This is a genomic window from Limnohabitans sp. Rim8, assembly GCF_945901735.1.
GTDB lineage: Bacteria > Pseudomonadota > Gammaproteobacteria > Burkholderiales > Burkholderiaceae_C > Limnohabitans_A.
The window spans coordinates 1-56,247 of record NZ_CAMDLM010000025.1 but is presented as its reverse complement, the minus strand read 5'-3'; the positions used below and the strand labels follow the sequence as shown (position 1 = coordinate 56,247).

The window sequence follows — 56,247 nt, the reverse complement described above, 5'->3', positions numbered from 1 at the left end:
AAGTCCCAAAGGGAATTGCTGCAACTGCCCCCCAACACGCCCTTGCTCAGTGTGGAGCGCATTGCCTACACCTACAAAGACACCCCGATGGAGCTGCGGCGCGGCCTCTACCGTACCGACAAACACCATTACCACAACGATTTGAACTGACACAAAGCCGACTTCAACGTCTTGTAGAAGACTGTCACTGAAATGATCACGTCAGTTTGCTGCGTTGCAATAGAATCCAACGGCTTGTAATCCACAACACGAACGCGTTACACCCAGAAAGTACCCACATGACCGAACTCGTCCGCAAGCGGCCTGAATTCCGCAACATCAACGCCCTGAAAGACCTGCCCTCGTACCGCTTGCCAGCCGCTGGCATCGTCTCCATCCTGCACCGCATCAGCGGTTTCCTGATGTTCTTGCTGATGCCCCTGTTCATCTGGTTGTTTGACAACTCCATCACTTCCGAAATCTCCTATGCCAAGCTCTCAGCCGCTTTTGGCATCGGCATCGGCTTTGTGCCAGGCTGGTTCTTCAAGCTGTTGGCTCTGGCGCTCATCTGGGCTTATTTGCACCACTTCATCGCTGGCGTGCGCCACATCTACATGGACGCTTTCCACGCCGTGACCAAAGAATTCGGCAAGTCTTCTGCCGTGGCTACTTTGGTGCTCAGCCTGGGCTTGACCGCCGTGCTGGGGGCCAAGCTGTTTGGCCTGTACTGATTTCTCCGCCCCTCACTCAAAACAACAAGGAAACTGACCTATGTCGTCCGTGAATTACGGCTCCAAACGCATCGTGACCGGTGCTGGCTATGGCTTTCGTGACTGGCTGGCCCAACGTGTGACCGCCGTCCTGATGGCGCTCTTCACCGTGGTCTTGCTGGCCCAAGTGATCTTCACCTCAGGCCCCATCGGCTACGAAGAGTGGGCTGGCATTTTTGCCTCTCAGTGGATGAAGGTCCTGACCTTCTCCGTCATCATCGCCTTGCTCTACCACGTCTGGGTGGGCATGCGTGACATCTGGATGGACTACGTCAAGCCACTGGCTCTGCGCCTGGCCTTGCACGTCTTCACCCTCGTCTGGCTGGTCGGCTGCGCCGGCTGGGCTGTTCAGGCCCTGTGGCGCCTGTAATCCGGCAGCCCTCGCCTGTCATTGCGCTGAAACCACACCAACCAAGTTACACCATGAGCTATACCCAAGACAAAATCACCACCCGCAAGTTTGACGTTGTGATCGTCGGCGCCGGTGGTTCGGGCATGCGTGCCTCGCTGCAGCTGGCCCGTGCTGGCCTGAACGTGGCCGTCCTGTCCAAAGTGTTCCCCACCCGTTCACACACCGTGGCGGCCCAAGGCGGCATCGGTGCGTCGCTGGGCAACATGTCCGACGACAACTGGCACTACCACTTCTACGACACCATCAAGGGCTCCGACTGGCTTGGCGACCAGGATGCGATCGAATTCATGTGCCGCGAAGCGCCCAAGGTCGTGTACGACTTGGAGCACATGGGCATGCCGTTTGACCGCAACCCGGACGGCACGATTTACCAGCGCCCCTTCGGCGGGCACACCGCCAACTACGGCGAAAAGCCGGTGCAACGCGCTTGCGCTGCGGCTGACCGCACCGGTCACGCCATGCTGCACACGTTGTATCAGCAAAACGTCGCCGCCAAAACCAGCTTCTTTGTGGAGTGGATGGCGCTGGACCTGATCCGAGACGCCCAAGGCGATGTGGTGGGCGTGACCGCCCTCGAGATGGAAACGGGCGACCTGCACGTCTTGCACGCCAAGACCGTGCTGATGGCCACCGGTGGTGCAGGCCGCATTTACGCGGCATCGACCAATGCCTTCATCAATACCGGTGACGGTCTGGGCATGGCCGCGCGAGCTGGCATTCCACTCGAAGACATGGAGTTCTGGCAATTCCATCCCACCGGCGTGGCCGGTGCTGGCGTGCTCTTGACCGAAGGCTGCCGCGGCGAAGGCGCCATCTTGCTCAACAGCAATGGCGAGCGCTTCATGGAGCGCTATGCGCCCACCTTAAAAGACTTGGCCCCGCGTGACTTCGTGTCCCGCTGCATGGACCAGGAGATCAAGGAAGGCCGTGGCTGCGGTCCCAACAAGGACTACGTGCTGCTCAAGTTGGACCACCTGGGGTCGGAGACCATCCACAAGCGCCTGCCCTCGGTGTACGAAATCGGCGTCAACTTCGCCAACGTCGACATCACCAAAGAGCCAATCCCGGTGGTGCCCACCATCCATTACCAGATGGGTGGCATCCCCACCAACATCAACGGCCAAGTGGTGACGCAAAACGCCACCGACCACAACGCCGTGGTCAACGGTTTGTATGCGGTGGGCGAATGCTCTTGCGTGTCGGTGCACGGCGCCAACCGCCTGGGCACCAACTCGCTGCTTGATTTGCTGGTTTTTGGCCGCGCTGCAGGCAACCACATTGTCGACTTTGCCTCCAAAACCAAGTCGCACAAAGACCTCCCAGCCGATGCCACTGACCGCACACTCGAGCGCTTGAACAAGCTCGAAGGCCGTGGCGGCGAATACGCCCAAGACGTGGCCAACGACATGCGGGCTGCGATGCAGCAACACGCTGGCGTGTTCCGCACCCAAGCCTCCATGGACGAAGGCGTGCAAAAGATCGCGGCCATCCGCGAGCGCGTCAATGCCATCGGCCTGAAGGACACGTCCAAAGTGTTCAACACCGCCCGTATTGAAGCCCTGGAAGTGGAAAACCTGATCGAAGCCGCTCAGTCCACCATGGTGTCTGCCGCTGCCCGCCGCGAATGCCGCGGTGCCCACACCGTGAGCGACTACGAGCGTCCAGTGGACGACGCTGTGGCGCCATTGGGCCGCGACGACGCCAACTGGATGAAACACAGCCTGTGGCACAGCGCCGACAACAGCCTGACCTACAAACCGGTCAAGCTCAAGCCCCTGACTGTGGACTCTGTGCCACCCAAGGTTCGCACGTTCTGAAGATTGTCTGGACCGTGCACCCCAAGTGGCGGTCCTCCCCTCGAATACACCAGGAGTTATTCCATGACCCTACGCACTTTCCAGATTTACCGCTACGACCCTGACAAGGACGCCAAGCCTTACATGCAAACCATCCAGGTGGAACTGGACGGCAACGAGCGCATGCTGCTCGACGCCCTAATGAAACTCAAGGCCGTGGACCCCAGCATTTCGTTCCGCCGCTCTTGCCGCGAAGGCGTGTGCGGCTCAGACGCGATGAACATCAACGGCAAAAACGGTTTGGCGTGTCTCACCAACATGAACACCCTGCCCGGCACCATCGTTTTGAAACCCCTGCCCGGCTTGCCCGTGATCCGCGATGTGATCGTGGACATGACGCAGTTTTTCAAGCAGTACCACTCGATCAAGCCCTACCTGATTAACAGCACCATTCCGCCTGAGACCGAGCGCCTGCAAAGCCCGGAAGAGCGTGACGAGCTGAACGGCTTGTACGAGTGCATCTTGTGCGCCAGCTGCTCAACCGCCTGCCCCAGCTTCTGGTGGAACCCCGACAAGTTCGTGGGCCCCGCCGGTTTGCTCCAAGCCTACCGCTTCATTGCCGACAGCCGCGACGAAGCCACCGCCGAGCGCCTGGACAACTTGGAAGACCCTTACCGCTTGTTCCGCTGCCACACCATCATGAACTGCGTCGATGTCTGCCCCAAGGGTCTGAACCCCACCAAGGCCATCGGCAAAATCAAAGAAATGATGTTGCGCCGCGCTGCCTGATGACCGTCACACCCATGCTAGAAGACGCGACACTGGTTGGCGCTGACCGCCTAGCGCCTTTGAGCGAGCGGTCACTCAGCAAGCTGCGCTGGCGCAGCCGACGCGGTCTGCTCGAAAATGATTTGTTCATCGAGCGCTTTTTCAATCAACATGCTACGAGTTTGTCGGTTGGCCAAGCCCGTGGCATGTATGTGCTGATGGACCTGTCAGACAACGATCTCATGGACCTTCTGCTGCGCCGCAAGGAACTTCAGCCCGAGATCAGCACCGAAGAGGTGTGTGAGGTCCTGGACATGTTGAGAGCGTGAACCCCACAGGTTCACCCCCCTGTTTTTTTGAGGAAATCCACCATGAAACTCGCCGATAACAAAGCCACCCTGTCGTTCTCCAACGGCAGCCCGAGCATCGAGATGCCTGTTTACTCTGGCAACATCGGTCCTGACGTCATTGACATCCGCAAGCTGTATGGCCAAAGCGGCATGTTCACTTACGACCCGGGTTTCCTGTCGACGGCCTCATGCCAATCCGCCATCACCTACATCGACGGCGACAAAGGCGAACTCTTGTACCGTGGTTATCCCATCGAACAGTTGGCCAACAGTGTTGACTACCTGGACACCTGCTACTTGCTCTTGAATGGTGAATTGCCCGTCGGCCAGCAAAGCAAGGACTTCCACAAGTTGGTGAACAACCACACCATGGTCAACGAGCAGATGCAGTTTTTCCTGCGCGGCTTCCGACGTGACGCCCACCCGATGGCCGTCTTGACGGGTCTGATTGGTGCTTTGTCGGCCTTCTACCATGACAGCACCGACATCAACAACCCCGAGCACCGCCACATTTCAGCGATCCGTCTGATCGCCAAGTTGCCCACCCTGGTGTCCATGGCCTACAAATACGGCGTGGGCCAGCCCTTCATGTACCCGCAGAACAACCTGAGCTATGCAGGCAATTTCTTGCGCATGATGTTTGGCGTGCCCTGCGAAGAGTACGTGGTGAACCCCGTGCTCGAGCGCGCCTTGGACCGCATTTTCATACTGCACGCTGACCACGAGCAAAACGCGTCCACATCGACTGTGCGACTGTGCGGCTCGTCCGGCACCAACCCGTTTGCGGCGATTGCTGCGGGCGTGGCTTGCCTGTGGGGTCCTGCCCACGGTGGCGCCAACGAAGCTTGCCTGAACATGCTGGAAGACATCCAGAAAATGGGTGGGGTATCCAAAGTTGGCGAGTTCATGGAAAAGGTCAAAGACAAGAACTCCGGCGTCAAGCTCATGGGTTTTGGTCACCGCGTTTACAAAAACTACGACCCTCGCGCCAAGTTGATGCAAGAAACTTGCGACGAAGTGCTGAAAGAGCTGGGCCTGGAAAACGACCCGCTGTTCAGGCTGGCCAAAGCCTTGGAAAAAATCGCTCTGGAAGACGACTACTTCGTCAGCCGCAAGCTTTACCCCAACGTGGACTTCTACTCCGGCATCGTGCAACGCGCCATTGGCATTCCCGTGAACCTGTTCACCGGCGTCTTCGCCCTGGCCCGCACTGTCGGCTGGATCGCCCAGTTGAACGAAATGATCGGTGACCCCGAGTACAAAATCGGCCGCCCACGTCAGCTGTTCACCGGCTCTGTGCGCCGCGACGTGCAGCGTTGATAGGTTGTCAGCCTGATCTGAAAGCCCGCCCAGTGCGGGCTTTTTTTCGACTCAAATCTGCTGACTCAAACGATCCGACCATGCCGCCACCAGGCCCAGGCGCAGCCCGAGCTCAGCAGCAACATGCCCAGCAAGGCACACAAGGCAGAGACCTCGGTGCGTCGGTGCTTTTTGAGCACGATCTTGCTGCTCAGGGACTGGTAAATCTGCAGCAGGTCCTCGCGCTTGTCAGCGCTGAAGTATTCAGCCTTGGTGATCTCGGCGATTTTTTTCAGGCTGGCCTCGTCCAGCTTGACCCGCATTTGCATGCCCTGGGCTTTGAGCACCGTGCCTTGCGCCGTGCCCACCCCAACGGTGTAGACACGCACCCCCAGGTCGGCGGCCACTTGGGCCATCTTGAGGGCGCCAGGCCCCACATTGCTTTGACCATCGCTGAGCAGCACGATGGCAGCAGCTGTGTTGGAGCCGGGTGGTACTTTGGGCAGGCTGACCGGATTGCGGGGTGCTGCGCCCGATGTGCCTGCTGCGCCTGAAGGGTCGGAGCTTGCACCCCCGAGGGGCACACCGCTTGCGGCCTGGGGGCTGGTCTCGCCCTCGATCAGTCCGCGCACGTCCAGGCCCGAGCCGGGCAGCATGGCGTGCAGCGCAATCACGATGCCACTGCCCAGGGCCGAGCCCGGCTGCAGGCTCAGCTGGTCGATGGCCTGAATCACCAGATCGCGCTGGTCGGTGGGGGCCTGCACCAGCGCAGCCGCCCCCGCCACGCTGACCACGCCCAACTTGACCTGGCCAGGTTGCCCCAGCACAAAACTTTTGGCGGCAGCCTGCGCCGCTTCAATGCGGCTGGGTTGTACATCGGTGGCGCGCATGCTGCCCGAGCTGTCGATGGCCAGCATCACGGTGTCGATGCGGCTGGGCAACAGCAAGATGGCCTGGGGCCTGGCGATGGCCACCAGCAGGCTGGCCAAGCCCAGCAGCACCAGCAGCGCCGGGGCGTGTCGCGTGAACCTTATGGTGGCCGCAACGGTGTTCACGCGGGCCGAGGGCCATGCCCGCTGCACGCCACGGCGCTGCCAGGCGATGTACAGGCCCAGCCACAGCGGCAAGCTGGCCAGCAGCCACAGCAGGCGTGGCCAGACGAACTGGACCGAGTGCCATTCAGGCATGAACACCTCCCGCGTGAACGGGTCGCTGGCTGCCCAAAGGGGCTGCACACCCACCGGTGCTCAACTGGCTGACGCGTTTGCGCAGCTGTGCAAAACGCAGCAAGGCCTGGTCCATCGCTTCGTCGGTGTTCAGCTCCAGGCAGTCCACACCGGCTTGGGAAAGGCTCTCCAGCAAAGCCGCTTCACGGTCCTGGGCCTGCTGCGCAAAACGCTGGCGAAACGCCGCATCGTTGCCGTCCACCAGCAGTTGTTCGCCCGACTCGGCGTCTTGCACCAGCAGCATGCCGGTGTTGGGCCAAGCCATCTCCAGGGGGTCGCGCAAGCGCACCGCCACCACTTCATGGCGCCGGGCCAGCTGGGCCAGGTTTTTTTCCCAGCCGGGCGGACTGATGAAGTCGGACACCACAAACACCGCCGAGCGCCGCTTGAGCACCGACTGGGCCTGCGCCAGCCATGGCCCCAGCGCGCTGGTCTGCACGGCCTTGCCATGGCTTGGGGTTTGGCCCGCCTGCAGCATCTGGTGCACGATGTGCAGCAAATGCCGCCTGCCGGAGCGGGCGGGTACCACGCTGTGGGCGCGGTCTTGTCCGGTGAACAGCATCAGGCCCACGCGGTTGCCATGCTGCGACAGCAGCTTGGACAGCACGGTCACGATGCTGCAGGCCAGTTGGCGTTTGCTGGTGGGGCCAGAGCCAAAAGCCACCGAGGCGGACAGATCGATCACAAACCAGGCAGCAATTTCGCGGTCTTCCTGGTGTTCGCGCACATAGGGGGTTTGCATGCGGGCGGTCACGTTCCAGTCGATGTGGCGCACGTCGTCGTGCGACTGGTATTCGCGCAGATCGGCCAGCACCAAGCCACTGCCACGGAACAGGCTGCGGTAGTCGCCTTGCAGTTGGCCATCGAGCCTTTTGAGCACGGTCCATTCCAGCCTTTGCAGCCATTGCGCTGCGTTGGGCCATGGCGAGTCTGCGCCGGGCGCGCCCAGCCCTGGGCCTTGGGGCTGGCCGCTGCCAGCGGCAGCCGTGGCCTCAGTGGGCTTCTTGCGCAGCCAGTTGAACATGGCGGTCCAGGGGTTTACTCGGTGCGGGCACGGCCTGCAGAATTTTCAGGATCAACGCATCGGCCGTCATGCCGTCAGTCAAGGCTTCGTAGGACAGCACCAGGCGGTGGCGCAGCACATCGGGCACCAAGTCGATCAGGTCTTGCGGCAGTGCGTAGGGGCGCCCGCGCAGGAAGGCCAGCGCCCGTGCGCCTTCGATCAGGGCGATGGTGGCGCGGGGGCTGGCACCAAAGGTCAGATAGGGCGCCAGCTCCGACAATCCGCAGCGCACCGGATCGCGCGTAGCGGCCACCAGCTTTACGGCGTACTGCACCAGGGCCGGGTCGACATAACCCTGGCGGCATTGCGCCTGTAGCGCCAAGAGCTGTGCGGTGTCGGCCACAGCCGCTGCAGTGGCGGGCATGCCGGTCACGCGCTGCACGATCACAAACTCTTCTTCCTCGGTGGGGTAGCCCACCAGCACCTTCATCATGAAGCGGTCCACCTGCGCTTCGGGCAAGGGGTAGGTGCCCTCGGTCTCGATCGGGTTTTGCGTGGCCATCACCAAAAAGGGCCGGGGCACCGCATGGGTTTCACCTGCGATGGTGACTTGCCGCTCCTGCATGACTTCGAGAAGTGCGCTTTGCACTTTAGCGGGTGCCCGGTTGATTTCGTCGGCCAGCAGCAAGTTGGCAAACACCGGCCCCAGCACAGTGCTGAACTCGCTGATTTTTTGGTTGTAAATGCGGGTGCCCACCAGGTCGGCAGGCAGCAAATCGGGCGTGAACTGGATCCGCTTGAAGCTGCCACTCACGGTTTTTGCCAGCGTGTTGACCGTGAGGGTTTTGGCCAGCCCCGGCACGCCCTCAATCAGCAGATGGCCTTGCGCCAGGATGGCCACCAGGATGCGTTCGAGGAAAGCGTCTTGCCCCACCACCACGCGTTTGACTTCGTACAGCACGCGCTCCATCAGCGCGGCGTTGACAGCAGCGCTGGGAGGGGTCTGGCCCTGGTTCCATGCCAATTCAGAGGGGTTCATGCACAAAGCCTTTCAGGATCAGGTAGGTCAGCAAAAATCAAAACGGCGGCAAGCCCATACCGCCACCCGCGCTTTCAATGGTGGCGGCAAACACGATGCCAATGAAGGTGCGGGCCGAGGTGGGGTTCAAGATGGCGGTCACGATGCCCACCACTTCGCCGGCCATGTTGATGAGCGGCCCACCCGAGTTGCCGGGGTTGGCGGCGGCATCGGCCTGGATCAGGCCGCGCATCATGGTTTTGCCTTCGGAGCCGAACGACCGGTTCAGGCCCGAGACCACGCCGGCCGAGACTGAGGGACCAATGCCAAAGGGAAAGCCCACGGCCACCACTTCGTCACCGGGTTGCAGGTTCTGGCTGCTGCCCAGCGTGGCGGGCTGCAGGTCGTCCGGCAGGCGTTTGGCCTTGATCACGGCCAAATCGTTTTCGGGTTGCACGCCGATCACCAGCGCTTCCGATTCGGTGCCATCGGCAAAGGTGACCTGGATGCGCTTGGCGCCTTGCACCACATGCAAGTTGGTCAGGATGACCCCTTCTTCCGAGATCACCACACCGGAGCCCACGCCGGTGTTTTGCATGTCGCCTTGGGGATTTTTCTTGTCTTCGTCCTGGGTGTGCACACGCACCACCGAGGGCGCGATCAGCAGCGCGGCACGGGCGGCCCGCGAAGGCAGGTCTTGGGTGTTCAGGGTGTGCAGCACGGCCGCGTTGATGTCGTCTTGCGTCAGCCGCTGGGGTGTGCCCGCCTGCCGGGTCAAGGCCCAAGTGAGCGTGGCGCTGAGCAAGGCGCACAGCAGCAACGCGGCCCAAAGCGGCAGGCGCTGCAATCGCTGGGTGATGTGGCTGGGGCTGCGGGAAGCTGTGTACGCTGGATGGGTATTGTCCGTTTTTGCCGCTGCAGGAAGCATTTTGTCAGCCCCTTGTGCAGAGGGCTTTCGGCTGTAGAGTGCGGCGCGTTTCATCGTTGTTGGGAGCTTCGGTGATACAGTGGGCAGACTTTATTGCACGCCTCATGACATGCACTTTATCTGGCCCGAGCTGCTTTGGCTATTGTTGTTGATCCCCCTGTTGGTGGTGGGGTACATCCGGGCTTTGCGCCGCAAACGCACCATGGCGGTGCACTACCCCAGCCTGGACCTGATCCGGCCCGCTCTGGGACCAGGGCACCGGATACGCAGGCACATTCCCCCCGCTTTGCTGCTCTGCGCCCTGACCATGGTGTTGCTCGGCACCGCCAGGCCCAGTGCCCGGATCTCTTTGCCTGCCGACTACCTGACCCTGGTGTTGGCCATGGACGTGTCGCGCAGCATGCTGGCCGAAGACGTACCGCCCAGCCGCATCGTCGCAGCCCAGCAGGCGGCCAAATCCTTTTTGCAAGAGCTGCCAGGCCATGTGCGCGTGGCCGTGGTGTCTTTTGCGGGCAACGCCCAGTTGGTCCAAGGCGTGACGGACCAGAAAGATGCGTTGTTGGCTGCCATTGATGGCTTTCAATTGCAGCGCGGCACCGCCACCGGCAGTGGCTTGCTGGTGGCGCTCAACACCTTGTTGCCCGAATCGGCCATTGACCTGGAGTCGGTGTTGTACGGAGCCGAATTCAAGTCGGGCAGCTTGGCTGCGCAAGGGGGCGGTTTGGCGGGGCGTTCGCTGGACCAGCGCCCTGCCCCCGGGGCCGCAGAGCCATCCAAGCCCGTGCCTGTGGGATCGTACACGGCCGGTGCGGTGATCTTGCTGTCCGATGGGCGCCGCACCACCGGGCCCGATCCGGTCGAAGTGGCCAAGTGGGCGGCTTCCAAGGGGGTGCGCGTCTACACCGTGGCCTTTGGGACGCCCAATGGTTTTATTCCGGGTTTTGAAGGTTTCTCTTTTTACGCCAAGGTCGATGAAGCGGCTTTGCAAAAAGTGGCCGAGACCACGGGCGCAGAGTTTTTCAGGGCCACCAACGCCAGCGACCTGGCCAACATTTACCAGCACCTGTCATCCAAGTTCACGCTCGAGCGGCGGGACACCGAAGTCACCGCTTTGCTCGCGGCACTGGCGGGCGTTTTGGCGCTCTTGGCCATGGGCTTGTCGATGCGCTGGTTCCGTCATTGACCTGCCCAGCTGAAACCCGATGCACACAGAGCCCTACCACATACAAACGCGAGCCTGAAAATCAAGTCACCGCTTTCCTGAAAAAACAGCGCAACTAGCCTGCACACAGCCCCAACTTCACCCCAGTGACTATGCCCCCCATGGATCCTGAACTTCGACGCACTTGGCTGTTTGGCCCAAGTGCAGACCCTGCAGCCCACGAGGCCATGCTGGCCAGCCCTGCAGACGCGTTGATCGCAGACCTTGAAGACTTCACCCCGCCGCAGCTTCGACCTCAAGCCCGCGAGGGCATCTCCCACCTGCTGGCCAGTTGGCGCACAGCGGGCAAGGTGGCGGTGGTTCGCATCAACGACTTGACCACGGATGGGCTTGTCGATCTGAATGCCGCCATGCCAGGCCGGCCCCACGTCGTCGCCTACCCCATGGCCACAAGCTCAGAACAAATGAGGGCATTGGACGAGGCCATCACCGGCATCGAGATAAACCTTGGCATCGCCTTGGGCACCACAGAGATACTGCCGGTTTGCGAAACGGCTCTTGGCGTGGTGGACGTGCGCAGCATCGTCGCCGGGAGAGCCAGAATTCGCTGCGCATTGCTGGGCGCGGAAGACCTCGCCTCTGACCTGTGTGCCGAGCGTCAACCCGATGCCAATGAGCTGGACTACGCCAGGCGGCGCTTCATCCTCGAATGCCGTGCGGCCAGGGTAGAGCCCATCGATGCCCCCTATACCTTTACCGATGAACAAGGCGCCTTCAAAGAGGCGCACTGCAGCCGGCGCCTTGGTTACCGCAGCAAGTCCTTGGTGCGGCCAGACCACGCCAAGTCCATCAATGCAGCGTTGACACCCAGCGACGAGGAGGTCCGCCGCGCCAGCGCCATGGTCATTGCTTTTGAGGCTGCACGCGCACGGGGTGAAGATCGGGCACTCGTCGAAGGGCTCTGGGTGGAAGTCCCCACCTACCGCAATGCGTTGCGAACACTGGAGCGGGCAAGGCGGCTCGCATCTGGATACCAAACCCGCCATTGAGATCGACTTGTTCTTAACTCCTCATATCCAAAAAACTTCCATCAACCATGAAAACATCTCCAAATTCCAATCCCGTTGTGGTCGTGACCGGAGGTGCTCGCGGTATTGGCTTGGAGATTTGCAACACCTTCCTCAAGCGGGGTTACCGCGTAGCGGCTCTGGACATGGACAAGGAAACGCTGGCCCAAACAGAAGCCCACTTCAACACCCCAGATTTTCTGGCGATTCACTGCGATGTGTCCAAGCCCGTTCAGGTGTCACGCGCTGTCAATCGAATCGAGAAAAAGTTCGGCCGCATCGATTCACTCGTCAACAACGCGGGCGTCGCCATTTTCAAACCGCTACTGGAGGTGACTTGGCAAGATTGGCGATACATCATGGACACCAATTTGGACGGTGCCTTTTGGTGCACGCAGGCGTGCGCCAAAGTCATGCTCAAAAACGGGGGTGGCAGTGTCGTCAACATCGCCTCGATCTCGGGCCTGCGAGCCAGCACCCTGCGGGTGGCCTACGGCACCAGCAAAGCGGCCATCATCCACCTGACCAAACAGCAAGCGGCAGAATTGGGAGATGTTGGCATTCGCGTGAACTGTGTCGCGCCTGGGCCTGTGGCCACAGAAATGGCCAAGCTGGTTCACAGCAAGGCCATCATCAAAGACTATCACGACACCATCCCCATGAACCGCTATGGCAGCACAGAAGAAATAGCCAACGCAGTGGCCTTTCTGTGCTGCCGTGAGGCCAGTTACATCAACGGCCAAACCATCGCGGTCGACGGTGGGTTTGATGCCTCGGGTATCGGCCTGCCCACTTTGCGAAAAAATCGCCAAAGCGCATCACCCCGGAAAATCAGGAAAGTTTAAGCATCCTGTTACCCCCGGCGTCAATGTGATCAGCCACCTTGCTCAAACGAGGTGTTTTTTGGGTCCAAGGTCTCCAGCAGCAACTGCTCATAGAAGCTTTGCGCTGCTGCAGAAAGACTGTGGTTTTTCCTTTTGACCAGGTAGATCGGTCGAACGGCTTTTTTGTCCTTGATTCGGACAGCGGCCACCCCCGTTCGCATGCACAAAGTCAAGGCGAATTGAGGAACGATGCTCAGGCCAAAGTCGCGCGCCACCAACGCCCCCAGCGTGCCCAGTTGGCTGACCTCCAAGCCCGTATCCACGACCCCTGCGCTGCCAAGAAAAGCTTGCACATGCTGCCAAACACTCCCACTGCGAATGGTGTGAATGAACGGCTGTTTCTTGAGATCTCTTAATGAAATTTCTGCTTCACTGGCGAATGGGTGACTGCTGTGGCAGATCAAAAACATGGGTTCATTGAATAAAAATTGCGAGTCCAGCTCCAATGGGTTGCCTGGTTGCGCATTGATGGCAATGTCAGCTTGACCTTGCCTGATCAAATCCAGGCACCGATCCGAAACGACGTCCGACAGCCTGAGCTCAATGCTCGGAAACCTTGATTTAAAAACAGCCATTCGCTCGGGCAACCAATTTGAAGCAATGGAAGGAGGCGCCGCCAAGCTGACGCGTCCTGCTTTTTTTTGTAGCCGATCACTGATGTCCTCTATGGTTGTTCGTATTTCGGCGGCAATCCGATTGGCGCCCAAAGAAAAGATTTCACCCTCTGGCGTTAAAAATACGTTCCTCGTATCGCGGTCAAAAAGTTTGATGCCCAATTGCGCCTCCAAGCGACTGATGGACTGGCTGAGGGCCGAGGGAGAGACATGACAGCGCTGGGCCGCCAAACCGAAATGCCGGGTTTCTTCAAGCGCTAAAAAGGCATCAATCAATCGACCCGATATTTTCATAAGATGCGCTTAACAATCGTGCAGTTAATTTAATTTTACAAACCAATCAAACAGCCGCAAAATAAACGAGTGTTTTCAACACATCAGGACTTCAGATGCAAACATTGGCCGTGGGCTGCGGTGCAGGTTTTTCAGGTGATCGTGTAGACGCCGCCCTTCCGGTGGTCAAGTCGCTGATCGCCCGAGGAGGCCCTGCCGCCTTGATGTTTGAAAATTTGGCAGAAAGAACTCTGGCCCATCAGCAGCTCATTCGTCGGGCCAATCCAAGCCTCGGCTATGAGCCCTTGCTGGAATTGGAACTTAGCCCCATCTTGGCCGATTGTTTAGCACACAACATTCCCATCATTGGCAACTTCGGCGCAGCCAACCCACAGGGCGCGGCCTTGTGCATATTGAAATTGGCCGAAAAATTGGGCCTGCCCAAACCTCGCATCGCTGTGGTCTTGGGCGATGACTTGTCGACCCAGCAGGGCCGTGCCCTTGTCAAACAGCATTTGCACGGCGCGTTTGACGAGGCTCGTTTTGTTTGCGCCAACGCTTATTTGGGTGCATTTGAGATCGCCCAAGCCCTTCAGCAAGGCGCCCAAGTCGTGGTGACCGGTCGAGTGGCCGATCCCTCCTTGTTGCTGGGGCCTGCCATCGCCCACCATCAGTGGAGTGCAACAGATTGGGACCAATTGGCTGGGGCCACCATGGCTGGGCATCTGCTGGAGTGCGGGGCACAAGTCACTGGCGGGTACTTTGCCGATCCAGGCAAAAAAGAAGTCCCCGGTCTTGAGAATGTGGGGTTTCCCATTGCGGAAATTTTTCAGGATGGCTCTTGTGTGATCAGCAAGGCGGACCACACGGGCGGCTTGGTCGACTGCCGGACCGTGAAAGAACAACTGCTTTATGAAATGCATGACCCTGCCGCCTACATCACCCCCGATGTGGTGGCTGACATCACCCAAGCCAAAGTGGAACAAACAGGGCCGGACCGTGTTCGGCTCTCGGGCGTGAAGGGCCATGCCCGAACCAGCACCCTCAAAGTACTGGCCTATTTTGATGGCGGTTGGCTTGGAGAAGGTGAAATTTCATACGCAGGTCCCAATGCCGAAGCAAGGGCTCGACTGGCCATGCAAGTCATGCAAAAACGCATGGGCCATCACATGCCACTTCGCTTTGACCTCATTGGTCTGACGAGCATTCTGGGCGATGATGGTGGCAGCATGTTGACCAACACACCCGTGACACGCGCAAGCGATGTTCGTTTGCGGGTTGCCGCCAAGCACGAATCATTGGCCATCATTGAATTGCTGTTGCAAGAGCTGACCGCCCTTTGGACTGGCGGCCCAGCTGGCGGTGGTGGTGTTCGTGTGGCAAAACGCCAAAGACTGTCTAACTTGGCATGTCTGATTCCACGCGAGAAGATTCCTGCAACCGTCCATTTTGTTTGAGTATTTCTCAGCACTGACCCATGAACAACATTCTGCTTTACGAGCTTGCACACGCCCGAACAGGTGACAAAGGCAACCATGCCAACATCAGTCTGATTGCCTACAAACAAGACGACTTTGCTTTGCTGGTCGATCAGGTCACGCCTGAAAGGGTCGCCGTTCATTTTGGCGCTCGCCGCCCCAGTGAAGTACGCCGTTACCTTTTACCCCACCTAGGGGCCATGAATTTCGTCATGGACAACGTACTGGATGGGGGCGTCAACGACTCACTCAACCTCGACATGCATGGCAAATCTTTGTCGTTCCATTTGCTGACCCTCCCTGTTCAAAGACCTTGAATTCAATTTTTTACAACCATCAGGAGACAACGTGAAAACACGCATTTTTTTAAAAAGCTTGACCCTTGGCCTGGCACTGCTCGGATGGTCCAGTGCCAGTTGGTCGCAGGCTTACCCTTCGAAACCCGTCAAATTTGTTGTACCCTTTCCAGCAGGTAGCGCCACTGACCAAGCGGCCAGGCTGATGGCTCAGCAAATGCAAACCTTGCTGGGCCAAACTTTCCTGGTGGAAAACAAACCGGGTGCAGGTGGCTCGATTGCCGCCATGGACGTCATCCGATCTGCGCCCGATGGCCACACCCTTTTGTTTTCCTCCAATTCTGCTGCCGCCTCCAACGTCGCCTTGCTCAAAAGCATTCCCTACGATCCACTCAAGGACTTCACACCGGTCGCTGCCGTGGGTGAAAACATGCTGGTTTTGATGGTGAAGGCAGATCATCCTGCCAAGAATATTCAGGAATTCATCAGCTACGCCAAGCAGCGCCCCGGCAAAGTCAACGCAGGCTATGGCTCTTCCAGTTCACAAGTGAGCATTGCGGTACTGAATAAGTTGGGCAATATTGACACCATGGGCGTTGCCTACAAAGGCATTCCCCTGGCCATGAACGACGTGATGGCAGGGGTGGTGGACTTCACGTTTGTAGACTTGGGAAACTCCATGGCTCAAGCCAAAGGGGGCAAGTTGCGCCCCTTGGGCATTACCGCCAACAAACGCTCATCGCTGGTGCCCGACTGGCCATCCTTGGCCGAGTCCATGCCCGGCTTTGACATCACCGCTTGGTTCGCCTTGGTGGGCCCTGCCGGCATGCCCAAAGACGTGGTGGACAAACTCAATGCAAGCATGGGGCAAGCCTTGAAATCGAAGGATGCGCAGGAAAAACTGGCTGGCATTGGCATTCAGCCCGTGGTCATGACGCCCGACCAACTGAAAACTTTCATGGCCAGCGAAGTCAGCAAATGGGTTCGCTTGGTCAAAGAAGCCAATATCCAACCTGAATGACCGCATGAACACCTCCAAAAACATCCTCATCACGGGTGCCAGTCGAGGCATTGGACAGGCGATTGCACGCCAAGCGGCGCAGCAGGGCTGGTCGATTGGACTCAACTACAACCAAAGTCAAAGCGAAGCCTTGAGCTTGGCCGAAGAGTTGCGGCAAATGGGCGTGAAAGTCGTTTGTTTGCAAGCCGATGTCAGCCAACAATCGGATGTGCAGCGCATGTTTCGTGAGTTCGAAGAGGCTGTGGGTCCTTTGCACGCACTCATCAACAATGCAGGGATCCTGGCGAGCTTTTTGATCACGGAAGTGGACGAAACCAAGCTCAATCGTCTGTATGGTGCCAATGTATTCAGCGCTTATTACTGTGCGCGTGAAGCGGTGCTTCGCATGTCTACCGCACAGGGTGGCTCGGGTGGTGCGATTGTCAACATGTCGTCGGTCGCATCGCGCCTTGGCGGCTTGTCCGGCGGCAGCGCCTACGCAGGCTCAAAAGGAGCGCTGGACAGTTTCAATTTGGCTTTGGCCAAAGAGGTGGGCGCGCAAGGGGTTCGGGTCAATGCGATCCGACCTGGCCTGATTGCCACTGACATCCACAACGTTCATGGTGGCATTGATCAAATGAAGATCATGGCGAAAACAGCCGTCCCCATGGGGCGTTCCGGTACGGCAGAGGAAGTTGCCAAGGTGGCCATGTGGCTTGCGGGACCTGATGCCAGTTACGTGCACGGCAGCATCGTGGATGTTGCAGGTGGTCGATAAGCCGTCTTTGAATCACCGGACAATCGGCGCAATGCTGCTGAACTGGTCTGTCCACAATCTCAAACCCGGTTGGTCATAAGGCTCGTTTCCGAGCAAACGACCCTGCTCGTCCCGCAATTCACGGTTGACCGACGGGTAAGCCTTCAGGTAGGCCTGGTCCTGCGTCATGATGAAGTGCAAATTCCTTCTCACATTGCGCACCTCATCCACAGCTTGGTATTTGTGCCGGTAAGCCATGCCCGAAACTTCGGCTTGGGCTTTCACAATCGGGTAAAGGTTCAAATAGGCATTGGTGATGTTGATCGCGATGTGACCATCGGGCTTGAGGTGGTTGCGATAGATCTGAAACGCCTCACGGGTCAACAAATGGATGGGTACCGACCCGCCTGTGAAAGCGTCCAGCACAATCACGTCGTACAACTTGTCTTTGGGCAATTGCGCCATGCGCAACCGGGCATCACCCAGCAAAATATTCTGCACACCTGCTTTGCAGGTCGACAAGTTGTCAAACCACTCTTGCGCAAACCGAACAGCCGCGGGATTGATTTCATAAAAGTCATAGGCATCGGCTTGGCGTGCGTAGTTGGCCAAGGTGCCAGCGCCTAAGCCAATCAAGGCTACCGAAAGCGAAGGCTTTTGTTCCATGGCCCATTGCAATGTCTCCCCGATACCGCTGTCTCGCGCATAGTAGGTGGTCGGCACATGCCGGAGCGCGTCAGACAGAAACTGCTGGCCATGGGTCACATTGCCACTGAAAAACACCCGGTCATCGCGCTCGGGCTCCGAGACATAGCGCCGCTCCTTCACGGACACCGTGCCATAAAAATTTCGGACTTGGTCGAGCACAACTTCGGTACGGTCGTCCTTGCGGACCTCGCGCCAAGACCACGGGTTTTGCATGGCATACAACAAGGCCACCATGACCACTGCCGTCAAGGCCCCCGCGGCATGACGTACAAAACCACGAGATTGCCCCTCAATGCGAAACAAGACATGGCAAGCCAACACGGCCACTAGGACCAAGGCCATCAACCACTCGAGGTAATCGTCAAAGAATTGGGTGGCGACCAGTGTCACAAACAAGCCTCCGAATGCCCCCCCAATCGACATGCACAGGTAAAACTCGGTCAACCGACGCGTATCCACCGGCCTGCGGCGGTAGAGCTCGCCATGGCACAGCATGCAGACCACAAACAACAAAGCGTAATGCGACCAACGCACCTCATTCACGCCATAGTCCCAATCGATACCGAGCCAACGCGGTATGTCACTCAATCCTGAAGCGGCCAACAACACAACCAGCGTGAGGAATGCAAACAGCTTGGGGCGGTACCAACGGGGGTGGTCAAAAGTCAATATGAACGTGACCAAATACAAACCCAGTGTCGATACCCAAAGCCTGGGCTCTGGCGCCACGTCGTGGCTGATCTGATCGGTGGTCGCAATGAAAACCAATGAGGCCAAAGCCGGCAAAGCCACCCAGGACAGGCGCTGGACCCACGAAGGCTTCAGTACGCTGGCCGCTTGCTTTGGCACAACCTGGGCAGCACCGAAATGGGCTGCGCCGGCGGGCGTCTTGTTTTGCCACGCGCCCAAAGCCACGGGCAAACACAGCAAGGCAAACACCCAAAAGCCCGCTGTCCAAAGTCGCCCCATTTCCTGTTGTTCCAGCCAAGGCTCCAGCACATACGGAAAAGACAAAAGTGCCAAGAACGAACCCACATTGGACAAAGCGTACAAACGGAAAACCGATGAGGCGTGGGCCGTGCTGGTGAACCAGTGCTGAAGCAAAGGCCCGGTGGTCGCCAGACAAAAATACGGCAAACCCACACTGGCCCCCAAAATCAGCAACACCTGAAAGACAGGTGAATCAGGTGACTCAGGCCGAAGCTCCGCCCCAGGCAGCACTCTGGACGCCAACAAGGCCGCCAGCACCAACAAGGCCACATGGACACGCGCCTGGTTTTTCCGGGAGGGCAAGGCCGCCAAAGCATGAGCATACAGGTAGCCCATGCACAAGAGGGTTTGGAAAAACAGCATGGCCGTGGTCCAAACTGCGGGACTGCCACCAAACCACGGCAGTATTTGTTTGCTGAGCAGGGGCTGAACCTGAAACAACAAAAAAGCGCTGGTGAATATCGTCAGCGCAAATGGCAAGAAACTCCACGGATTGGGAGATGGATTGGGCAGGGGATGGGTCATGATCAGGCTTTGACTGGCCATAAAACCAGCACTTTCATTTTGATGAGTAAGACACCGCCTTGCTGCTCATACAAACAGCGCGTTTTCTTGTCCACTCTTGAATGGCGCCGATTCTACAAGCGTCAATTTGAACCAGGCCCCACGGTGCTGTGGGTTGAATTTGTTTCTCAGGACAAGCACAGGGAATATGTCGATGGATGGAGCTCGCTTTTAATGTTATTGAGTTAGCATTTATTCAAAATTCACCAAGCCCTACTGCACCCACCACTCGACCATGGCGATCGAATTAAGGGTAAACACCCACGATGCAATAAAAATCACGATTCATCAAAAATTAATGCGAAAAATGATTATTCTTCTGTCTTGACCCAGGAGCCAAATTGCTCAGATTTGCATGGCCCAGTCCCACGCACCTCACCAGGAGTTGATCATGAAGTTATTACGTGTTTTGATGCCGATTCTGCTGACCAGCTGGCTGAATGTGGCCTGCTCATCCACCACCGCCACACCTACCCCCAACACGGCCACCCCCCAAGCAGCCACAACGGCCTATGAACCTGTGCGCGGTCAAGCCGGTAAAGATGTGATCTGGATACCTACCCCGCCGGGCCTGATTGACAAAATGCTCACCGCGGCCAAGGTGACCGATCAAGACAGGTTGTTTGATTTGGGTGCGGGGGACGGCATCATCGCCATCACTGCGGCGCGCAAATACGGTGCGCGATCGGTGGGCATTGAATACAACCCCGACATGGCCCAATTTGCCCGGCGCAAAGTGGCCGAAGCGGGCATGACCGACAAAGTGCAGATCATCACAGGGGATATTTTCCAAGAAGATTTCAGTTCTGCCACCGTGGTCACCCTCTACCTGATGCCTCATCTGAACTTGAAGCTCCGCCCCCTTTTGCTCAAAATGAAGCCCGGCACGCGGGTGGTCTCGCATGCCTTCAACATGGGAGACTGGCAGCCCGATGAAACCATGTCGGAACAATACGCACAGGGCTATTTCTGGGTGGTCCCCGCGCAAATTGAGGGCGATTGGGTGATGACCGGGCTGGATGGCGGTCCCTCGCGCTTGAACATGAGTCAATCTTTTCAAAACATTGGCGGAATGCTCACCCGCGGTGGCCAAACCCAAGCCCTGCTGGGCGCCAAATTGCGTGGCGATGAGGTCAAGTTTCAATTCACCACTCCCGACCGAAAAGTGCATGCCTTCACTGGCCGCGTGGAAGGTCGCCGCATCACGGGCACGGCTGTCTCTGACTACATGCAGACACCCGTCGAAATCATCCGTCCTTGAACAGCATTTAAAACACACCAACGAGTTGGACGATCCAGATGAAACCTGACAGCGCCGCCCCCGCCAAAATACTCCGTCTACTGCAGCCCCTTTCAGCCGTGGCGCTGATCGTGGGCATCGTGATTGGGGCCGGCATTTTCAAAACTCCCTCGCTCGTTGCTGGCATCAGCGGAGATGCCGGCTGGGCGCTGGTTTTGTGGCTGGTAGGCGCCCTGATCTCCATCGCGGGCGCGCTTTGCTATGCAGAACTTTGCACGGCCTACCCCAATGCCGGGGGTGACTACCACTTTCTGCACAGGGCTTTTGGGCGCAACATTTCTTTCATTTATGGCTGGTCGCGCGCCACGATCATCAACACCGGCTCCATCGCCTTGCTGGCCTTTGTTTTTGGCGATTACATGAGCACGCTGGTGAACCTGGGCGCCTACTCCAATGCCGTCTGGGCACTGCTCATTGTCCTTGTCTTGACGGTGGTCAACCTGGCCGGCATTCACGCCTCTTCGCGCATACAAACCTGGTTGACCTTGACCGAAATTGTCGGTTTGCTGGCTGTTGTAGCGGCAGGATTTTGGGTGGATGCCCCCGCCTCCGGCGCCATCCAATGGTTTGCACAAGCGCCTGCACCCGCGCAATGGGGGCTGTGCCTGGTCTTTGTTTTGCTGACCTTCGGCGGCTGGAACGAAGCCGCCTACATCTCGGCCGAATTAAAAGGCGGACCACGCACCATGGTCCGGGTCATCTTGGCCAGCATGCTCATACTGACGGCCATTTACCTGCTGGTCAACACGGCTTTGCTGTTGGGTCTGGGCTTGAGCGGCTTGAGTCAAAGCAAAACCGCCGCCGGCGATCTGCTGGGCCTGGCCTTTGGCCCATGGGCGCAAAAGGCACTGGGCTTGTTTGTGGCCATTGCCGCATTGACCAGCATCAACGCCACCATGTTTGTCGGTGCTCGCACCAACTTTGCTGTCGGCAGCGACTGGAAAGCCCTGCGCAAATTGGGGCAATGGCAACTGGACATAGGCAGCCCCAAACAAGCATTGACTCTGCAGGCCCTGATCAGCATGGGCTTGATTGCACTGGGCACCCAAGAAGCCGACGGTTTTTCCGCCATGGTGGAATTCACGGCCCCCGTGTTCTGGGGTTTCCTGTTCCTGGTCGGGCTGGCCTTACTGTGGTTAAGGCAGACAGATCCGAGCACCACGCGCCCCTTCAAAGTGCCGCTTTACCCCGTGCTGCCCCTGATTTTTTGTGCCGCCTGCGCATGGCTAACCTACTCCAGCGTCACCTATGCCATCTCTCAAAAAGCCATTCACGTCTCCATGTGGCTGATTGCCAGCGGCATTTTGGCCTTGCTGATTTTGCGTGCGCGAGAAAAAACCCTCGACCAGCTGCCCCACCAAATCTGACGTCACGACTCCTCCATCTCCTGATTTTGACCAGGGGGTGTTGAGGCCGACGTTGAATTGACCCCCTCTTCTAATCAGCGTTGGCTACAAGGCAGCGACCTGCGGATGGAAAGCCAAGACAGCTTCATACAGCCCTCCCCGACCGATAATAGAAAAACTTTCAAGACCAGCCACACCGGAGAATCGCCTTGACCGCCAACAGCCTTCCTGTCATCTGGGTCGATGCGATTTTGCTTTTCACCTTTTGCGAATGGCTCTATTTGAGCTTCAGAAGCACCCAAACACAAAACGGTTTACGGTTTGCCGACATCAGCGCAGGGCTGCTGCCCGGGTGGCTGCTGATGCTTGCCCTTCGATTGGCATCGCCCCCAGAATTGCCCATCGAAGTGTTTGTTTGCCTTGCCCTCGCTGGCGTGGCGCACGCTTTGGATTTTTACCGAAGATACAAATAAATACCCGATTAGATTCATCACATTCTCAACAAATTGCCTTTAGCATGGGGGGGTGAATGCCTCATCTCCACCATCGCCGGTCCTGCCTCTGTCCTTGTCCGCTCTGAGGCGCGACATCGACTCGCCCGCGGGCCACATCAGCCTTTACAGCGCTGGGCCTCAAGACCCAATCCGTGGACTGCCCCCGCTGCTACTGGTACACAGCATCAACGCTGCAGCCTCAGCAGCCGAGCTTGCACCCCTTTTTGAACATTACCGGCAACAGCGTCCGGTCTACGTTCTTGAACTTCCGGGTTTTGGTTTTTCTAACCGCAGTGCCCGTCCGTACACGCCGCGCTTGATGACCGACGCATTGCATGCAGCGCTGGCAGTCATGAAGTCCGAGCAAGGCGCTGCAGCAGCAGATGTATTGGCGGTGTCGCTCTCCAGCGAGTTCGCTGCCCGTGCCAAAGACGAAGCGCCGCAAACCATTCGGCGGCTTGCACTGGTCAGCCCGACCGGTTTTAGCGGCAGAAAACTGCGCTATGGGCCAGCAGGTGGAACGCTGGGTTTGCCGTGGCTGCACCGCTTGCTGACGATGGACTGCTGGCGCCAGGGCATTTTTGATGCCTTGACGAGACCCGGAGTCATTCGGTACTTTTTAAAGCGCACTTGGGGTGCTGAAAAAATCGACGAGACATTTTGGCGCTATTGTTGGCTGACCTCGCGGCAGCCAGGGGCTGCCAACGCGGCCCTTTATTTTGTCTCGGCCTTTTTGTTCAGCAGCGACATCAACCAACTTTACGAGCGTCTGGACGGTCCGGTCTGGGTGTCCATGGCCACTCGCGGAGATTTCACCGATTACCGTGGCCGGCATACAGTTGAAGGCAAAAAAAATTGGCATTTTCATGCCATTGAAGGGGGTGCGCTGCCGTTTTTTGAAGACCTGCCCGCTTTCACCAAGATACTCGACCTGTTCTGGGACGCAGATCTCCCTTCTCAAAAAATTCAACATTGAGCGTCGTGCAGGCACCGACGCTGATGCCGACTTATCAGGTAGATGACGACAAAATTTCTTATGAGCAGGATGCTGCAAGGGAAATTATTCCTTCAAAACACTGAATGGACAGCGTTGGAAAAATTTAACTACTTTGAAGTTGTTCAATGAAAAATGTACCAACTTTAGAGCTGTCGTGACGAAGTGGACAGGCCAATGGATCGTTTCCACCTCAGGCGCCTGACATGCCCGGGTAAACCTGCACTTGTCACTTGTAACCAAATGGTTATGATGGTTTTGACAGGCACCTCACTCCATGAAGTGCCCAAGACCGGAGACAGCACCATGGCCATTGAAACCCCGGGTTACGCGTCCAAACACGCCGCGCTGGCAGCGCTGTCGTCGCGCTATGTCCAGGTCGACGAACTGCCGTGGCAAGCCACGCGTTTTCCGGGCATCCACATCAAAGTGCTCATGGAAGACGCCGCCACAGGCTTGCAAACCGTGCTCACCCGCATGGCCCCGGGCGCCACCCTCACCGATCACGAACACGTCGAGCTCGAACAAAGCTGGGTGCTCGAAGGCAGCCTGGTCGACCACGAAGGCGAGGTCACGGCAGGCAACTACGTCTGGCGCCCTGCGGGCAGTCGGCATTCGGCCAGCGCCCCGCATGGTGCACTGGTGCTGGGGTTTTTCCTCAAGCCCAACCGTTTTTACTGAGCGCTTTAAAGACCACCACGCCTGGAAAATAACTTATGAAATTTGGAGACTTCGTCAAGGTCAAATCCTTGTCAAGCCCGCAAGGCTTCAAGGAAAACCTGGAACGACTGGGTTTGCCCATGCCCTGCGATGACGAGCTGGAATCGGGAGACACCGCCGCCATGGCGCAACCCCTGACGGTTTCCGGACTCAAGGTCGGCAACCGCTACGCCATTCACCCCATGGAAGGCTGGGACGGTCTGGCCGATGGCAACCCGTCTGACAACACCCGCCGTCGCTGGACCCTGTTTGGCCGGTCCGGCGCCAAAATGATTTGGGGCGGCGAAGCCGTCGCTGTCCGTCACGATGGCCGTGCCAACCCCAAACAATTGGTCATGAGCGCGCAAACGCAATCGGGCATTGCGCAACTGCGCGAAGGTCTGGTTCAGGCCCACCGCGAAAGCATGGGCAGCGACAAAGACCTGGTCATTGGCTTGCAGCTGACCCACTCGGGCCGTTTTTGCAAACCCAACCTGGAAACCCGCATGGAACCCCGGGTGCTGTACAAGCACCCGCTGCTCGATGGTCGCTTTGGTCCCAAGGAAAACATTGTCGTCATGTCCGACGGCGAGATTCGCCAGCTGATCGATGACTATGTAGTGGCCGCCAAGCGCGCCTGGGACTGTGGCTTCCAGTTCGTCGACCTCAAACACTGCCACGGTTATTTGGGCCACGAATTCCTGTCGGCCAAAACACGTGAAGGCGACTTTGGTGGCTCCCTGCACAACCGCACCCGCTTCGTTCGCGAACTGGCGCAAGGCATCCGCGCCGAAGTGCCGGGCATGGCCTTGGGTGTGCGCTTGTCAGCGGTGGATTTTTTACCCTACAAAGCCGATCCGAGCCTGTCCGACGGCGAGTCCCTGGGCCCCGGCATTCCGGTTGATTACGCCAACGCCCTGCCCTACCGCTATGGCTTTGGCGTCCACGAATCCAACCCGCTGCTTTACGCGCTGGACGAGACAGCGCAATTTCTCAAAGTGCTGGAATCGCTGGACATTTCCATGGTCAATGTGACCGTGGGCAGCCCTTATTACACCCCCCACGTGACACGCCCGGCGCTTTACCCACCTTCAGACGGCTACCAACCACCGGAAGACCCGTTGGTGGGGGTGATGCGCCATCTGGAGATCGTGCGCGACCTCAAGAAAATGTTCCCCGCCATGGCGTTTGTCGGCAGCGGCTACACCTACCTGCAAGAGTTTTTGCCGCATGTGGCCCAAGCCGTGGTCAAACAAGGCTGGACCGACTTTGTGGGCCTGGGCCGCATGGTGCTGGCGTACCCGGATTTACCTGCCGACGTGCTGGCAGGGCGGGCCATGCAGCGCAAACGCCTGTGCCGCACATTCAGCGATTGCACCACAGCCCCACGCAATGGCTTGGTCTCGGGCTGCTACCCGCTGGACACACATTACAAAAAGTCGCCGGAAATGGCCGTGCTCACCCAAATCAAAAAAGCTGCCAAGTTGTCCTGACACCCCCTCACCATGCCCACCCGCCCCATCAAGACCACCGCACGCAACCCCGAGGACAGCCGCGATCGCATCTTGCAAGCGGCCCGCCAGGAGTTTGCTGCGCACGGTTTGGGTGGCGCACGGGTGGACCGCATCTCTGAGCAAGCGGGCATTAACAAGCGGATGCTCTACCACTACTTTGGCAACAAGGACGACCTCTTTGGTGCGGTGCTGGAAGCCAACTACGCCCACAAGCGCGCATCCGAACAGGCCATGCGCCTGGAAAACGAAGAGCCGCGCGAAGCCATTCGCAAACTGGTGACGCTGACCTGGAATTACTACATCGATCACCCCGAGTTCATGAACCTGCTCAACAGTGCCAACTTGCACCAAGCCCGGCATGTTCAGGCATCTTCCACCGTCAAGGAGATGCGCAACCCGTTCATCCACATGATCGGCAATATCCTGGACAACGGCGTTAAAGCGGGCGTGTTCAAGCCCGGGGTTGACCCCGTGCAGCTTTACATCTCCATCGCGGGTCTGTCCTACTTTTACCTGTCCAACCAGCACACCTTGTCGGCCATTTTTGGACGCAAATTGCTCAGCCCTGTCGCCAAAACCAAACGCCTGAACCACATGGTGGACATGGTGCGGTCTTACCTGGAACACGACAAATGAACCTGCCTCTTGAATTCACCGACGAAGCGCACTTGGAAGACGTCATGAGCACGCCTTCGCCCGCGCTGGTGCACAGCCTGGCGCAGCTGCAGGGCGACATCCTCATCTTGGGTGTGGCGGGCAAAATGGGCCCCACGTTGGCGCGCATGGCCAAGCGGGCAGCACCCCACAAACGCGTGATCGGGGTGGCGCGGTTTTCTAATCCGCAACTGCAAAGCAGCCTGAGCGCGCAGGGCGTTGAATGCATTCAGGCCGACCTGTTGTCGGCTGAGGCTCTGGCCGCCTTGCCGGATGTGCCCAATGTGGTGTTCATGGCAGGCCGAAAATTCGGCTCGCAAGGGAGTGAATGGCTGACCTGGGCCATGAACGCCCACGTGCCCGCACTGGTTGCCCAACGCTACAAAAAGGCCCGCATCGTGGCGTTTTCCACCGCCTGCGTTTACCCGTTTGTCGACGTGCATGGCCCCGGTGCACCCGAAAGTCTGGCCCCCACGCCGCCCGGCGAATACGCCAATTCGTGTGTGGCCCGCGAGCGCATGTTCGAACACTTTTCGCACGAGCACCAAACGCCAGGCTGCCTGCTGCGCCTGTCTTATGCCATCGACATGCGCTATGGCGTGCTGCACGATGTGGCGCGCACCATTTGGCAAGGGCTGCCGCTGTCGGTGGCCATGGGCCACGCCAACATCATCTGGCAAGGCGATGCCAACGACCTGGCCTTGCGCGCCTTGAGCGCCTGCACCACGCCCACCTCGGCCATCAACCTCAGCGGCCCACCCATTTCCATCCGCGATGTCGCCACACGCCTGGCAGCCCGTATGGGCAAAACCGTGCAGTTCACCGACACCGAGGGGTCCACCGCCTGGTTGATCGACTGCCGCAAGGCCGATGCCTTGTGGGGCCAGCCCTCGGTGGTGCTGGACACCTTGCTGGACTGGACGGCCGCCTGGGTCATGAAGGGCCACAAATCCTTGGGCAAACCCACCCACTTCGAGGTTCGCGATGGCCACTATTGATGTGTCAGGCTTGTTACCTGAAGCCGTATCTCAAGTCTTGCGCCAAGGTGCGGTGATTCCGGCGCACCCGCTGGCCCTCAATGCCCAACGCCAGCTTGACCCCCGCAGACAAAGGGCGCTCAGCCGCTATTACCTCGATGCAGGCTCTGGCGGCCTGGCCGTAGGTGTGCACACCACCCAATTTGCCATCCGTGAAAACGGCCTGTACGCCCCCGTGCTGGAAATGGCCATGCAAACGGCCCACGACTGGACGCCATTGGGCGGCAAGCGCCCCTTGGCCATGATTGCAGGCGTGGCCGGCCTTACCGGCCAAGCTTGCACCGAAGCGGCCACGGCCAAAGCCATGGGCTACCAAGCCGGCCTGCTCAGCTTGGCGGCGCTGCGCGGTGCCAGCGAAGCCGAGATCCTGGCGCACTGCCGCGCGGTGGCGCAGGTCATTCCGCTGGTGGGTTTTTACCTCCAGCCCGCTGTGGGTGGCGTGGTGCTGTCCGCCAACTTCTGGGAAGCCTTTGCCCGCATCGAACAAGTCGTGGCCATCAAGATGGCGCCCTTCAACCGTTACCGCACACTGGACGTGATCCGCGGCGTGGTCGCAGCCCATGCCGAAGAACGCATCACGCTGTACACCGGCAACGACGACCACATCGTGCTGGACCTGGTGACACCTTTTCACGTCAAGCGCGGGGCCGACACCGTGTCCGTGCGCATCCGGGGGGGCTTGCTGGGGCATTGGAGCGTCTGGACCCACAAGGCGGTTGCGCTACTGCAACGTTGCCAGCAAGAAGCCGCCTGCGAGCTGGTGTCGGCGCAGCTGCTGGCCCTCGATTCGCAAGTCACCGATGGCAACAGCGCCTTGTTCGATGTGGCCCATGACTTTGCCGGTTGCATTGCCGGTTGCCACGAAGTCTTGCGCCGCCAGGGCTTGCTCGAAGGCATCTGGTGCCTCGACCCTAACGAGGCCTTGAGCCCAGGACAAGCCGAAGAAATCACCCGGGTCAGCCAAGCTTACCCGGACTTGACCGATGACGATTTTGTAGCCCAGCACCTGGCCCGATGGCTGGGTGCTTAGCGTTTTAGTGTGGCTGTTGCAAGACAGCTTGTTTTTTTAACCTTTGATCCATGAAATGAGGAGACAGCAATGAAAAAGCGGACATTGATTCAAGCCATCGCCCTGGGACTCGCCCTGGGCACAGGCGCCAGCGCCATGGCGCAAGCCACCTGGAAACCCAACAAGCCCATCAACCTGATCGTGCCCTGGGCCGCAGGCGGCTCCACCGACCAGATCACCCGCATCGCAGCGGCCGAGATTGAAAAAACCCTGGGTCAAAAAATTGTGGTCGTCAACCAGCCTGGCGCCTCGGGTTCGATCGGCAGTAAAAATGCCTGGGAGGCCCCTCGGGACGGCTACACCTGGACCGCTGGTGCAGCGCAAGACCTGGGCACCTACCAGGCCCTGGGCATGCTCAATGCTGGCATCAAAGACTGGCACCTGTTTTTGCATGTGGCCAACATCGCCGTGATCAGCGTGAACCCATCCACACCCTATCAAAACATCGGTCAATTTCTCGATGCGATGAAAACCAAATCCGACATCAAGGTGGCCACAGCCGGGGTGACTTCGGGGGGGCACAACGCGATGGAAGCCATCGTGGCCGTTACGGGCAACAAGTACCGCCATGTGACCTATGACGGCGGCAACCCCGCCGTCATCGCCACCGTGTCCGGCGAGACCGATGCCACCTCGCAACTGGCCGTCGAGCAAGCCGAAATGATCCGTGGAAAACGGCTGCGCCCCCTGGCCACCGTGTCGGACAAGCCGCTCGAAATTGAAGGGCATGGCGTGATCGAACCGATTTCCAAGACCCTCGCCAACTTCAAGGCACCGGCCAACTACTTTGGCATCTTCATCCCCAAAGGTGTGCCTGCCGAAGTGGTGGCCACGGTCGAACGCATCTGGTCCACCCAGATCGCCAACAACGAAGCCATCAAGAAATACGCAGTGAACCGCGGCGCCTTCTTTGGCCCCGCCAGTGGTGATGCTGCACAAGCGGCGGCCTTCCCCGCCGTGCAGGCCAACGCCTGGCTGCTGCACAACGGCGGCAAAACCAAAGTGTCACCCGACACAGTGGGCATCCCCAAACCCTGATGGCACCACACGGGGCAGGCCCGCGCCTGCCCCACTTTGACAAAGGCCTGCCATGAGCATGGAAGTAGAAGACAACGAAGTGGTTTCACCGCGCGCGGACTTGATCGCCGCGGTGCTTTGGGTGGCATTTGGCTTGGCAGTCAGCATCGGCGCCTGGCGCATGGACCGGCTCGAAAAGCTCAGCATCAACCCTTATGAAGTTCCAGGCTTGGTGCCCTTTTTTCTAGGCTGCGCCATCACGGTGTTGGGCGTGGCGCTGTTCATTCGTGCCTGGGCTCAAGGCGGCTGGCATGCACCCACCGCATCGGCCAAAGCTCAAGACCCCACCTTGTTAAAACACATGGCGCTGGTGTTTGGCTGGTCGCTGTTTTACGCCCTGGTGCTGGTAGGCAAGGGGCTGCCTTTCATGCTGGGTACCTTCTTGTTCATCACCGTCTTCATCGGGGTGCTGGACCGTCAACGGCAAATCGAGATGGGCCGATCGGCCACCGCCCAGTGGGTGCGCGCAGCCATCTATGGCTGCTGTTGGAGCCTGCTGGTGGCCCTGTCTTTTGAATACATCTTTTTGGTCAGGTTGCCGTGATGTTTGATGGACTCTTTGCATTCGGACACTCATTGGCGTCGTTCATGACGCTCGAATCGGTGTTCATGGCGCTGGCCTCGTCGCTGGTCGGTGTGATCATTGGCGCACTGCCGGGCCTGACCGCCACCATGGGTGTGGCGCTCATGACCACCCTGACCATCAAACTGCCCTCGAGCCAAGCGCTTTTGATCCTGATCTGCACCTACGTGGGGGCCATCTACGGTGGCAGCCGCAGTGCCATCTTGCTCAACATCCCAGGCACACCAGCTTCGGCCGCCAGTTGTCTGGACGGCTACGCCTTGGCCCGCCAAGGGCATGCGGGCCGTGCCATGGGCATTGCCACCACCGGTTCGGTGCTGGGCACTTTGATCGGCATGTTCTTTCTGGCCCTGTTCACACCCTTGCTGGGAGACGTTGCGCTCAAATTCGGCGCCTATGAATTTTTCTGGCTCGCGGTGTTTGGCGTCATCATCTCGGCCACCTTGACCGGCGGCGATGCCCTCAAAGGCTGGATCTGCGGCTTTGCCGGCTTATTTATCGCCACCATCGGGCAAGACGGCATCCATGCCTTCGAGCGCTTTTCCTTTGACAACCGAGACCTGGCCGGCGGCTTTTCATTGGTGCCGGCTCTGGTGGGCGCTTTTGGTTTTGCCGAGATTTTGGTGGCCATGAAAGAGCGGCGCCCCGTCCCCAAAATTAACCCCTTTGATACCGTCATCCCCAAAATCAGGGACGTGCTTCAGTACTGGCGCACGATTTTGCGCTCCGGCATGATTGGCACCTTCATCGGCATTGTTCCCGGTGTGGGCGAAGACGTGGCCGCCTGGTCGTCATACGCCGCCGCCAAACGGGCCAGCAAGGAAAAAGAAAAATTCGGCAAAGGCTCCATCGAAGGCCTGATGGCGGCCGAAACCGGTGACAACGCCTGCGTGCCCGGGGCCATCATCCCGGTGCTGACCTTGCAAATCCCAGGCTCGGCACCAGCGGCGGTGCTGATGGCGGCCATGCTCATCCATGGCATCAAACCCGGCCCCATGATCATGCTCGAGTCACCGCAGTTTGTGTACGACGTGGTGGCCATGATGCTGCTGGCCACCATCGGCATTTTGATCTATGGCCTGGTCTTGACCAAGTTGCTGGTCAAGGTGCTGCGCGTGCCCACCACCCTCATCGTGCCCATGATTTTTGTGCTGTGCGTGGTGGGCACTTATGCGCTGTCATCGCGCCTGTTTGACGTGTGGACCATGCTGTTCTTTGGTGTGCTGGGCTATGTGCTGCGCCAATACAAATTTCCGGTGGCCCCGCTGGTGCTGGGCATTGTGCTCGGAGACCTGATGGAAAAAAGCCTGCGCCGGGGTCTGGTCTTGTCCGACGGCGATCTGACGCCCTTCTTCACCCGCCCGATTGCCGGCTCCATCTTTGCGCTGATCGCCATCATCTTGCTGATGCGTGCGCCTTTCATGAAAAACCTATTGAAGCGCCAAAGCCCATGAAAATCGCCCTGTGCAACGAAGTGCTGGCGCCCATGCCATTTGCGGCGCAATGCCAGATGGCCCGTGCCATGGGCTACATGGGGCTGGAAGTTGCCCCCTTCACCCTGACCGACAACCCCGAAAGCTTGACCACCACACAAGCCCGGCAATACGCCCAAGTGGCGGCCGACCATGGCCTGGCGATCACCGGCTTGCATTGGCTGCTGGTCAAGCCCGCGGGTTTGTCCATCACGCATCCGGACGGCCAGGTGCGCCAGGCCACCACCGACTTTTTAAACCACCTGTGCGAGATATGCGCTGCCATGGGCGGGCGTTACCTGGTGCACGGCTCGCCCCAACAACGCAGCATCCATCCGGGGCAAAGCCACGATCAGGCCCTGGCCCTGGCGCAAGACGTGCTGGCCAAGGTGGCGCAAACCGCGCAAAGCTTTGGCGTGACCTATTGCCTGGAGCCGCTGTCGGCCGACCAGACCCCGCTCATCAACACCGTTGCCCAGGCCGCCACAGTGGTTCGACACATCAACAACCCCTTTTTCAAAACCATGCTGGACACCAGCTCGGCCGGCTTGGCCGAAATCCTGTCCATGCCCGAGCTGATTGCGCTGTGGATGCCCCAAGGCGTCATGGCGCATGTGCAGCTCAACGACCCCAACCGCCGCGCCCCCGGTCAAGGCCCCATGCGGTTTGGCCCCATCTTGGCGGCCCTGCAGCAGCAGGCTTACAGCGGTGTGGTGGCGGTCGAGCCCTTTGATTATTTTCCCGATGGCCCTGGCTGCGCCGCCTGGTCCGCCGCCTACCTCCAGGGCCTGCTGGAAAACGCAGCGCCCCTGACCCTCCACAAGCCCCCTTCGATCTGAAACCCGAGACCCGCACCATGCCACCCAGCTTTCGCATTGCCGAAATTGAACTGCTTGAAATTCCAGTGGTCCTGCGCATGCCCTTTCGCTTTGGCGTGGTCACGCTGCGCCAGTGTTTTCAGGCCTTTGTGCGGGCCCGTATCGTCATGCCCGATGGCCAAAGCCACTGGGGAGCCTCGGCCGAAATGATCGTGCCCAAATGGTTCGACAAAAACACCCAGCTCAGTGACGAAGACAACTTTGAGCAAGAACGCCGTGTGTTGCGACTGGCCAAAGCTGCCTATTTGGCCGATAGCAGCCCCGACACCGCCTTTGGCCACTTTGCACGCCACCACGAAGCCCACCTGCGCGCCTGCGCTGCAGAAAACTTCAACCCACTGCTGGCCAACTACGGCCCGGCACTGATTGACCGCGCCCTGATCGACGCCCTGTGCCGCGCCCTGGGCCAATCGTTTTATGCCGCCGTGCGGCACAACACCATTGGCATGGACGAACGCATGCCCTCATTTAACGGCTTGAACATGGCCCGCTTTCTGTCCAGCCTCCAGCCAGCCCAAACCCTGCACGCGCGGCACACCGTGGGCCTGCTGGACGCCATCACGCGGCAAGACGTGACCGAGCCCGCCAACGATGGCCTGCCCGAAACTTTGCAGGAAGTGCTGCAGGTCTATGGCCACCGCTACTACAAACTCAAGGTCAGCGGCCGCATCGACGCCGACATCGATCGGCTGTGCGCCATCGCCTCGGTGCTGGACAGCCTGCCCGAGGCTTACCACGCCACGCTGGACGGCAACGAGCAATACCAAAACGCCGAGCAACTGCTCGAACTGCTCACGCGCATGCGCGCCCAGCCCGCCTTGCAACGACTGGTGGCCAGCATCCTGTTCATCGAACAACCCATCAACCGCATGCACGCACTGGACGTGGACCTGAACCAACTGGACCTGGGCATGCCCGTCATCGTGGACGAATCCGATGGCCTTCTCGACACCTTTGTGATGGCCCGCGAACGCGGCTACACCGGCATTTCCAGCAAAACCTGCAAAGGGGTGTACCGCTCGCTGCTGAATGCGGCACGCTGCGCCGCCTGGAACCAAGAGGCGTCTGCGCCAGGGCGCTATTTCATGTCAGCCGAAGACCTGACGGTGCAAGCCGGTTTGTCGGTGCAACAAGACCTGGCCCTGGTCAACCTGATTGGCGTTACCCACGTCGAGCGCAATGGCCACCACTATGTGAATGGCCTGCAATCACGCCCCCAAGCCGAGCAAGCCGCCTTTTGCCAGGCCCACCCCGACCTGTACGAGCACAGCCACGGGGCTGCCCGCCTGCGCATACGCGAAGGCCAGCTCCACATCGCCTCGCTCGATGCGCCCGGCTTCGCCAGCGCTGTGATGCCCGATTTTGGTGCCATGCGACCTCTCTGAACACACAGCTCAAAATAAAGTTACCCTCGTCAACTGAAGCCAACCATCTGGAGACAACATGAAAACATTTCACCACACAGCATGGCTATCCATGACCTGCCTTGCTTTGCTAACCCCATGGAGCGCCAATGCTCAAGGGGCCTATCCCAACAAACCGATCAGAGTGGTCGTGCCATTTGCGCCTGGCAGCACAACCGACATCATTGCCCGCGCGATTTCAGACAAGATGAGCCAGAGCATGGGACAACCATTGGTGATTGATAACCGTGCAGGCGCAAGCGGCACCATCGGTCAGCAGGCTGTCGCCACAGCAGCACCGGATGGTTACACCATCATGATTCACTCTTCATCTCACACCGTGAGTCCTTCGACCTTTGCCAAGTTGCCGTTTGACACAGTGACCGACTTTTCAGGCGTGACCCCGATTTCAAGTACACCCAATGTGCTGGTCATGTCGCCTGCCAAAAACATCAAGTCACTGCAAGAATTGCTCTCTACCGCCCGAGCAAAGCCAGGTGGAATGAATTTTGCGTCTGCTGGTCAAGGCAGTGCGACGCATTTGAATGCTGAAAAATTCAAATTGGCAGCAAAAATCGAAGCCACCAATATTCCTTTCAAGGGTTCCAGCGAGGCGGTGACCGAAGTCATTTCTGGTCGCGTGGATTACTATTTTTCACCCATAGCGCCCGTCATTGGTCAAATTCGAAGCGGCCAATTGGTCCCATTGGCGGTTGGTTCATCCAAGCGTGCAAGCGCTTTGCCGCAGGTGCCAACGACTGCAGAAGCCGGCGTTCCTGGCTCAGAATTCAACTTCTGGATTGGCATGATGGTCCCCGGGAAAACGCCCAAAGACATTGTCAACCGGCTGAATGAAGAGGTCGCTAAAGCCTTGGCGACTGCCGAAGTCAAAGAGCGTTTTGTCACATTGGGCGCTGATGCCTGGACCCTGAAACCTGATCAATTTGACGCCTACATCCGCGATGAAATCAAAAGCAACGCGGTGCTGGTCAAAGCTGCAGGGCTCTCACCTGCCCCATGAACGCCCACGCCAAACAGCCTTGGAAAAGCAGCCCGAGCGTTTGATGCACGACTTTTTCAAATGCGTTTACACCTTCAACGAAAGGCAAAGCTGTGCCCTTGATTTTGAATCTGCCAACGGCCAACGCCGGCTTGGAAAACTACAAACTGCGCGGCAGCGCACCTTTGAAACCCCAGTCCCGTACGCCATTCAACCGCATGGCCTACTCGGCAGCACATGTGGTGTCTGATCCGCTGGCATTGGTGGACCCTTGGCTTCAATGTGCGGTGGATTGGGATGCCACGATCGCCTACAGACGCCACTTGTGGTCTTTGGGCCTGGGGGTAGCCGAGGCCATGGACACCGCGCAGCGTGGCATGGGTCTGGACTGGCCAACTTCATTGGAACTGATCCGCCGCGCACTGGATGCTGCCCAGGATGTGCCGGGAGCGCAAGTCGCCTCGGGCTGTGGCACAGATCATCTGGTTCTGGACGATGTCACCCGTGTCGATGAAGTCATCGCAGCCTACGAAGCACAGATGGAGGCGATTGAAAAGCTGGGGGGCAAACTCATCATCATGGCCAGTCGGGCACTGGCGCGTGTGGCCAAGAGCCCCGCAGACTATGAGCGCGTGTACGACCGAATTTTGAGTCAGGTCAAACAACCCGTGGTGCTTCATTGGCTGGGCGACATGTTTGACCCGGCGCTCAAGGGCTACTGGGGCAGCGCTGATCTAGAGCAAGCCATGAACACCGCCTTGGGCATCATTCAAGCGCACCCTGCAAAGGTAGATGGTGTCAAAATTTCCTTGCTCGACAAAGACAAGGAAATCGCCATGCGCCGTCGCCTGCCGCCCGGCGTGCGCATGTACACCGGTGACGACTTCAACTATGCCGAGTTGATTGCTGGCGATGGTTTTGGACCTGACATCGTCCATGGGCAAAGCGACGCGCTGCTGGGCATATTCGACGCGATTGCACCAGCCGCCAGCGCGGCACTTGCCGCACTGGCTGATGGAGAATTGGATACATTTCACGCGATCCTGGGACCGACGGTCCCTCTGTCACGCCATATTTTCATGGCGCCTACACGCTACTACAAAACAGGCGTGATTTTCATGGCTTGGCTCAACGGTCACCAAAGCCATTTCAGCATGATTGGCGGGCAGCAAAGCACGCGTTCAATTCAACATCTGGCAGAGTTGTTCCGATTGGCCGATGAGGCCAATCTTCTCGAGCATCCCGAGTTGGCTGTGCATCGAATGAAAAATTGGATGTCGATCCATGGTGTGGAATAAACCTGAAAACCTGTCTGGCACTCGTCTAATTTTCGGGAAAAGTGTACCCACGATGAAACCGGTCATGGTGGTTGAAGATGCCTTGGCATCATGGCCACTTTGTTCGCAAAGAAGCAATGACCAGACCGACAAGCGCTTCAGGCAAAAAAGATAAGCCATTTACAGGCTCCTGAATGAAGAGCCCCAGGGCGATTGACACCGCCATGGCTGCCAGCGAAGAAAGCCGCCGAAATACGCATGCATCTTTCACTGGCGTGCGGCTATACACGCCTGAACCGTGTTGCGCGATGGGCTTTTATCAGGAAATCTCGACGCTGTGTCCCTTGATGTAAGTCTCTAAAAAGCCGATTTGCTGACCCATTTGACGAATGCTGTCCTTGACGACATCACCAATCGAAATCACGCCGACAACCCGCCCGGATTCCACGACGGGCAGATGGCGAAAGTTGCGGGAGGCCATCAAGCCTGTGCAGGCCTCGATGGGATCCTGCAGCTTGACCGAGACCGGATCGACCGTCATGACTTCCTGAACCAGCACTTGCTTGGCATCCAGTCCCGGTAAAAGCACCTTGATGGCGCAGTCTCCCTGCGTGAGAATACCGAGCAACTTGTCGTCTTTGATGACCAGGATCGCCCGCACTCGGTTGTCCCGCATGAGTTGCAGGGCGACGACCACTTTTTCATCGGGCCTGACGCTGATGACGACGACGGGTTGCGGCTTTTGCTCTAAGCATGTTTTTACGCTGGTCATAGGGGATGCCTGTTCAGAATATCCGTTGGAGAAAAAATTAATTTTCGCATACGCTTGGAATTTTTGCAGCCGTTGCCGCGCTCGTCCAAGAGTTTGCGGTTAATCGCGGTCATTCAAATGGCTAATCACCCAACAAGCCAACGCAATCAGCAAAATAGCGCCACTTTCATACAAAAGTATGGAGGGGTCTCCGTCCTTGCCCTGAAGAATGATCAGACGGCTTAAGGCCGTCATGGCTATGAACAAAGGTATGGTGATGGGAATTCGGTGACTGCTGTAGAACGCGCCAAGCATGCCCAAAACTTCCGCATAGATGAACATCAGTAGCAAATCCTTCAGCGCAACGCTGCGCTGCTCGATCAACACCATGACTTCTTGCGCCATGGCGCCAACCGTAAAAAGGGCGATGATGACCAGAAAACACTTTTCGGTCACATCAATGACTCGTTTGATCGACATCGAAATCTCCTGCAGCAGTGGTTTGGTTCCAACATTATCAGACGAATCTGCTTGTCGCTGATTTTCGGCACCCTTGGTCAAATCTGACTCGGCAAGCTGATGGCCGCCACCGATGTCAAAGTAAACACCGCGGCCCATTTTGAGCCCCCCAATCGATCGCCCTGCTTATTTTTTGAGCAATAATGGGCGCAGTGAGATGAACGCGAGTGGTTGAATTTATAAAACTCATGGAGACACCATGCCAGGTTCCATCCTTACCCCGGATCAGCGTGCCCAGTTCGATCAAGATGGTTACATCATGGTCCGAAAGCTTTTCGATGGGGAAGAAATTGCGATACTGCGAACGGCGATAGAGAACGATGCGTCGATGCGCAGCCGCTTGTACGACCGCAACGATTCATCGGGAAAATCGACGCGAATGGCGACTTGGAATCATCCAGGCGACAGCGTCTATGGCCTGGCAGCGCGATCGCATCGCGTGGTTGACACCATGGAGGATCTCCTCGGCGGCGAGGTGTATCACTACCACTCCAAGCTGACGGCCAAGGAACCGTTCGAAGGCGGGGCATGGGAGTGGCATCAGGATTACGGCTATTGGTACCACAATGGCTGTGTATTCCCCTACATGGCGAGCGTGATGGTCGCGCTTGATCGCAGCACGCGCGAGAACGGCTGCCTGCAGGTCGTCAAGGGATCGCACCAGTGTGGCCGCATCGAGCATGGCGTGCTGCCTGGAGAGCAAGTAGGCGCCGATCCAAGGCGGGTTGCTGAGATGCTCAAGCTGATGCCGATTGAATATGCGGAGATGGAGCCCGGCGATGGCCTGTTCTTCCACAGCAATGTGCTGCACCGCTCAGACCAAAATCGTTCTGAAAATCGCCGCTGGACTGTGCTGCATTGCTACAACGCTGCGCGCAACAACCCCTACCTGGCGCATCACCATCCTTTTTACACACCGCTCGACAAAGTCGACGATGGCGCGATCAAGCGAGCAGGCGTGAAATTTGCCAGCGGCATCGATGAATTTCGGGAAAAGTCAGCCAATCCGCCAGAGTTAAATCGGACGATCAGATAACGCTTTTTTCAAACTGACCCGGTTTTTTATAAGGCAGCGCCATGAAAATCGTCGACATCCGGATTCATGTTTTAAAAAGCCCGCTTGCGGAACCCTTCGCATTTTCGCAAGGCTGGGTTCGCCAGCGCAGCGCAACGCTGGTGGAAGTGTTGACCGATGAGGGGATTACCGGCTGGGGCGAAGCGTTCGCGCAGGGCTTGGAGCCGCCAGAAATTGCAGCGGCTGCTGTCGAACACGCATTGAAGCCTTTAATTTTGGGCGCCAACGCCTTGGATACCGAAGTGCTATGGCACAAGATGTACCACGCCACACGCGACTACGGCCGCAAAGGCTCGGTGATCGCAGCGATCAGCGCCGTCGACATCGCGCTCTGGGATATCGCCGGAAAAGCGCATGGCGTCCCCATCCATGTTTTGCTGGGCGGCGCGTTCAGAATGCGCGTTCAGCCCTATGCAACCGGCTTTTATCGCATCAAAGGTCAGGGTGAATCGGCACGACTGGCGGAAGAGGCCATTCGTCACCACGAAGCGGGTTTTAAGGTGATGAAGGTCAAGCTAGGCTACGGCGTAGACGACGACATCAAGTGCATGCAAGCCATCCGTGTTGCCATCGATGGTCTTGGCATCACGCTGATGATCGACACGAACCATGCCTACGGCCGCGCGGAGGCGCTGCGCCTCGGCCGTGCACTCGATGGCTACAACTTGCGCTGGTACGAAGAGCCCGTAGTCCCGGAGGACCTCCTTGGGTATTCGGAGATGCGCGAGAAGTTAACGATGCCGATCGCCGGCGGTGAAAATGAACACACGCTGTTCGGCTATCGCGATCTGTTTGCTGCAAACGCCGTCGATATTGCTCAGCCTGACCTTTGTTCTTGCGGTGGAATCAGTGCGGCGCGCCACATCGTGACGCTAGCGCAAGCACACAGCGTTGCGGTCAATCCCCATGTGTGGGGATCGGCTATTGCACAGGCAGCGTCGCTGCAACTGATTGCAGCGCTGCCAGTCACGCATCATTCCTTGTTCGCACAGGCGCCTGTCCTCGAATTCGACTGCTCCTCTCATCCTTTTCGACAGCATTTGATCACCCAGCCCATTCAACAACGCGACGGATGGGTGACGATACCGGATGGACCAGGGCTTGGCGTTGAGCTCGACCGCAGCGTGATTGAACGTTACCGATCTTGTTGAATGGGTAGGGGTAATCAACGCATGTCTTTGGGCAGTTGTTAGGCGATAGCAGTCCACTTCAAATAAGATTTTTTTGCAAATTCCGAGAGCTTCCAGCAGCCCTGCAGCGTGTTGTTTCCACGCTTCTCTGGTCTGAACAGCAGATCTCAAAAAAACAAACGTAGCTTTTATTTCAGCTCAGGTCCAGAATGGTCCCATGAGCAACAACCAAGAATCCCAAATCGCCACAGACGGTTTGCGTTACAAGAGCAAGGAAGGTGGCTCGCCCTTCAAAGACTCTGCCAACATGTCCTCGATCAGTTGCTACAAATGCGGGGTGCACAAGCCCAGGGCATTGGGCGTTTTCAAGATGATGATCAACCAACGCATGTTCATGTGCGGGGACTGCATGCCCCCAAAGTCTGCGTAAGTTTTGCCGCCATCGTCGCTCTGACCCCACTGACGCGGGCGCTCCCATCTGGGCAATTTTAATCCGTTGGCCAGCAGCAAAGCGCGCCATCGAATGCAACCGACAAGCACAAAGAATCCTGAGAGACTGCTTGTCGCGGCTCGACCAAGCGCTTTAAATTCCAAACACCCATGGTGCTGGCCTTGTCGCGTGGGTTCTCTGAACGCCCAGCATTTCCGTCAATAATGTTGGTGTGATATAGCCGCCAAATTGATTCGCATCAACACACTGCCCTGGCCTTCAAAGGCTGAGGACGTCGAGTCAGTCACACGTCTGTGCTCAAGCAACGAATAAATGATCAGCCCAATTCAGTCACCTTGATGAGACAGCAGACCCCACCTCCTGTTCCTATGCCTGCTGCTGATGCAGCACAACGCCGCCTGGTGCAGGTGCTGTTTATCGGCGTCTTTATGGCGGCACTCGATTCAGCCATCGTGGGGCCGGTTCTGCCTGCATTGCGTGAAACCTTTGGCGTAGACAACCGCACTGCCGGCCTGCTCACGACCGTTTTTTCTTTGTCCTCGTTGTGCAGCACGGCGCTGATGGCTTACTTCAGCGACCGCCATGGGCGCCGTCCGGTGTATTTGGCCAGTGTGGCGCTTTTCGCCATCGGCTCTCTGTGCATCGCTGCTGCCCCCAGCTTTGACCTGCTGCTGCTTGGCCGTGCCATACAGGGCATCGGCGCAGGGGGCATTGCGCCGGTGGCCAGTGCCGTGATTGGTGATGTGTTCACCGCCGAGCGGAGGGGCCGCATTTTGGGGCTGATTGGCGCCACCCACGGCATGGCCTTTGTGCTCGGGCCGCCACTGGCGACCGTGCTCACCTCCACGCTGGGCTGGCGCTGGCTGTTCCTGGTCAACCTGCCCGTCGCGCTGGTCGTGCTGTGCTTGGGTGTCCGCAGCTTGCCACGCCAGCACAGCGTCGCGGCACCTGGGCCCATTGACCTGGCAGGTATCACCGTGACTTTGTTGTTTCTGCTGTGTTTGGTGCTGGGTATTTCACGCCTGCCGGATTCGGCCACGGGGATGCTGCTGTGGCCTTGGTTTCTGGCGGCCAGTGGCGTGCTGCTGGTCGCTTTGGTGGCCATTGAAAAACGTCAGGCGCAAGCGCTGATTCCCATTTCGCTGTTTGCTAATCGGCAACTGGCCTTTGCCTATGCGCTGACGCTGGGCGTAGGGTTCTCCATGGGAGGCATTGTATTTTTGACCTCCATCGCCACGCTGGCTTATGGGATAAGCGTTGAAAACGCGGGGTTGGCACTGTTGCCTCTGGTGCTGTGCTCCATGGTGGGCTCAATGGCAGCGGGGCGGCTGCTGAACCGCCTGGGTGCCCGCAACATGGTGATCTTTGGTTTCGGGCTGTTGACATTGGGCTACCTGCAAAGCGCCGTGCCGCAAACCGGCTTTACCGCTTTCGTGGTGGCGTCTGTGCTGATCGGTATTGGCCTGGGTGTGGTGGTCAGCGGCGCGCTGCGCACCATTGCGATCGACGAAGCGCCGCCGGCCCTGCGCGGCACAGCCCAAGGGCTGATCAACATTTTCAATGCCGTGGGGACGCTGTTGGCTGTGACCTGCATCAGCGCCATTGCGGACTTGGATGGCGGCGAGCTGACAGGTTTTGGCCATGCTTATCTTGGCCTGGGGTTGAGCATGCTCATGATGTTGTTGCTGGCGTTTGGGCTGAAAAGGAAGTCGGCCAAATCCGCGCCCATCTGATCTGCTCCATCACTTCCAATTCAGATCCCGTTTTCTGTTGGGTGCAGCGCCATCAAGCACACTGGTCTTGACCCCGTAACCCCGTGCCGCTGGCCTGTTTGATTGACCGCTCGTTTTCCCGCAATTCCCTCACGGGCACAGGGCCCAACGCGCTGTGCAATTAGTGAAAAACGGCCTGTGCCTCAACCCATCGTCCTTTTCAGGCTGGAGAAAAACAGCTCCGACTGAAGACGCTCCCCGTTGGTCTGATCTGCCACACGCTGAGCCAGGGCGGCGTCCACAGGCTTCAGCGCCACACCGGTCGAAGCCGCCAGCACCTGCGCTTGGCAGGCGCGCTCCAGGTAGTACAAGTCGTCATAGGCGTAGTCCACGCGTTCACCGCACACGATGACACCGTGGTTGCCCAAGAACACCACATCTGCCCCATTCATGGCATTCGCGATGCGCTCCCCCTCGGTCATGTCCAGGGCCAACCCGTTGTAGTGGGCATCCACCGCCACGCGGCCATGAAAGCGCATGGCGGTTTGGGACAACCGCGTGTCCAAGGCCCGTGCCATCGTCAAGGTGAGCGCCGTGGCGTGCGGCATGTGGGTGTGCAGCACGACCGACTTGCGTGCAATGCGGTGCACCGCAGCATGGATGAACATGGCCGTGGGCTCCACCGGGTGACGGCCCGCCAGTTGCTTGCCCTGCGCGTTGCACATCACGATGTCAGGCGCACGCACCTCACTCCAATGCAGGCCACGCGGGTTGAGCAAAAACCAGTCATCCCGGCCGGGTACCGCCACGCTGAAGTGGTTGCACACACCCTCGCTCAGTCCCTGGTGGGCGGCAGCACGCAAGGCGAGCGCCAGATCTTCACGCAGCGGCAACAGGGCTTCAAAGGTTTCATCGGGGTGCATGGTGTTCCTCCATCTTCCAATCATCGGTTTTTATAAATGGCGCAGGTCTGGTTTGAGCGAGCTTGGCGTCTTCAGATATCCAACCGATAAAACCGGGCAGCATTACCCACAAAAAAATCATGCTGCTGCTTCTCCGTAAATTCTGAAACCATGCTGGCCACAGAATTTAACAAGATTGAAAAATCAACCCTCAGCCCAGCAACAGGAAAATTGGATGCGAACATGCACCGCTCAATGCCAAAAATGCTGATGGCTCGAAGCACAATTTCTTTGTTGGAGGCACAGTCCCAAGCTTGGTCTTTCAAACCAAATTCAGAAACTTTGAGATGCACATGGTGGTTTTTGGCCAAGGCTTCCATGGCTTTGCTCCAAGCCAAAATACCCTGCGCACTTCGGTCCCAAGGAAAACCAGTGTGGTTCAAAACGATGGGTGTATTGGGAAATTGCCGGGCCACTTCAGCCGCTTCATACAGGTGCCAATACGGCACCCTCAAGTCCCAGCTAAAGCCATATTGCGCCAAGCGTGCATAGCCTTCTAACCACCTTTTGTCTTGCATGCCACCAGGCAAATTTTTTGTTAAAAGATCGGGGCTTAAAGTGGTCTTGGGTTTTGACCTGATGCCCTTGACCAAAGGAAAAGCAGCCTGCATCGAAAGTACTTCTGCCGCATTGTCCGTATCAAACCATGCATGCGCCACAATGGCTGTGGGCAAACCAGTTTGCGCATGAATATCGGTCAGCCACCGGGTCTCGCCTACTTGATCATTTCGGTTCCATTCAGCCTCGCAATGCACAGTGGCCAGCACCTCAAAGTCTTTGCTGTCTTGCAAATAGTCTTTGAATAAATAATTGCGCTTGATGCCATCGTAATTTCCCAAGAAGAAGTTGGGTTCTGGATGGTCTTTTAACCACGGGTAGTCATTCTTTTCCAAATCCCAAAAATGATGGTGCGCATCAATGAATTGCAGCTTTTTTTTCTCGGGATGGGCTTGCGTCATGTCATTTGGCAAAGAAGTGTTGATCTTGTGATTGACGAAGTTGATAAAGAATGCTGGTGGGATCTATTTCAACATCACTGCAAGTGACAATTTTGCCTTTAGGAATGGGGCGTATCACTTTTGCACCGGCACACAAGTAATAAGGCAATGGATTGCTGGACGACATGGGCTTGGCATCCATAAGTTGATGGCCTAGCCCTGATATGACATGCCGCGTGCCGATTTCAAACAACTCACCCACTTCAATTTGGCGCTGCGCAATGGCAATTAAATCGACCACGGGGCGAACATCTCGGCCGCCGCAGGAGGTGCCCAGTTTGACCGTCGAGAGAATAGACATGGCCGCCTCAGCGCCCAGCAAATGCACCGGGTTGTGAATCAGAACGTATTTTCCGTTGGGGCAAGTTGGAATGCCCTTGGCGGCAAAAAGCTTTCCTGTTGCTACATCGGGTGCTTCTATCACCACAAACACACCACCTGCAAAACTGAGCTCATCGGGGCGGCGCAGGCAGTTGAACATGTCTACACGGCCTTTGCCACTGAGAATGCCGCCCTCTTCCTTGGGTCTATAAATACTGGGCAATTCAACGGTTCTGGCCAGAGGCGCATGCAGGCTTGCGCAATCAGGCAGCAAACCCGTGTGGTTGGCCACTATGCCCATTTCGCAAAGATCTGGAACTGTTGTGAGTTCAAATGGAACGCTTGCTCGGTTTGCTAAAACCTCAGCCCATGAATGATGTTCGCTGGGAATAAAGTTTTGGCCTAATGCATTTGAAACCACTGTTTGGCCCCAAGCCTTCACCTCGTTTGTTGCCGGCGTCCATACGAAATCAGATTCGCTAGATTTGCCTGCAGCCATAACCGGCAAACCCAATAACCGGGCCCACCCAATCAGACCAATGAGCAAACTAGGCTGATCGCCATCGACTGGAGAGACCACCACCTTGTGTTGCTTGGCCAGTCTGGCCAATTCAGCACCCACCACAATCTCAGCCTCCTTGGTGGCCATGACCACATGCTTGCCAGACTTGATGCACGCCAGTGCAGTGGCCGCAGCACTCTCAGGATCACCCGTTGCTTCGAGGACTGCCTGCAAGGGGAGTTGCGCAAGCCAATCGGCATGAGTAAGAACAACACACAGATTTTGAGAGATGGCGTTTATTGCTGATTCAAGGTCTTGCGCTACAAAAATTTGCGCTTTGTCGATACCAGACTGAACGGCCACTTGGAAGGCTTTTTCGGGTTGCTGGTCGCAGATGGCAACCACCTTCACGCCCTTCATTCGATGAATCTGAGACACAAAGGTGGCCCCAAATTCACCCGCACCGACGAGTCCCACGCCAGACTCAATGGAGTGGGTCGTGGAAAATTGATGAAAGATTGACTCAATGTTCATGCTTAATTCTTGCATACAAAATTAAACTCTGTCAAACTGATCCCAGTCATGAAGAAAAAAATTACCAATCACCTTACCCCGCTAGACAGCTTGTCGGCTGCAACAAAAAACAACGCCATGTTACGCAAAGGGGACATGCATGCCAGCACCGCACAGACCTTGCGCAACTTGATCGTTGCCGGCGCCATTGGCCCAGGTGAAAAGTTAAATGAGCGTGAATTGTGCGAACGCCTTAATGTGTCCAGAACACCTGTGCGTGAAGCGATCAAAACTTTGGCGCAAGAAGGCTTACTGGATATCAACCCCAATCGTTCCCCTACCGTCACCCGACTGGATGCAGAAGAAACTGCCGCTTTGATCGATGTTGTCTCGGCCATTGAGGCACTTGCGGGCGAATTGGCTGCAGCACGCATTACAGAGGCAGAAACAGCCGAATTGGGCATTCTTCACTACACAATGCTGAAGCATCGCGCCCAGGCTCAGCTGCCAGACTATTTCAAAGCCAACAAGGCTTTTCACCGCTTGATATTGGAATACTCTGGCAACCCTGTTCTGCTGTGGGTCTGGGATTTATTGGCGCTGCGCATCGATCGCGCACGATACGCCTCCAACTTGTGGCCCGAACGCTGGGACAAGGCCATGGTTGAGCACAACGCCATTCTTGAACGCATCAAACAGCACGACAGCCCGGGCGCGGCAAAGGCCATGAAGTCGCATGTTCAAAATGGACTTTCTCTTGTTGTGAAGTCAATTCGAGACCAATCGATACCCGTCAAAAAGAAAATAAGTTCCCAGTCAAAGAGCACTTGACGATCAAAATCTTGTATGCAAGAATTAACTTTAAAGGAGACAGACATGACCAACTCGACGAAACAAACCTCTTCCATCAACAGACGCAGTGTTTTGCAAGCAGGGGCTGCCGCTTCCGTGGGCTCTTTCTGGATACCGGCAAAAGCAGCCGTTGAACTGAAACTCACCCACCCTGCCGATCCCTCGCACCCTGTGCACATCGAAGCCGAAAAAATGGTGAAACGCATCAGCGATCGCACCAATGGCGAAGTCAAAATTACAATTTTCCCCAACAACGCACTGGGCTCACCTGTCGAAACCGCACAGCAAACAAGGCTTGGCGCCATCGACATGATTTTGATGAACCCCTCCAACATCGAGTCAATTTCCAAGCCTCTGGGCGTGATCAATATTCCCTACCAATTTGACAGCTACGAGCACGCCCACAAAGCACTCGATGTCACTGGCCGCGCTTGGCTTGCCCAACAGTTTTCTGCTGTGGGTTTCAGCTGGATTGCCAACTTTGAATGGGGCTTCCGCGCACTTTCGAACAGCCGCAAAGCCATCCGCACCCCAGACGACATCAGAGGTCTGAAGTTGCGTGTGCCGCCCGAATTGGCCATCAAATCTGCATTTGAAGCCTTGGGCGCCAATACCCAAACCATTGCCTTTCAAGAGGTCTACTTGGCGCTTGCCAACAAAACAGTTGATGGCCAAGACAATCCCATTGGCACCACGTTTGCGGCTAAGTTCTTTGAAGTGCAAAGCCATATTGCACTGACAAAACACATCTACACTTCCATCATGTTGGTGGCCAACCAGCGTGCTTGGCAAAACAAGCTCAATGAAGCCCAGCGCAAAATTATTTCTGAAGAATCTACGGTTGCAGGGCAAGCTGCACGGAAAGCAGTTCGCGAAAAAGAAGAAGAGCAAATTGCAACGATGCAAAAGGCTGGCATTGCCATTACCCGCCCCGATGTGGCGCCCTTCCGCGACAAAATGGCACCTGCATACGACATTTTGCGCAAGAGCATCGGCGATGAAAATTGGGCCAATTGGTCACGGGCAGTCGCAGCAGCCAGAACTTAATTGATGTCAGTTCTGCAATGCTTGTAGCGTACATTCTTATTGCGACCTGCATCACAATTCTTTTGGGATTTCCAATTGCAGGCGCATTAGGTCTGATCGCTGGCGTCATCATGATTGCCACTAGCGGCACAGACTTACTTTTGATTTTTATTCAACGAACATACGCTGCCACCACGTCATTTCCACTGCTGGCCATTCCATTTTTCATATTGGCCGGTAACTTGATGAATGTAGGTGGCACCACCGAACGCATTTTTGAAGTTGCCAAACTCTTGGTGGGCCGCGTCAGAGGTGGCCTCGCCTACGTCAATGTCATTGGCAGCATGATTTTTGCGGGCATGTCAGGCTCGGCCGTTGCAGATGCTGCGGGTTTAGGTGTCATTGAAATTCGAGCAATGGTCAAAGAAGGGTACAAGGCCAAATTTGCGGCCACCATCTCTGCTGTATCGGCCACCATTGGCCCCATCATTCCCCCCAGCATTCCATTTGTCATTTATGGCAGCTTGGCCAATGTTTCGGTGGGCGCTTTGTTTTTGGCTGGCATTATTCCAGGCCTTTTGATGGGCATTGGGTTGATGATTGCCATTGGACTGCAAGCCAAAAAATTGAATTTACCTGTCTCCGAGGGCGTGAAATTTGGCAGTGCAGCATTGACCACTTTCTTAAAAGCAATTCCTGCACTGGCACTTCCGCCTTTCATTCTGGTGGCTATTTTTTCGGGTGTTGTCACGCCCACTGAAGCGGCTGTTTTGGCAACTGCCTATGCCTTTGTGCTGGGTCAATTTGTGTACCGCGAACTCACCTGGAAAGCTTTGATTGACACTGTTTGGGAGTCGGGCAGGCAAACTGCCCAAGTGCTGTTCATCATTGCCATGTCGGCCCCATTTGGATGGGTGCTGATTCAGCAGCAAGTACCCAATCAAATTTTGCAGGCCCTTATGAAGCTGTCTGCAGATCCCATCATGATTTTGCTGATCATCAATTTGATTCTGCTTTTTTTAGGCATGTTTTTAGAAACAATTGCCATCATGATCATCACTTATCCGATACTCGCACCCGTCATCGTGGCCATTGGAATTGACCCCATCCATTTTGGGGTGATCATGGTGGTCAACATGATGATTGGCTTGGTCACGCCACCAGTAGGACTTTGTTTGTTTGTGGTGTCGGGTATCGCGAAGGTGCCTATCGCTGACATTGTGGGAGAACTTGCGCCTTATTTATTGGCTATGGTTGTGGTGCTGGGACTGGTCACGTATGTGCCTAGCTTCTCCATGTGGTTGCCTCAATTGTTTGGTTTTGGCCTCATCAAATGACCTACCTGATTCAGCTTGATAAAACAATCGCCCATTTTTTGAAATGGACAGTCATTGCTTGTTTCTTTGGCCTGTTTTTGCTATTGGTTTTTGGCATTGTTCAAAGAAGTTTTCCTGCCATCAGCGTCTCGGGTTACGACGAGCTCATTGACCTTCTGTTCATTTGGCTAACGTTTGCTGGAACGGCTGCGCTTTGGCGCGAAGGTTCACTGTACAGGGTGGGTGCATTCGACAAAATCTGGCGTCCATCTCTCAGGCGCTTGATTTCAATCGCCATCCATGTGGCGATGCTTTGTTTGCTTTGGATCTTGGTGTATTACGGTGCAGATTTTGGCTTTAACTCTGGTGAGACCACGCCCTATCTGCAAGCCAACAAAATTTACTGGTATGTGGCCATACCCTTGAATGCCTTGCTCATGAGCGTGTACAGCATCGTCGCAATTTTGCGAATTTGTCGAAATCCAGATTTCGTTGAGCACAAAGAAATCAGTACCCTAGGATAGGTGTCCATCCCTATGAAAAGACTTGCCAATCAAGTAGCCATTGTGACTGGGGGCGCTGGCGGTATTGGCGCAGCCACCGCCAAACTTTTTTGCGAGCATGGCGCCAAGGTGGCACTGGTCGACTTGCCAGACTCCCCTTTGGAAGCTGTATCCAAATCTGTACACGATGCCATCCCTGGTGCTGAAGTCATTTGTATCCCTGTCAATCTTGCCATCGAAGCTTCAGCAGCAGAAGTTGTCTCGCGCGTTGTCTCAAAGTGGGGCCAGCTAGACATCTTGGTCAACAACGCCGGCATGCGCGCTTATGAGCCTCTGGCAGACTCAACGGCTGATGTTTGGAATCAAATCATTGCTGTCAATTTGCTAAGTTATGTGTACATGGCCAGAGAGGCATTGCCCAGTTTGCGAAAAAGTAAATCTGGGAGCATTGTGAATGTGTCTTCTACGCATGCATTCCATCCCAGGGTGGGCATGGGTCAATACGATGTGACAAAGGCTGGCATTGTTTCATTGACCAAAACATTGGCCTATGAAGAAGCGCCGTACCAAGTTCGTGTCAACGCAATTTGTCCCGGAGCCACACTCACGCCCTTTCACATCAAGCGTGCTGCAGAGGCTCGAAAGTCTGGCATTGAAATTGACCACCAGCGCTACGAACAAAATTTACTCAAGCGCTGGGCAGACCCTGCGGAAATTGCATACCCCATACTTTGGTTGGCGTCATCAGAAGCCTCATTCATCACAGGCAGTTGCCTCATGGCGGATGCAGGCACGTTAGGTTAACAAGTCAGCGCCGCATGAAAAAAACAACATGCTCGCCAATAGAATCAAGCATTTTGTCGCCCACCGAAAACTGTCCTTCTGGTGGTCGATATTGGATTGGCGTCAGCAAGACTGAGAGCGTCGCGCCCTCCAGATCTTGAGGGAATGTGGGACTCCCCAGTCAAGGAGACTTCACGCCTCAAGTTTTGGACTCGCTTTGGATAGCCATTCTTTTCGTCCCAAATTGGTGCTCAATCTCCAGCATTGCAAGCGGTGACGCCCCAATCATCATGACTCAGCATTCACTGGCTTGTTTGACGAAATGTAGGCCCTCGTGCTGAGCCAGATTGTGAAGTTCTTACTTTGGTTTTTTTGAATAAAACGACCGAATGGCTATCGCTTTGCTCTTGGAACTTGATCAAGCCATGACCGAGACCGATTGCAAAGCGCACCACGCCCCCCGTTCAACGTGCACATCGGCCCACGTCATTCAGTCGGATAAACTGGCGCTCTGAATTTAAAAATAAAATCGCGCCGCATGCCCAATCCTTTATCGCTCCATCGGCTGGGTCTCGCTTGCCGTGATCGGGGCAGTCTCGCGGGGCGGAGATGAGCGATTCACCCACCTCTCGAGGCATCAGCCGAGGGGCACTCGTCCTGGCTGCGGCCACCGTGGTGAATCTGCCGTTCGGCACCGTCTATGCGTTTTCGGTCTTTCTCAAGCCGATGGAGGCGCTGCTCGGTATTGGTCGGGCTGAAATGGCGATCGTATTTTCCATGGCCTCGATTTTTCTCACGATCGGCATGCTCATTGGACCTGCCCTCTACCGTCGGTTCGCACCTGTGCCACTGTTGCTGTTTTGCGGCGCACTGAGTGCCTCTGGTCTGCTGATCTGCGCCACGGCACAGGGCATCGAGCATTTGCTGCTGGGCTACGGCGTTCTGTTCGGATTGGGCGGCGGGGTGGCTTTCATCATGATGCAACAAGGTCTGAATCAGACCATCAGCCCCATGAGCGGTCTGGCCAACGGCTACGTGGTGAGCCTGTACCCCATGGGTGCCATGCTGGGCGCACCGGTCTTTGGCTGGGCCATCGAGGCGTACGGTCTGCGCGCAACCCTGATGGGTCTTGCCCTCACGGTGCTGACTTGCTGCGCCATCGCTGCAATGCTCTGGCGTCGTGCCCGGGTTCGCATGCAAGATCCTGGCGCGAGTGCAGCCGACAGCCAGGCACGCCACTGGGGCTTGTTTGCCCGGCTGTTTACTGTTTTCTTTCTCGCAGCCTCGGCGGGTCTGATGGTGATGAGCCAGGCCGCTGGCATTTTGGAAGCCTATGGCGCAAAAAACCTGTTTGCACTGGGGGGCACCACTTTCATCACCGGTGCGATTGCTGCTGCACGGATTGGTGGGGGCTGGCTCATTGATCGTTTTGCGGTGCCTCGTGTGGCCTGCATGGCCCACTTGATCGCCCTCAGTGGCTCGTGCCTTCTATTGGCCTGGCCAGGGCCGGGCATGGCCGTCCTGGCCATGACGCTGATCGGCTGCGGCTATGGCTTCATTTCGGGTCTGACGGCTGGGGCCATTGCGCGCTACTGGCATCCCAATGCTTTTGGGCGGGTGGCAGGGCAACTGTATATTGCTTGGTGCATCGCGGCCATCAGTCTGCCGGTGCTGGCGGGCTGGCTGTACGACCAGACCCAGGGCTACGACCAAGCCATGCGCATTGCCGCTGGCGTTAACCTGCTGGGCTCACTGATGGCTTTGAGCTTACCGGCAAAGGCGAGATCACAGCTTCAAGCTCCGCCTCAACCGAAAGTCGAGAAGACCTGAGCATTCGGATGCAACGCCGCAATGGCGGCTGCTATCGCGCACCCAGCAGCGGCAGGAAGGTCATCGTGCTGAGTATCAGGGAATCAGCAGCTGCTTAAATCACAGTCGGCGGGAACAAGGTTTGCACCAACTGCGTGCTTTACCAAGGCAAAGGTTGTTGCAGTTCATGGGCCAAAAAAGGCTGACGATCAATCCTCTTCAAAGCCGCTTGCTAGATTTGACACATGAGATGGATGTCAATCCAGTTTTCATTTCCCAAGCGGGCTCTTGTGAAGTTCCTGCAGCATCTTGGACAGTGTATTTTTTTGCTTTGGATCTGAGGCCTCATGCATGGCATCCTCCAAAACGGCACTGATATCTTCGGCTGCCACCAACTCCATGTCCCAATTTGGAAACAGCCTTTCACGAAACTCATCTTCTTTTGTAAGCAGCACAACATCAGAGTGGCGCGGATCTGCACAAATGATCTTGAACAAACTGGTCACGTTGTCTCTGGGACCTTCCAGCCACTGAAAGAAGATACCGCTGCCAAAAACCAATAACCCAGTGATACCAAATCTGGGGTTATGGTGTTTGGCGGTGACAATTATTTTTTCAAGCGCCTTTTTGTCCATGTGCTGAGCAGCTTGGCTGCAGTACACAATGTGATGGATAGATTGAGATGGTTGGCCTTCGTCATTTTGCATAACTCGAGTATGCCTGAGAGAAAAAAACATTGAAAGTTCTGGTCACAGCACCTTCGACACAATCGCCTCAAGCTGCTCAAATCGTAGTCGACGGGAACATTCAGTTTTATAAAACTCTGAAGTTAGGTAGCAACGAGCAGCACCGACTACAACGTCTTGATGCCATTTCTTGATGCATTTAATCAACCATGGAATGTCACTGCGACGCAATCCCTGTCCGGTGTATCCATCTGGGAATGACACTGTTTTTCAATTTTTTAAATTTTCGACCACTAAATAGAATAATAAAACGTAAAAATATATTATTTATATTTCAATAAAATTTTTCTTCCTTGAATGCTCGTCCTCATGACTTCCTATCCAGTTGAATCAATGATCAGTTTTTGCCACTAGGATAAGTTTTGAATTCTTAGCACCTGTTTACCCAAAGGGGCCTCAGCATGGATCTCAGTCAGGCGATTGGTTTGCGCAACGAGCTAAGAAACAACAAGGTCATCATGGCTTACAACGGGGCCATCTCTGATGATCTGATGTTGACATTGGCCGACTTGCTCAAAAGTCGATTGTTGGCTCAAGATGATCCCAAACGCTCCAAAACCATTTTTTCGGTTTTTATGGAGGGCGTGCAAAATTTAATTTGGCATGGTGGGGACGATTAAGACACATCGGGCATGGTTCATCTTTCTGGATGTTCGGCAGTTTCCTGCCATTTGACCTTTTACACAAAATTTAGGACACCCTCGGAATAGGCTAATTTAACGGAGTGAATAATTCGAATTCTTCAGGCAAGCCTTTCAACTCAAATTTGCCTAAAGATTTGAATTCAATGTTGCTGCCTCCCGTTAAATCTTTCAGGGTTTGGGTCAGCAGTGTTTGTCCCGATTTGGCTTTGTCCATGACCCGAGCAGCGATGTTGACGGCGATGCCCGTGATGTCATCCCCGCGGTTGACGACTTCGCCAACATGAAGCCCAGCGCGGATCGGGAGGTTAATTTCCTGCAACGAAGAAATCAAGGCTTGTGCGCATTGCAAGGCTTTTACCGGGCCATCAAAAACGGCAAGAATCCCGTCCCCTGTGTTTTTGACAATGCGACCACGGAACTCCGCTACTTTTTGTTGGGCTATCGCATCATGCGCATCCAACATTTTTCGCCAAGCATGATCCCCCATGCTCAGGAGTTTGTCGGTGGACTGGACAATGTCGGTGAACAAGGCGGTGGAGAGTCGTTTTTCTTTGGAAGGTTTTGATTCTCCGACTTGGGTTGAATTCACAAATTGAACCATCGCGTTCACCAAATTGTGGGTGTCATCCAAATTGGGAAGATGGGACTTGGTCGGGAACTCAAGGTAAGTGCAGTTTGCAATTCTTTCTGCCATGAAACGACTGCCCTTGAAATTGACAGCTGAATCACCCCTGCGGTGCATGATGAGTGTCGGCTGCGCCACATTCGCAAGGATCGGCCGGGCATCGATCAGTCGATTGGCATCCAATATTTTTTTGAACGCACTGGGCGAGCAAGACATTCTTTCGGTACGCGCTATTTGATCAATTTCCTCTTGAGTAACTTCGTCTTTGGATCCGAGCATGAACGCAAAGGCGCCCTTGCCAAATCGAGGAATTAACCTTTCTGACATGGCCTCATAAGTCGAAGAGTAAGGGTAGTCAGCCGCCCCATAAAAGCGGGCCATAGAGCCGAAAAGCATCAGCCGCTCTACCTTGTCTGGGTATGTGGCCGCGAAAAATAAACACAAGGGCCCACCTTCTGACAGGCCTAACAGGGTGGCGGATTTTGAATTGGCTGCCTGCATGACGGCATTTACATCGTCAATTCTGTCTTCAAGCGTTGCGCTGCTTTCGATTCGGTCTGACATGCCTTGACCGCGCTTGTCCAAGATGATGACCCTAAAGTGTTGACCCAACTGCATCAGCCAATTGGCCATGGTGGCGTCTTCCCAATAGAGTTCCAAGTGAGAAATGATCCCCGGTACGTAGACCAAATCTTGAGAACCATATCCAAAGACCTGAAAAGCGATGCTCACTTCACCAGACTGTGCATATTGAATTTCTGGGGCTTTGATAGCAGCCATTCAGTTGTCTCCATCGAATTGAACAGGATATGGATCGTATTCTCCACAGCCAATACAAACTTTCTATAGGTATAAGCTCGCAATGGACTTCCCACGCAACTGTAGACAAACTCAAGCCTCAAATTGAAGCGCGTTCAGTGACACGACTTGGCGTCGAAGACTCATACCAACATGCGGCGCGGGAGCGGATTTTGTCTTTCTAAACTACCTGCCGAAAATGCCATGACGGCCTTGCCCGTCGGCAAACCGGCCGGCGCCTTCCAATCCCTCTCCGATACAGGCTTTACCGCGTAGCCACTCCTGGTGCAGCGCATGGTGCAATGGCAAGTCCCATTGCTGGTAGGCGCTCATTCGGTCGGCGTTCATGGTGGCTTGGGGAAAGCCCGCTAATTGCTCAGCCAAAGCCAGCGCCGCATCCAGCGCGCCTCCCGTGGGCACTACACGGTTGGTCAGACCCATGGCCAGTGCTTCGACCGCCTCCACTTTGCGCCCGGTAAGAATCAAGTCCATAGCGTGGCCCATGCCAATGAGACGCGGCAGACGCACCGTGCCGCCGTCTATCAAAGGCACACCAAAGCGGCGACAAAACACGCCAAAGTAGGCGTCTTCTTCCATGACCCGCATATCGCACCAAAGAGCCAGTTCCATACCACCGGCGACGGCTGCGCCGCTGACGGCAGCGATGACCGGTTTGGACAAAAGCAGGCGCGAGGGGCCCATGGGGCCTAGCGGTGCGCTAGAGGGCTCAGACTCCAATTGAGCGCCGGAAAGTGGCTCAAAATCCAAGTTCGTTAAAACGCCGGGCCCGCCCTCTTCCCGAGCCATGCGCGCACCAGCCTTCAGGTCCCAGCCCGCGCAAAAATGCCCATGCGCACCATGGAACACGGCAACCTTGGCATCCGCGTCTTTCTCGAAGGCAATAAACGCGTCGAACAGGGCGCGGGCGGTGTCGGCGTCAACTGCGTTACGCACATCAGGGCGCGAGAGTGTGATAACGGCGATGGGGCCGTCGCGACGGCTGCTGACAGATAGGGGCTGTGAATCGGTGGGATGCATGCATGTCCTTACAGATTTGTCTGAGCTTTTGAAATAAGGCAAAAGACGGGAAAGTCATTACATGATGTTAATTTGTCAAATTGGCTTGCCGGTTTTGGAAGGCCTCAGTGACAACCATGTTCCATATTATGAAAATAGTGCCCAACACTGCTAAATCATTTGATTCATATGTACGAATTTTCGTTTCATTCGCAGTAAATCTCCCCTTTAAATCAATCTCTGCAAACCAAATATTACCGCCGACCGCGATTTGACCAGCTTGTGGGCGTAGTGCCGATCTTGCTGTGACCAGGCCGTTAATTGGGCACGCGTTGGTCAAACTGAAATCGGCGGCCTTGATCAAATGGTCATCGGCGTCAACACGCAAGTCGCCTCTTTTTTTTCAGGCGAATCACTTCAGGGCAAGCCGTATGCCCGTTGTCGCCATTTCAAGGTTGCTCTGCAGCTTGACCCCGGGTTGTGACCTGCTCTCGCATGAAGATATAGAGACCTGAGGCCACGATGATGGTCGAGCCCATGACCACACTCCAAGTCGGAACATCCCCAAAAAACAAGAAGCCCAGCAACACGGCCCAAACGATCAGTGTGTATTGATAGGGCACAACAACGGCTGCAGGCGCGTAGCGCAAAGCCCGATTGACGCCCATGTGGGCCAGTGCCGAGACGATTCCCAGCAAGCTAAGACATAGAAAATCGAACAGGCTCGCTTGTACCCAGAAAAAAGGCGCAATCACCAGGCCGAACAAAAACGCACTCGCGACTTGCCATGTGACCAGTGCAACCTCATCAGTTCCTGCAAGTCTGCGGGTGAAGATATTGAGACCAGCAAAAAGAAGGGTTCCACCAATTGGAATGAGCACAGCCCAGCCATAACCCTCACCAGTCGGGCCGACTGCAATCAGAACACCCACAAACCCGATGACAATGGCCAACCAACGTCGCCAGCTGACGTGCTCCTTGAGAAAGACAATTGCAAAAAATGTGACAAAAATCGGCCCAGCCAAGTAGAAGGCCACGGTATCGGCCAGCGGCAA

57 protein-coding genes (1 of these 57 only partly in view) are annotated in these 56,247 nt (G+C 56.6%); 41 read left to right on the top strand and 16 right to left on the bottom strand.

Features of this window, described 5'->3' with window-relative positions; translation table 11 throughout:
* The 7 genes from Q0O99_RS12735 to Q0O99_RS12705 form a co-directional block, all read left to right on the top strand.
* A protein-coding gene (locus Q0O99_RS12735; protein ID WP_293752095.1) for a GntR family transcriptional regulator crosses the window boundary here: on the top strand, positions 1–150 show its 3' end. It extends 633 nt beyond the left edge of the window; only the last 150 of its 783 coding nucleotides appear in the window; its start codon lies beyond the left edge, outside the window; the stop codon is at positions 148–150.
* A 128-nt stretch (positions 151–278) separates the two neighbouring features.
* Positions 279–710 carry a succinate dehydrogenase, cytochrome b556 subunit gene (gene sdhC, locus Q0O99_RS12730; protein WP_293752093.1) on the top strand — a complete coding sequence of 144 codons (432 nt, stop codon included), beginning with the start codon at positions 279–281 and terminating at the stop codon, positions 708–710.
* 40 nt (positions 711–750) lie between these two features.
* Positions 751–1,119: a succinate dehydrogenase, hydrophobic membrane anchor protein gene (gene sdhD, locus Q0O99_RS12725; protein WP_090142047.1), complete on the top strand. Its 369-nt coding sequence runs from the start codon at positions 751–753 to the stop codon at positions 1,117–1,119.
* Positions 1,120–1,172: 53 nt separating this feature from the next.
* Positions 1,173–2,978, top strand: coding sequence for a succinate dehydrogenase flavoprotein subunit (gene sdhA, locus Q0O99_RS12720; RefSeq protein ID WP_293752089.1), 1,806 nt, complete (start codon positions 1,173–1,175; stop codon positions 2,976–2,978).
* A gap of 63 nt (positions 2,979–3,041) precedes the next feature.
* The gene (locus Q0O99_RS12715; RefSeq protein WP_293752087.1) at positions 3,042–3,746 is read left to right on the top strand and encodes a succinate dehydrogenase iron-sulfur subunit; all 705 of its coding nucleotides are present in this window, start codon (positions 3,042–3,044) and stop codon (positions 3,744–3,746) included.
* Positions 3,746–4,054 (top strand): succinate dehydrogenase assembly factor 2, encoded by a 309-nt coding sequence (locus Q0O99_RS12710; protein ID WP_293752085.1) that lies wholly within the window; start codon positions 3,746–3,748, stop codon positions 4,052–4,054. Before Q0O99_RS12715 ends, Q0O99_RS12710 begins: the two co-directional genes overlap by 1 nt.
* A 42-nt stretch (positions 4,055–4,096) precedes the next feature.
* Complete coding sequence (locus tag Q0O99_RS12705) at positions 4,097–5,395, top strand: citrate synthase (RefSeq protein WP_293752083.1); 1,299 nt, start codon at positions 4,097–4,099, stop codon at positions 5,393–5,395.
* Between the two features lie 65 nt (positions 5,396–5,460).
* Here the strand turns inward: Q0O99_RS12705 and Q0O99_RS12700 are convergent, their stop codons facing one another.
* From Q0O99_RS12700 to Q0O99_RS12685, 4 genes are all read right to left on the bottom strand, one after another.
* Positions 5,461–6,561, bottom strand: coding sequence for a VWA domain-containing protein (locus Q0O99_RS12700; protein WP_293752081.1), 1,101 nt, complete (start codon positions 6,559–6,561; stop codon positions 5,461–5,463).
* Positions 6,554–7,624 (bottom strand): DUF58 domain-containing protein, encoded by a 1,071-nt coding sequence (locus tag Q0O99_RS12695; RefSeq protein ID WP_293752079.1) that lies wholly within the window; start codon positions 7,622–7,624, stop codon positions 6,554–6,556. Before Q0O99_RS12695 ends, Q0O99_RS12700 begins: the two co-directional genes overlap by 8 nt.
* Positions 7,593–8,573, bottom strand: a complete 981-nt coding sequence (locus tag Q0O99_RS12690; protein WP_293752105.1) for a MoxR family ATPase — start codon at positions 8,571–8,573, stop codon at positions 7,593–7,595. Before Q0O99_RS12690 ends, Q0O99_RS12695 begins: the two co-directional genes overlap by 32 nt.
* Before the next feature lie 106 nt (positions 8,574–8,679).
* Positions 8,680–9,603: a trypsin-like peptidase domain-containing protein gene (locus Q0O99_RS12685; RefSeq protein WP_293752077.1), complete on the bottom strand. Its 924-nt coding sequence runs from the start codon at positions 9,601–9,603 to the stop codon at positions 8,680–8,682.
* A 55-nt stretch (positions 9,604–9,658) separates the two neighbouring features.
* Between Q0O99_RS12685 and Q0O99_RS12680 the strand changes: the two genes are divergently transcribed.
* The 3 genes from Q0O99_RS12680 to Q0O99_RS12670 all read left to right on the top strand — a co-directional run bounded on the left by Q0O99_RS12680 (position 9,659) and on the right by Q0O99_RS12670 (position 12,623).
* Positions 9,659–10,732, top strand: coding sequence for a VWA domain-containing protein (locus Q0O99_RS12680; protein ID WP_293752075.1), 1,074 nt, complete (start codon positions 9,659–9,661; stop codon positions 10,730–10,732).
* 140 nt (positions 10,733–10,872) lie between these two features.
* A complete protein-coding gene (locus Q0O99_RS12675) occupies positions 10,873–11,760 on the top strand; it encodes a CoA ester lyase (protein ID WP_293752073.1) in 888 nt (295 codons plus the stop codon).
* A 47-nt stretch (positions 11,761–11,807) separates the two neighbouring features.
* Entirely contained in the window at positions 11,808–12,623 is an 816-nt protein-coding gene (locus tag Q0O99_RS12670) for an SDR family NAD(P)-dependent oxidoreductase (protein WP_293752071.1), read from the top strand.
* Positions 12,624–12,652: 29 nt separating this feature from the next.
* Here the strand turns inward: Q0O99_RS12670 and Q0O99_RS12665 are convergent, their stop codons facing one another.
* On the bottom strand, positions 12,653–13,570 hold the full coding sequence (locus Q0O99_RS12665) for a LysR family transcriptional regulator (protein ID WP_293752069.1): 918 nt from the start codon (positions 13,568–13,570) through the stop codon (positions 12,653–12,655).
* Positions 13,571–13,665: 95 nt separating this feature from the next.
* On the opposite strand from Q0O99_RS12665, the gene Q0O99_RS12660 reads away from it, so the two are divergent.
* Genes Q0O99_RS12660 through Q0O99_RS12645 form a run of 4 tightly spaced genes read left to right on the top strand, consistent with a single transcriptional unit; the run spans position 13,666 to position 17,101 of the window.
* Positions 13,666–15,006, top strand: a complete 1,341-nt coding sequence (locus Q0O99_RS12660) for an acyclic terpene utilization AtuA family protein (RefSeq protein WP_293752067.1) — start codon at positions 13,666–13,668, stop codon at positions 15,004–15,006.
* A 20-nt stretch (positions 15,007–15,026) separates the two neighbouring features.
* Positions 15,027–15,344, top strand: a complete 318-nt coding sequence (locus tag Q0O99_RS12655) for a hypothetical protein (protein ID WP_293752065.1) — start codon at positions 15,027–15,029, stop codon at positions 15,342–15,344.
* Between the two features lie 31 nt (positions 15,345–15,375).
* Positions 15,376–16,344 carry a tripartite tricarboxylate transporter substrate binding protein gene (locus tag Q0O99_RS12650; protein ID WP_293752063.1) on the top strand — a complete coding sequence of 323 codons (969 nt, stop codon included), beginning with the start codon at positions 15,376–15,378 and terminating at the stop codon, positions 16,342–16,344.
* 4 nt (positions 16,345–16,348) lie between these two features.
* Entirely contained in the window at positions 16,349–17,101 is a 753-nt protein-coding gene (locus Q0O99_RS12645; RefSeq protein ID WP_293752061.1) for an SDR family oxidoreductase, read from the top strand.
* Between the two features lie 12 nt (positions 17,102–17,113).
* On the opposite strand, the gene Q0O99_RS12640 is transcribed toward Q0O99_RS12645, so the two are convergent.
* A complete protein-coding gene (locus Q0O99_RS12640; protein WP_293752059.1) occupies positions 17,114–19,303 on the bottom strand; it encodes a fused MFS/spermidine synthase in 2,190 nt (729 codons plus the stop codon).
* Between the two features lie 430 nt (positions 19,304–19,733).
* On the opposite strand from Q0O99_RS12640, the gene Q0O99_RS12635 reads away from it, so the two are divergent.
* The 16 genes from Q0O99_RS12635 (at position 19,734) to Q0O99_RS12560 (ending at position 36,160) form a co-directional block, all read left to right on the top strand.
* Positions 19,734–20,603 carry a methyltransferase domain-containing protein gene (locus Q0O99_RS12635; RefSeq protein WP_293752057.1) on the top strand — a complete coding sequence of 290 codons (870 nt, stop codon included), beginning with the start codon at positions 19,734–19,736 and terminating at the stop codon, positions 20,601–20,603.
* Positions 20,604–20,641: 38 nt separating this feature from the next.
* Entirely contained in the window at positions 20,642–22,009 is a 1,368-nt protein-coding gene (locus Q0O99_RS12630) for an APC family permease (RefSeq protein WP_293752055.1), read from the top strand.
* A 188-nt stretch (positions 22,010–22,197) separates the two neighbouring features.
* Positions 22,198–22,461, top strand: coding sequence for a hypothetical protein (locus Q0O99_RS12625; protein WP_293752053.1), 264 nt, complete (start codon positions 22,198–22,200; stop codon positions 22,459–22,461).
* A 94-nt stretch (positions 22,462–22,555) separates the two neighbouring features.
* Positions 22,556–23,458: an alpha/beta hydrolase gene (locus tag Q0O99_RS12620; protein ID WP_293752051.1), complete on the top strand. Its 903-nt coding sequence runs from the start codon at positions 22,556–22,558 to the stop codon at positions 23,456–23,458.
* 324 nt (positions 23,459–23,782) lie between these two features.
* Positions 23,783–24,157, top strand: coding sequence for a cupin domain-containing protein (locus Q0O99_RS12615; RefSeq protein WP_293752049.1), 375 nt, complete (start codon positions 23,783–23,785; stop codon positions 24,155–24,157).
* Positions 24,158–24,192: 35 nt separating this feature from the next.
* A complete protein-coding gene (locus tag Q0O99_RS12610; protein WP_293752047.1) occupies positions 24,193–25,668 on the top strand; it encodes an NADH:flavin oxidoreductase in 1,476 nt (491 codons plus the stop codon).
* 12 nt (positions 25,669–25,680) lie between these two features.
* Positions 25,681–26,325, top strand: a complete 645-nt coding sequence (locus Q0O99_RS12605; RefSeq protein ID WP_293752045.1) for a TetR/AcrR family transcriptional regulator — start codon at positions 25,681–25,683, stop codon at positions 26,323–26,325.
* Entirely contained in the window at positions 26,322–27,341 is a 1,020-nt protein-coding gene (locus tag Q0O99_RS12600) for an NAD(P)-dependent oxidoreductase (RefSeq protein ID WP_293752043.1), read from the top strand. The genes Q0O99_RS12605 and Q0O99_RS12600 overlap by 4 nt, the downstream gene beginning before the upstream one ends.
* A complete protein-coding gene (locus Q0O99_RS12595; RefSeq protein WP_293752041.1) occupies positions 27,328–28,410 on the top strand; it encodes a dihydrodipicolinate synthase family protein in 1,083 nt (360 codons plus the stop codon). Before Q0O99_RS12600 ends, Q0O99_RS12595 begins: the two co-directional genes overlap by 14 nt.
* A 69-nt stretch (positions 28,411–28,479) precedes the next feature.
* Complete coding sequence (locus tag Q0O99_RS12590; protein ID WP_293752039.1) at positions 28,480–29,487, top strand: tripartite tricarboxylate transporter substrate binding protein; 1,008 nt, start codon at positions 28,480–28,482, stop codon at positions 29,485–29,487.
* 52 nt (positions 29,488–29,539) lie between these two features.
* Positions 29,540–30,070 carry a tripartite tricarboxylate transporter TctB family protein gene (locus Q0O99_RS12585; protein ID WP_293752037.1) on the top strand — a complete coding sequence of 177 codons (531 nt, stop codon included), beginning with the start codon at positions 29,540–29,542 and terminating at the stop codon, positions 30,068–30,070.
* A 44-nt stretch (positions 30,071–30,114) separates the two neighbouring features.
* On the top strand, positions 30,115–31,563 hold the full coding sequence (locus Q0O99_RS12580; RefSeq protein ID WP_293752035.1) for a tripartite tricarboxylate transporter permease: 1,449 nt from the start codon (positions 30,115–30,117) through the stop codon (positions 31,561–31,563).
* Positions 31,560–32,420, top strand: a complete 861-nt coding sequence (locus Q0O99_RS12575; protein WP_293752033.1) for a sugar phosphate isomerase/epimerase — start codon at positions 31,560–31,562, stop codon at positions 32,418–32,420. The genes Q0O99_RS12580 and Q0O99_RS12575 overlap by 4 nt, the downstream gene beginning before the upstream one ends.
* Positions 32,421–32,437: 17 nt before the next feature.
* The gene (locus Q0O99_RS12570; RefSeq protein WP_293752031.1) at positions 32,438–33,844 is read left to right on the top strand and encodes a hypothetical protein; all 1,407 of its coding nucleotides are present in this window, start codon (positions 32,438–32,440) and stop codon (positions 33,842–33,844) included.
* Positions 33,845–33,902: 58 nt separating this feature from the next.
* Entirely contained in the window at positions 33,903–34,883 is a 981-nt protein-coding gene (locus tag Q0O99_RS12565) for a tripartite tricarboxylate transporter substrate binding protein (protein ID WP_293752029.1), read from the top strand.
* A gap of 92 nt (positions 34,884–34,975) precedes the next feature.
* Entirely contained in the window at positions 34,976–36,160 is a 1,185-nt protein-coding gene (locus tag Q0O99_RS12560; protein ID WP_293752027.1) for a dihydrodipicolinate synthase family protein, read from the top strand.
* Between the two features lie 298 nt (positions 36,161–36,458).
* Here Q0O99_RS12560 and Q0O99_RS12555 read toward each other — a convergent pair whose 3' ends face one another.
* The gene (locus Q0O99_RS12555; protein ID WP_293752025.1) at positions 36,459–36,911 is read right to left on the bottom strand and encodes a CBS domain-containing protein; all 453 of its coding nucleotides are present in this window, start codon (positions 36,909–36,911) and stop codon (positions 36,459–36,461) included.
* Between the two features lie 99 nt (positions 36,912–37,010).
* Positions 37,011–37,508, bottom strand: a complete 498-nt coding sequence (locus tag Q0O99_RS12550) for a phosphate-starvation-inducible PsiE family protein (RefSeq protein WP_293752023.1) — start codon at positions 37,506–37,508, stop codon at positions 37,011–37,013.
* Between the two features lie 100 nt (positions 37,509–37,608).
* Between Q0O99_RS12550 and Q0O99_RS12545 the strand changes: the two genes are divergently transcribed.
* The 4 genes from Q0O99_RS12545 to Q0O99_RS12530 all read left to right on the top strand — a co-directional run bounded on the left by Q0O99_RS12545 (position 37,609) and on the right by Q0O99_RS12530 (position 41,798).
* Positions 37,609–38,445, top strand: a complete 837-nt coding sequence (locus Q0O99_RS12545; protein ID WP_293752021.1) for a phytanoyl-CoA dioxygenase family protein — start codon at positions 37,609–37,611, stop codon at positions 38,443–38,445.
* Between the two features lie 41 nt (positions 38,446–38,486).
* Positions 38,487–39,635 (top strand): mandelate racemase/muconate lactonizing enzyme family protein, encoded by a 1,149-nt coding sequence (locus Q0O99_RS12540; protein ID WP_293752019.1) that lies wholly within the window; start codon positions 38,487–38,489, stop codon positions 39,633–39,635.
* 196 nt (positions 39,636–39,831) lie between these two features.
* The gene (locus Q0O99_RS12535; protein ID WP_293752017.1) at positions 39,832–40,044 is read left to right on the top strand and encodes a hypothetical protein; all 213 of its coding nucleotides are present in this window, start codon (positions 39,832–39,834) and stop codon (positions 40,042–40,044) included.
* 389 nt (positions 40,045–40,433) lie between these two features.
* Positions 40,434–41,798 carry an MFS transporter gene (locus tag Q0O99_RS12530; RefSeq protein WP_293752015.1) on the top strand — a complete coding sequence of 455 codons (1,365 nt, stop codon included), beginning with the start codon at positions 40,434–40,436 and terminating at the stop codon, positions 41,796–41,798.
* A gap of 182 nt (positions 41,799–41,980) precedes the next feature.
* Here the strand turns inward: Q0O99_RS12530 and Q0O99_RS12525 are convergent, their stop codons facing one another.
* The 3 genes from Q0O99_RS12525 to Q0O99_RS12515 form a co-directional block, all read right to left on the bottom strand.
* Positions 41,981–42,700, bottom strand: a complete 720-nt coding sequence (locus Q0O99_RS12525) for an aldolase (RefSeq protein WP_293752013.1) — start codon at positions 42,698–42,700, stop codon at positions 41,981–41,983.
* Positions 42,701–42,771: 71 nt separating this feature from the next.
* On the bottom strand, positions 42,772–43,698 hold the full coding sequence (locus Q0O99_RS12520) for an amidohydrolase (RefSeq protein ID WP_293752011.1): 927 nt from the start codon (positions 43,696–43,698) through the stop codon (positions 42,772–42,774).
* Between the two features lies 1 nt (position 43,699).
* Positions 43,700–45,094, bottom strand: a complete 1,395-nt coding sequence (locus Q0O99_RS12515) for a Gfo/Idh/MocA family oxidoreductase (RefSeq protein ID WP_293752009.1) — start codon at positions 45,092–45,094, stop codon at positions 43,700–43,702.
* A gap of 48 nt (positions 45,095–45,142) precedes the next feature.
* Between Q0O99_RS12515 and Q0O99_RS12510 the strand changes: the two genes are divergently transcribed.
* The 6 genes from Q0O99_RS12510 to Q0O99_RS12485 all read left to right on the top strand — a co-directional run bounded on the left by Q0O99_RS12510 (position 45,143) and on the right by Q0O99_RS12485 (position 51,383).
* Complete coding sequence (locus tag Q0O99_RS12510) at positions 45,143–45,904, top strand: GntR family transcriptional regulator (RefSeq protein WP_293752007.1); 762 nt, start codon at positions 45,143–45,145, stop codon at positions 45,902–45,904.
* A 45-nt stretch (positions 45,905–45,949) separates the two neighbouring features.
* The gene (locus tag Q0O99_RS12505; RefSeq protein ID WP_293752005.1) at positions 45,950–46,972 is read left to right on the top strand and encodes a TRAP transporter substrate-binding protein; all 1,023 of its coding nucleotides are present in this window, start codon (positions 45,950–45,952) and stop codon (positions 46,970–46,972) included.
* Positions 46,930–48,288: a TRAP transporter large permease gene (locus Q0O99_RS12500; protein ID WP_293752003.1), complete on the top strand. Its 1,359-nt coding sequence runs from the start codon at positions 46,930–46,932 to the stop codon at positions 48,286–48,288. Before Q0O99_RS12505 ends, Q0O99_RS12500 begins: the two co-directional genes overlap by 43 nt.
* On the top strand, positions 48,285–48,791 hold the full coding sequence (locus tag Q0O99_RS12495; protein WP_293752001.1) for a TRAP transporter small permease: 507 nt from the start codon (positions 48,285–48,287) through the stop codon (positions 48,789–48,791). The genes Q0O99_RS12500 and Q0O99_RS12495 overlap by 4 nt, the downstream gene beginning before the upstream one ends.
* A gap of 12 nt (positions 48,792–48,803) precedes the next feature.
* Positions 48,804–49,574 carry an SDR family NAD(P)-dependent oxidoreductase gene (locus Q0O99_RS12490; protein WP_293751999.1) on the top strand — a complete coding sequence of 257 codons (771 nt, stop codon included), beginning with the start codon at positions 48,804–48,806 and terminating at the stop codon, positions 49,572–49,574.
* Between the two features lie 588 nt (positions 49,575–50,162).
* Positions 50,163–51,383 carry a nitrate/nitrite transporter gene (locus tag Q0O99_RS12485; RefSeq protein ID WP_293751997.1) on the top strand — a complete coding sequence of 407 codons (1,221 nt, stop codon included), beginning with the start codon at positions 50,163–50,165 and terminating at the stop codon, positions 51,381–51,383.
* 248 nt (positions 51,384–51,631) lie between these two features.
* On the opposite strand, the gene Q0O99_RS12480 is transcribed toward Q0O99_RS12485, so the two are convergent.
* Positions 51,632–52,069 (bottom strand): BLUF domain-containing protein, encoded by a 438-nt coding sequence (locus tag Q0O99_RS12480; protein ID WP_293751995.1) that lies wholly within the window; start codon positions 52,067–52,069, stop codon positions 51,632–51,634.
* Positions 52,070–52,509: 440 nt separating this feature from the next.
* Between Q0O99_RS12480 and Q0O99_RS12475 the strand changes: the two genes are divergently transcribed.
* Positions 52,510–52,728: a hypothetical protein gene (locus Q0O99_RS12475; RefSeq protein WP_293751993.1), complete on the top strand. Its 219-nt coding sequence runs from the start codon at positions 52,510–52,512 to the stop codon at positions 52,726–52,728.
* 91 nt (positions 52,729–52,819) lie between these two features.
* Here Q0O99_RS12475 and Q0O99_RS12470 read toward each other — a convergent pair whose 3' ends face one another.
* From Q0O99_RS12470 to Q0O99_RS12455, 4 genes are all read right to left on the bottom strand, one after another.
* Complete coding sequence (locus Q0O99_RS12470) at positions 52,820–54,157, bottom strand: adenylate/guanylate cyclase domain-containing protein (protein WP_293751991.1); 1,338 nt, start codon at positions 54,155–54,157, stop codon at positions 52,820–52,822.
* Between the two features lie 204 nt (positions 54,158–54,361).
* Positions 54,362–55,213 carry a crotonase/enoyl-CoA hydratase family protein gene (locus tag Q0O99_RS12465; RefSeq protein ID WP_293751989.1) on the bottom strand — a complete coding sequence of 284 codons (852 nt, stop codon included), beginning with the start codon at positions 55,211–55,213 and terminating at the stop codon, positions 54,362–54,364.
* A 67-nt stretch (positions 55,214–55,280) separates the two neighbouring features.
* The gene (locus tag Q0O99_RS12460; RefSeq protein ID WP_293751987.1) at positions 55,281–55,580 is read right to left on the bottom strand and encodes a hypothetical protein; all 300 of its coding nucleotides are present in this window, start codon (positions 55,578–55,580) and stop codon (positions 55,281–55,283) included.
* Positions 55,581–55,641: 61 nt separating this feature from the next.
* A partial coding sequence (locus tag Q0O99_RS12455) for a DMT family transporter (RefSeq protein ID WP_293751985.1) occupies positions 55,642–56,247 on the bottom strand: 606 nt, incomplete at its 5' end.

Bases quoted from the DNA above. Each gene is read 5' to 3' on its own strand.
- sdhC (WP_293752093.1), top strand. From the start codon at position 279: ATGACCGAACTCGTCCGCAAGCGGCCTGAATTCCGCAACATCAACGCC.
- sdhD (WP_090142047.1), top strand. From the start codon at position 751: ATGTCGTCCGTGAATTACGGCTCCAAACGCATCGTGACCGGTGCTGGC.
- sdhA (WP_293752089.1), top strand. From the start codon at position 1,173: ATGAGCTATACCCAAGACAAAATCACCACCCGCAAGTTTGACGTTGTG.
- Q0O99_RS12715 (WP_293752087.1), top strand. From the start codon at position 3,042: ATGACCCTACGCACTTTCCAGATTTACCGCTACGACCCTGACAAGGAC.
- Q0O99_RS12710 (WP_293752085.1), top strand. From the start codon at position 3,746: ATGACCGTCACACCCATGCTAGAAGACGCGACACTGGTTGGCGCTGAC.
- Q0O99_RS12705 (WP_293752083.1), top strand. From the start codon at position 4,097: ATGAAACTCGCCGATAACAAAGCCACCCTGTCGTTCTCCAACGGCAGC.
- Q0O99_RS12700 (WP_293752081.1), bottom strand. From the start codon at position 6,561: ATGCCTGAATGGCACTCGGTCCAGTTCGTCTGGCCACGCCTGCTGTGG.
- Q0O99_RS12695 (WP_293752079.1), bottom strand. From the start codon at position 7,624: ATGTTCAACTGGCTGCGCAAGAAGCCCACTGAGGCCACGGCTGCCGCT.
- Q0O99_RS12690 (WP_293752105.1), bottom strand. From the start codon at position 8,573: ATGGAGCGCGTGCTGTACGAAGTCAAACGCGTGGTGGTGGGGCAAGAC.
- Q0O99_RS12685 (WP_293752077.1), bottom strand. From the start codon at position 9,603: ATGAAACGCGCCGCACTCTACAGCCGAAAGCCCTCTGCACAAGGGGCT.
- Q0O99_RS12680 (WP_293752075.1), top strand. From the start codon at position 9,659: ATGCACTTTATCTGGCCCGAGCTGCTTTGGCTATTGTTGTTGATCCCC.
- Q0O99_RS12675 (WP_293752073.1), top strand. From the start codon at position 10,873: ATGGATCCTGAACTTCGACGCACTTGGCTGTTTGGCCCAAGTGCAGAC.
- Q0O99_RS12670 (WP_293752071.1), top strand. From the start codon at position 11,808: ATGAAAACATCTCCAAATTCCAATCCCGTTGTGGTCGTGACCGGAGGT.
- Q0O99_RS12665 (WP_293752069.1), bottom strand. From the start codon at position 13,570: ATGAAAATATCGGGTCGATTGATTGATGCCTTTTTAGCGCTTGAAGAA.
- Q0O99_RS12660 (WP_293752067.1), top strand. From the start codon at position 13,666: ATGCAAACATTGGCCGTGGGCTGCGGTGCAGGTTTTTCAGGTGATCGT.
- Q0O99_RS12655 (WP_293752065.1), top strand. From the start codon at position 15,027: ATGAACAACATTCTGCTTTACGAGCTTGCACACGCCCGAACAGGTGAC.
- Q0O99_RS12645 (WP_293752061.1), top strand. From the start codon at position 16,349: ATGAACACCTCCAAAAACATCCTCATCACGGGTGCCAGTCGAGGCATT.
- Q0O99_RS12640 (WP_293752059.1), bottom strand. From the start codon at position 19,303: ATGACCCATCCCCTGCCCAATCCATCTCCCAATCCGTGGAGTTTCTTG.
- Q0O99_RS12635 (WP_293752057.1), top strand. From the start codon at position 19,734: ATGAAGTTATTACGTGTTTTGATGCCGATTCTGCTGACCAGCTGGCTG.
- Q0O99_RS12630 (WP_293752055.1), top strand. From the start codon at position 20,642: ATGAAACCTGACAGCGCCGCCCCCGCCAAAATACTCCGTCTACTGCAG.
- Q0O99_RS12615 (WP_293752049.1), top strand. From the start codon at position 23,783: ATGGCCATTGAAACCCCGGGTTACGCGTCCAAACACGCCGCGCTGGCA.
- Q0O99_RS12610 (WP_293752047.1), top strand. From the start codon at position 24,193: ATGAAATTTGGAGACTTCGTCAAGGTCAAATCCTTGTCAAGCCCGCAA.
- Q0O99_RS12605 (WP_293752045.1), top strand. From the start codon at position 25,681: ATGCCCACCCGCCCCATCAAGACCACCGCACGCAACCCCGAGGACAGC.
- Q0O99_RS12600 (WP_293752043.1), top strand. From the start codon at position 26,322: ATGAACCTGCCTCTTGAATTCACCGACGAAGCGCACTTGGAAGACGTC.
- Q0O99_RS12595 (WP_293752041.1), top strand. From the start codon at position 27,328: ATGGCCACTATTGATGTGTCAGGCTTGTTACCTGAAGCCGTATCTCAA.
- Q0O99_RS12590 (WP_293752039.1), top strand. From the start codon at position 28,480: ATGAAAAAGCGGACATTGATTCAAGCCATCGCCCTGGGACTCGCCCTG.
- Q0O99_RS12585 (WP_293752037.1), top strand. From the start codon at position 29,540: ATGAGCATGGAAGTAGAAGACAACGAAGTGGTTTCACCGCGCGCGGAC.
- Q0O99_RS12580 (WP_293752035.1), top strand. From the start codon at position 30,115: ATGACGCTCGAATCGGTGTTCATGGCGCTGGCCTCGTCGCTGGTCGGT.
- Q0O99_RS12575 (WP_293752033.1), top strand. From the start codon at position 31,560: ATGAAAATCGCCCTGTGCAACGAAGTGCTGGCGCCCATGCCATTTGCG.
- Q0O99_RS12570 (WP_293752031.1), top strand. From the start codon at position 32,438: ATGCCACCCAGCTTTCGCATTGCCGAAATTGAACTGCTTGAAATTCCA.
- Q0O99_RS12565 (WP_293752029.1), top strand. From the start codon at position 33,903: ATGAAAACATTTCACCACACAGCATGGCTATCCATGACCTGCCTTGCT.
- Q0O99_RS12555 (WP_293752025.1), bottom strand. From the start codon at position 36,911: ATGACCAGCGTAAAAACATGCTTAGAGCAAAAGCCGCAACCCGTCGTC.
- Q0O99_RS12550 (WP_293752023.1), bottom strand. From the start codon at position 37,508: ATGGGCCGCGGTGTTTACTTTGACATCGGTGGCGGCCATCAGCTTGCC.
- Q0O99_RS12545 (WP_293752021.1), top strand. From the start codon at position 37,609: ATGCCAGGTTCCATCCTTACCCCGGATCAGCGTGCCCAGTTCGATCAA.
- Q0O99_RS12540 (WP_293752019.1), top strand. From the start codon at position 38,487: ATGAAAATCGTCGACATCCGGATTCATGTTTTAAAAAGCCCGCTTGCG.
- Q0O99_RS12535 (WP_293752017.1), top strand. From the start codon at position 39,832: ATGAGCAACAACCAAGAATCCCAAATCGCCACAGACGGTTTGCGTTAC.
- Q0O99_RS12530 (WP_293752015.1), top strand. From the start codon at position 40,434: ATGCCTGCTGCTGATGCAGCACAACGCCGCCTGGTGCAGGTGCTGTTT.
- Q0O99_RS12525 (WP_293752013.1), bottom strand. From the start codon at position 42,700: ATGCACCCCGATGAAACCTTTGAAGCCCTGTTGCCGCTGCGTGAAGAT.
- Q0O99_RS12520 (WP_293752011.1), bottom strand. From the start codon at position 43,698: ATGACGCAAGCCCATCCCGAGAAAAAAAAGCTGCAATTCATTGATGCG.
- Q0O99_RS12515 (WP_293752009.1), bottom strand. From the start codon at position 45,094: ATGAACATTGAGTCAATCTTTCATCAATTTTCCACGACCCACTCCATT.
- Q0O99_RS12510 (WP_293752007.1), top strand. From the start codon at position 45,143: ATGAAGAAAAAAATTACCAATCACCTTACCCCGCTAGACAGCTTGTCG.
- Q0O99_RS12505 (WP_293752005.1), top strand. From the start codon at position 45,950: ATGACCAACTCGACGAAACAAACCTCTTCCATCAACAGACGCAGTGTT.
- Q0O99_RS12495 (WP_293752001.1), top strand. From the start codon at position 48,285: ATGACCTACCTGATTCAGCTTGATAAAACAATCGCCCATTTTTTGAAA.
- Q0O99_RS12490 (WP_293751999.1), top strand. From the start codon at position 48,804: ATGAAAAGACTTGCCAATCAAGTAGCCATTGTGACTGGGGGCGCTGGC.
- Q0O99_RS12485 (WP_293751997.1), top strand. From the start codon at position 50,163: ATGAGCGATTCACCCACCTCTCGAGGCATCAGCCGAGGGGCACTCGTC.
- Q0O99_RS12480 (WP_293751995.1), bottom strand. From the start codon at position 52,069: ATGCAAAATGACGAAGGCCAACCATCTCAATCTATCCATCACATTGTG.
- Q0O99_RS12475 (WP_293751993.1), top strand. From the start codon at position 52,510: ATGGATCTCAGTCAGGCGATTGGTTTGCGCAACGAGCTAAGAAACAAC.
- Q0O99_RS12470 (WP_293751991.1), bottom strand. From the start codon at position 54,157: ATGGCTGCTATCAAAGCCCCAGAAATTCAATATGCACAGTCTGGTGAA.
- Q0O99_RS12465 (WP_293751989.1), bottom strand. From the start codon at position 55,213: ATGCATCCCACCGATTCACAGCCCCTATCTGTCAGCAGCCGTCGCGAC.